This window comes from Pseudomonas sp. FG47 (genome assembly GCF_057809115.1).
In genome coordinates this window covers 57,093-114,103 of sequence record NZ_JBMDJI010000002.1, presented here as the reverse complement: position 1 = coordinate 114,103, position 57,011 = coordinate 57,093, and the positions used below count along the sequence as shown (strand labels likewise).

Below are 57,011 nucleotides of genomic sequence, written 5' to 3'. Positions count from 1 at the left end.
ACGCTGCCTCGAAGTGGGCATGAATGCCTGGATGGTCAAGCCCTTGAGCCTGCAAACCTTGCGCAGCCACCTGGTGCGCTTGTGCCGGCCAAGCCTGGTCGAAGGCCCCAGCCGCGATGCACCTGACACCCTGGTCGCGGTGCCAGCCGACACCGTGCAACTGTCGCCGGCCATGCGCGCGCTGTTCGTCAGCACCCTGCAGGAGGACATGGATCACCTGCGCCAGGCCCTGGCGCAGCGCGATAGCCAGCGCCTGGGCCAGCACCTGCACAGCATCGCCGGCGCCCTGGGCGCCGTGCAGGCCCGGGCCCTGGCCGAGCAATGCTGCGCATTGGAAAATGCCCTGCTCGGCGCACCGCTCGATGCGCCCCTGGCCGGGCGCGTGGAAGAGGTGCTGGCCAGGCTGGCGGCAATCCTGGCCACACTCCAATAGAATCTCCCCATACGCTGAACCCCAATGGAATTCCCCTCCCATCCGCACCGGCTAACGGGTCGTCTTTTATGGAAAAACTCAAGGTCATCATCGCCGACGATCATCCGATCGTGCTGCTCGGCGTGCGCGAACTGGTCGAGCGTAACGCGCGCTTTGGCGTGGTCGGCGAAGCGGTCTGCTCGCAAGGGCTGATCGATCTGCTCGAAGCGCAACCGGTAGACGTGGTCATCTCCGACTACAACATGCCGGCCGACTCGCCCTATGGCGACGGCCTGAGACTGATCGACTACCTCAAGCGCAACTACCCGACGGTACGTATCCTGGTCCTGACCATGATTTCCAACCCGCTGATCCTCACGCGGCTGCATGAACTGGGGGTGGACGGCGTCATCCAGAAGAGCCAGTTGCACGGCGAAATCGAAAAAGCCCTCAATGCCGTCGCCCGCAACAATCCCTACCGCTCGCAAGCCCCGGCGCGCAACTCGGTCGTCGCCTGCACCACCGCGCTCGATCAACGGGTAGAGAGCCTGTCGCCCAAGGAGTTTGAAATATTGCGCCTGTTCGTTTCCGGAAAAAGTGTCAGTGAAATTGCCCACAGCCAAAACCGCAGTACCAAGACCATCAGCGCGCAAAAAGTTTCGGCCATGCGCAAACTTGATGTAAGCAGTGATCAGGAACTCTTGGCCTACTGCCTGGCCGGCAATATTTTTAATTGAAATAATGGCACCAAGCTACCATTCAGATTCGTCTGATGTGCCACTCCCTCCACGCGACTTATCGTAAGCGTGCATTCACATGCAGCACTTACCAATAATCGCGTGGACATCAAAATGAAAAAGTTCTCCCTGGCCGCATTGACCCTGTCGCTGATCGCCGCTTCCGCCGGCGCCTTCGCCGCCGAACCTAGCGGCCCGATCAAAGGCGGCAGCGGCAAGATCGCCTTCACCGGCGTGATCAACAATGACGCCTGCTCGGTCGACGGCGCCAATGCCGACCGCGTCATCGCCGTGGACATGGGCACTGTCTCGATCAAGGACATGGGCACCGCCGAGAACCCGGCATCGGGCCGCGTCACCGGCAAGGACTTCAACCTCAACGTCAACTGCAACGTGGGCACCAAGGTATCCATGGTCTTCGACGCCAACAGCGGCGGCTCGGGCCTGGTAACCGGCAAGAAAGTCCTGGCCCTGACCAAAGGCACCGGCACCGCCGCCAACGTCGGTATCGCCCTGCTCGACCCTGCCGGCAACCTGATCGACCTGAGCTCGGCGGCCACCGCCAAGATCCAGAGCGACGTGCACGGCACCGGTGCCGAGGGCGGCGACGCCACCCTGAGCTTCTCCGCCGCCTACGTGACCACCGGCGCTGCCGGCACCGCCACCGCCGGTCGTGGTGACGCCACCCTGCCGTTCATCCTGCAGTACGAGTAATCGCCCCGCAGGTGCCCCATGCGCGAGGCTGCAAAGCCTCGCCACTTGTTCATCCCGCAAGGTGCCCGACCATGTTGCGTCGTTCCGTGTATCCCGTGCTCGGCTTGCTGGGCATGCTCGCCGCCGCCCAGGCAACCGCCAGTATTTCCCTCAGCGCCACCCGCGTCGTGTTCGACGGCGCGCACAAGGAAGCCAACGTCACCGTGCGCAATGGCAACCAGGAAGTCCTGGTGCAATCCTGGGTGGATGGTGGCGACAGCGAACTGGCGCAAGTGCCGTTCGCCATTACCCCGCCACTGGCCAGGGTATTGCCCAAGCAAGAGCAACTGCTGCGCATTCTGTATGAAGGCCAAGGCCTGCCGAGCGATCGCGAATCGGTGGTCTGGCTGAATGTCCAGGAAATTCCACAAGCCAGTGGCCAAGCCAATACCTTGCAGTTGGCGGTGCGCCAACGCATCAAGATTTTCTTCCGCCCGGCCAACTTGCCCGGTAATGCCTTGTTGGCACCGGAACAACTGGTCTGGCAACTAACCGCGCACGCGGGTAAAGCGCAATTGACCGTGAAAAACCCTAGTTTGTATCACGTGTCCATGGCCGATATCGAACTGAAGCTGGGTAAACAAACCGTCTTCACCGCCGACTCGACCATGATTGCGCCCGGTGCTCAAAAAACCCTGGGCAGCGTGCTTTCACCGACCCAAAGTTCGCTGACCCTGACCTTCAAGAACATCAACGACTATGGCGCCCAACATAAATATTCGGCGCGTCTGGACAACGCCCAACCGGCCAACGCCAAGCCCGCAGAACCCACCATCGCCTTCTGAAAACCGTCGCGCCCTACCTCGCGCGCCGGTTTGCGTGCGGCCTTGCCGTGCCTAGCCCGTGCCGGGACATGAAATAGGTTCCTCGTATGTCTCTGTCCATCGCAGCCCGCCCCGTCCGCGGGGCCGATGCAGGCGCGCGCGCGTCCAAGCGCGGCACGCCCCGCCCGACCTGGCAACGCAACGCCCTGTCGCTGGTGATCGGCGCCGCCCTGCCCGGTTTGGCCGCCGCCGACTCCGCCCCCGACACGCAACTGCTGGGTTTCAACACCACCTTCCTGCAGGGCGCGCAATCGACGGTCGACCTGCAGTTGCTGCTGTCGGCCAACAGTGTGCTGCCGGGCAACTACCGGGTCGACCTGTACAGCAACGAGGTGCTGGTGGGCCGACGTGACATCGACTTCAAGCGCAACGACCAGACCGGGCGGGTGGAGCCCTGCCTGACCCTGGAGCTGCTCGAGCAGTTGGGCATCGACATGGACAAGCTCAGGGCCCAGGAACGCCTGGACACAGCGCAGGCCTGCCACGACCTGCCCACGCTGATCGCCCAGGCCAGCCTGAGCTACGATTCGAACCGCCTGCGCCTGGCCGCGAGCATTCCGCAGTTGGCCATGAAGCGCGGACTGCGCGGCTACGTCGACCCACAACTGTGGGATGAGGGTGTATCCGCAGCGTTCGTCAACTATCAGTTCAACACCAGCCGCAGCACCAGCGACGACCAGACCCGCACCGCCAACAACCTGAGCCTGCGCAATGGCCTAAACCTGGGCGGCTGGCGGCTGCGCAACGAGTCCAACTTCAGCAGCGGCACCGGCCGGCCGGATACCTTCAAGAGCAACCGCAGCTACCTGCAACACGACGTTACCGCGCTCAAGGGCCAGTTCAGCGCCGGCGAGATCTTCAGCGACGCCGACCTGTTCGACAGCGTGCGCTACCGTGGCCTGAAACTGGCTTCGGACGAAGGTATGCGCGCCGACAGCGAACGCGGCTATGCCCCCGTGGTGCGTGGCGTGGCCCAGACCAGCGCGACCGTGGAAATCCGCCAGAACAACTACGTGCTGTACACCACCAGCGTACCGCCCGGACCGTTCGAGATCAGCGACATCTACCCCAGCGGCTCCAACGGCGACCTCGAGATCACCATCATCGAGGCCGATGGCCGCCGCCGGGTCAGCGTGCAGGCGTTCTCCAGCCTGCCGCTGATGGTGCGCGACGGCCAGGTCAAGTACAGCCTGTCCGCCGGGCGCTACAACAGCAACAGCGAGGGCCTGGCCACGCCGCAGATGCTCAGCGGCACGCTGGCCTACGGCCTGTCCAACACCCTGACCGGCGTGCTCGGCCTGCAAGCCACCGACGACTACAAAGCGTTGGCCGTGGGCAGCGGGCTGAACACTCTGTTGGGCGCGTTTTCCCTCGACGTCACCCATTCCTCGAGCAAGGCCCAGGGCCAGACCACCCAGGGCAATAGCCTGCGGGCGCTGTACGCGAAGACCTTCACCGGTACCGACACCAACTTCACCCTGGCCGCCTACCGCTACTCCACCGAGGGCTTTCGCAGCCTCACCAACCACATCGAGGACCTCAGCAGCGACGTACGCAGGCGCAGTGGCAACTCCAAGACCCGCACCGACCTGACCATCAGCCAGAGCCTGGGGCGCAACCGCGAGTTCGGCAGCCTGTACCTGACCGCCATCGACCAGCGCTACTGGAACCGTGGCGGCTCGCAGAGCCTGTCGGCCGGCTACAGCAACAACTGGGGCGAGGTCACCTACAACCTCGATGTCAGCCACACCAAGGACCTGGACAACGCCGGCCCCACCAGCGACGACACCCAGTTCAACCTCTCGGTGTCGTTCCCGCTGGGCAGCCGCGTGCGGGCGCCGCGCGCATTCGTCACCACCAGCACGCAGAAAGGCAACGCCACCACCCAGGCGGGCGTCAACGGCTACCTGTCGGAAACCAGCGACACCTTCTATTCGATCCAGGGCGGCCACAGCCGCACCAGCGGCAACTCGGCCTCGGCCAACCTGAACACCCGCACCTCGGTGGCCGACATCAGCCTGGGCTACAGCCAGGGCCGTGGCTACGACTCGCAAAACCTCAACCTGGCCGGCGCGGTGGTGGCCCACGGTGGCGGCATCAACCTCGGCCAGACCGTCAGCGAGACCTTCGCCCTGGCCCAGGTGCCTGGGGTGAAGGGCGCGAAGATCAGCAGCTACAGCGGTGTGGAAACCGGACGCAACGGCTATGCGGTGATCCCCAACGCCCAGCCGTACCGGGTCAACTGGATCAGCCTGGACACCCGCGACTTGGGCGGCGACATCGAAATAGACAACGCCACCCAGCAGCTGGTGCCGCGCCGCGGCGCCGTGGTGCTGGCCCGCTATACCGGCAAGAGCGGGCGCCGCGTGCAGTTCGAGCTGTTCGATGGCAATGGCCAAGCGCTGCCGTTTGGCGCCTCGGTGGAGGATGCCGAAGGCCGCCAGCTGGCGATTGCCGACCCAAGCGGCAAGGCCTTGGTGCTGCTGGAGCAGGACCAGGGCGAGCTGAGCCTGAAATGGGGCGAGCGGCAATGCACGGCGCCTTACCAGTTGCCGGAGCGGGACAAGGCGGTGAACTACGAGCGCCAGCGCTTGATGTGCCGGCCGTGATTACCGGGTGTGCGGCTGTGCACGCGCGCAACGCCACCTTCAAGCAAGCCAGCGCGCCAAGGCAAACCCGGCGAAGGTCATCAACAGCGAACCCAGCACATGCGCCAGCACCGTGACCATCGCCCAGCCTGCGCGGCCATGCATGAGCATCGATAGCACCTCGGCGGAAAAGGTCGAGAACGTGGTCAGGCCGCCGCAGAAACCGGTGGTGATCAGCAGGCGCCAAGCCGGGTCGAGGTTGGGAAAGCGCAGGAACAACGCCATCGCCGCACCGATGATCAAGCCACCAACCAGGTTGACCAGCAAGGTGCCCATGGGCATGCCGGCAAACAGCGAATTCAGGCGCAGGCCCAACCACCAGCGCAGCACGCAACCGGCACTACCACCGACGACAACGGAAAATAAGGACAGGTACATCGACAAGCTCCATCAAAGGTCGGAAAGACCCCCATGGAGAGGCAGGCAAGCGCCTGCGCACCCCTCCACTGGGGGTTGGCGCAGGCATCATCAGCACTAGGCTCTATAGGAAAAGCCGAAGGCGGTTCAAGGAGGAATGCCATCTCCTGGCCGTCGATGCTACGCAAGCCCCGATAGGCTGACAAGCGCACCCGGCAACATTTGGACGCAAATAACCGAGGCAAACACCCATCCGCATCGCTAGAATGTGCGCCTGGCGTGTGCTGCGTGCGCCCGGGAGCCCTTCCCGAATACGGAGAACATTCATTTGTTTTCCGTGAGATTCGACCATGTTGCACGCATGCCTGCTATCCCCATGGCGCTTTCCGTCCCGTGTGTTCACGGTATGGCTTGCCGCGCCGCTTTACCCATCCTTCTTCTCGCTCATCGCCGCAGTGGCCCGTCGCAATCGGCGCCATCGTCTCGCCGTGCCTGTTGCCCGCCGCGCCGCTGCCTTCGCGAGGGCGACGTCATGAACGAGGACCGCACCATGCATGCCCCCCTTTCCCACAAGCGCTCGATGCTGCGCGAGTTGCTGGCCACCGAAGCGGCCGGCGGCGTCTTGCTGATGTTCACCGCCGCCCTGGCCATCGTCATCGCCAACAGCCCCTGGGCCGATGCCTACCTGCACCTGCTGCACCTGCCCGTGGGCCCGACCCTGACCGACAAGCTCGGCCCGATGACCGTGCACATGTGGATCAACGATGGCCTGATGGCGATCTTCTTCCTGCTGGTGGGCCTGGAGATCAAGCGCGAGCTGGTCGACGGCCGCCTGGCCAGCTGGGAGCAACGCCGCCTGCCGGCCTTGCCGGCGCTGATGGGCATGGCGGTTCCCGCGCTGATCTACCTGGCCGTGTCCCGCGGCGAGCCCGGCCTGGCCGGCGGCTGGGCGATCCCCGCCGCCACCGATATCGCCTTCGCCGTCGGCGCCCTGGCGCTGCTCGGGCGCCATGCGCCACTGTCACTGAAAGTGATGCTGGTCTCGGTGGCGATCATCGACGACATGGGCGCGGTGGCGATCATCGCGGTGTTCTACACCTCGTCGATCGACCTGCTGGCGCTGGCTGGCGCCGCCGCTATCATCGCCGTGCTGCTGGCCTTCAATCGCCTGCGCGTGGTCGCGCTGTGGCCCTACCTGCTGGGCATCGCCGCGCTGTGGTACGTGACCCTGCTGTCGGGCGTGCACGCCACCATCGCCGGCGTGGTCGGCGCGCTGCTGATTCCCTACAGCACCGGCACTGAAAAGGCCCGCGAGGCCAGCCCGCTGCTCAAGCTGGAACACGGCCTGGCCCCCTGGGTGGGCTTGCTGATCGTACCGGCCTTCGGCTTTGCCAACGCCGGGGTTTCGTTCGGCGACCTGGGCTGGGGTGACATCTTCGCCCCGCTGCCCCTGGCCATCGCCCTGGGCCTGCTGCTGGGCAAACAGCTTGGCGTGTTCGCTGGCGTGCTGCTGGCGGTGAAAAGCGGCCTGGCCAGCAAGCCACGCGGCGCCAGCTGGCTGCAGATCTATGGCGTGGCGATGCTGTGCGGCATCGGCTTCACCATGAGCCTGTTCATTGGCGAGCTGGCCTTCCCCGGCCAGGCCGACAAGGTAGACGCCGCCAAGATCGGCATCCTGCTCGGCTCGTTGCTGTCGGCGGTGATCGCCTGCTGCATCCTGCGCTTCGCACCCAAGCAGGCAGACTGACACCCACCCTGAGGGCCGCAGTGCGGCCCTTGTTGTACGAGAAACCTTGATACGCGCTGATGCTGCATTGCAAGCAACCTCGCAATGCTCATGTACGCCAGCTTGCTCGGTTAGCGCACAATCGATATCCCGCCATCCACCCGCAACGCCGCGCCAGTCATGAAACTCGACGCTGGCGAGGCGAGGAACAACGCCGCCTCGGCGATCTCTTGCGGCTGCGCGAGGCGCTTGAGCGCGTGCAGCCCCGCCACCTGCGCCAGCGCCTCGGGGCTGTTCGCCACGCTGCGGCCCATGGGCGTGTCGGTGCCACCCGGCAACAACGCATTGGCACGAATGCCCTGGGCGCCATATTCCGCGGCGATGACCTGGGTCAGCCCGATCAGCCCTGCCTTGCTGGCAGCGTAGGCGGCCATGCCGGGCAGGCCCAGGGTATGGCCGACGAAGCTGGAAGTGAACACCAGCGCACCGCCACCTCGGGCCTGCAGTGCCGGCAGTTGTGCCTGGGCGCAGAGAAAGGCGCTGGTGAGGTTGGTGTCGAGGGTGTGCCGCCAGGCGCTGAGCGACAACGCCGGCAACGGCGCCAGCTCACCCAGGGTGCCAGCATTGTTGAATGCGATATCCAGGCCGCCGAAATGGCCCTGGGCAGTATTCACCAGTTCCTGGGCCAGGGCGGGGTCGTTGATATCCCCCGCGACCGCCACCGCCACCGCCAGTGGATAGCCTTCACGGCCAAGCATCTCGAGCAATTGCTCGAGCGCCGCCTGCCGTCGCGCACTGAGCACCAGCCGGGCGCCGTGGCGGGCGAACAAGAGCGCGGCGGCGTGACCGATACCCGAGCTGGCACCAGTGATAATGGCTACCTTGCCTGTCAATTGCATGATCGGACCTCATCCTGAAAGGGTTGTTGGGTTGGCAACACCACTTTCAGGGAGGGCGATGAACAGCACACTCTGTTTCTTGCTCGCTGCACCGCGCGTCATGAAACCTGGCCAGCGGGTGTGGAAAACAAATGTAATGATGCGCGGGATGCGGGGCATGGCTACATGCCCCTACACTGCAAATTCCGCCACGTGTTTGTCTGGGCATTGCGCCCACGCAAGGACACAGAGCAATCGCCCAGGGATGGAGACACAAGCAAGGTGATGTATGGCATTCAAGAATAACTATCTGATCCAGCTCTTACGCAAACTGCCCCAGGGCCGCGCCACCCCTTCGTGCCGCCCGCTCAGTGAAGAAGAGTCGAACCTGCTCGAGCACTTCCGCGCCCTGCCAGAACGCGACCGCATCGCCCTGCGCCTGCTGTGTTCAGCGATCCATCTGACCTCGGCGCCTGAAGCGAGCACCGGCGCGCCGCTGTAGAGTTCAAGTGTGGGAAGACAGAGGCCTTTGGGCCTCTTCTTCTATGCTGGGAAGCGATTGCGAGCAGCGCTTGCCGGATGATCTCGCCACTGTGACCGACCTGCTGCCCAGGGGACTCTACCTGGCCTGTGCAATCTTGGGTGGCTGTTGCAACAAACCGCGCGGTAATCGGAACCCTTTGAAAGGCTCCTGGGTGATCGGGTTGAAGGCCTTCTCAGCGCTGAGCCGATAGCGCATCACGCCATCACCGGTCCTGAAGCTCAGGTCCACGCTGGTCGCCGTCCGCCCATTGAGCGAACCGCGACTGAGCAGGCGAAACATGGACCATGGCCCTCGATACTCCAGGCTGCTGCTATTGCCGTTCTGCCTAAGCAGCGTCAGGTTGCTACGCACATGTTGCCCAAGCGTATTTGGCCAAATGATGCCAGTGATCTGGCTCGTGCCATGGGTGTAGGAAATCAACTGACCGTCTAGGTCCAGCAAGCTGGTGCGCTGGTTCGCACTCAGCCCTAACGGCTCGATACTGAACTGCACACTCAAGTTGCCGCGCTGATCGAAGAACGTTTCACGAATGCGGTCTGCCAGTTCCAACTGCTCGATCACATCGCTGCGGATCAGGGACTGCCCCTGCTGCCCGGCTTGCAGGGCTTCGAGGTTGTCCTTCAGGAACACCTTCAGATACTGATCATTGAACTGCTGTAGCCGACCTTTCGGCCCAAAGAACGCCTCGAAGTCATCCAGGGAGGCATCGGGCGCCCTGGCCACGAAGGGGTATCGGCCTGCCAGGCGCTGCTGGAAGAAGCTGTACACCTCGGCGTCCCAGCGCCGTTCCAGCTCGCGCAGGGCTTCAACGTTTAACACCTGCGCCGTTTGATCAGCCACCTTTCGGATCTGGTGGTTGATCGGCTCAGGCAAGCCGATGGATACCCGTTGCAAGGTGCCGATGGGATCATGCCCGGTCATCGTAAAGCGCTGATGCACGGCCTGCAGTGCAGCCTTGCCTCGGTCCGGGCTGTCCTGCACCGCCTTGGCGTAGTCGTGCACGGCTGTGATAGCAGCCAGGGTTTCATCGTAGTAGCTAGGCCTCTCTGCCGTTCCCTGCAGCATCGCGCTCAGCCCGGCAAAGGCCCTTTGAATAGTCCACGCCTGCTGATGCTCAGGCTTGCTGTTTGTCGGCAGCACTGTCTTGGCTTCATCTGCCGCCTCAACAACGCCAGTCGATGACAGCGACGTGTTGTCCCTTACCGTATCGATCAATCGATGCAGCGGCGCCGCAGGCCCCGTCAACTGCTGCAAGATCGCGACACCATGGTCTAGGTCACGAAAATCAGCCACGCTGAATGCGTTGAGGGCACGGCGCCAACTGTTAATGTAATCGGCGCTGTATAAGTTGCGCAGCCGTTCGCTCAGCGCCTCCCGGTCGGCATCCGAATAATCGAGCTGGCTACGCTCGCCCAGCACCCATTGGTCGATCATCGCCAAATCGGCGAAGCTCTGACTGCGTGGTTCGAAGTACTCCTTGAAGCCTTTGGCCGTGAGCATCGGCGCTAACAGCACATCATCACCCTTCCTGGCGCCCATGGACGCCTGATACACCACGTCGAAGGCCGGCCCGACCTGATGACGCAAGTCCAACCCGGTGTGCAACTGCTCCCCCGCCTGTTGTTTCAGGCCGGCGTAAACCCGCTCGGCTAGCGGAACCTTGCGCAGCGCTGCCTGCACCACGGCGACACGTTGGCTGTACTGCGGCAGGTCGGTATCGGCGTAGGCCAAGGCATACTTAAGGTGCCGCATGAGGTCGCGCTGCAGTTGCCCCTGGCCAGGGAATTTCTGCTGCCACTGTCGGGCCATCCACTCTTCGACCCATTCGGCGCGGCGGTTCTGGCGGTCTTCCAGCATGCGGTAAACCCTGAGGGCAGCCATTTGCTGCTCACTGCCTGGCGAAGCCGCATCCATGGTATCGATCACACCACTGGCCAAGGCCGGCAGGAACCGCTTGGAGAGCAAGCTGAGATATGCCTCATCGACACGCGGGCCGATGGCGCGCCCCTGATACAGCCCCATATCGGAAACACCCGGCCATGCAACGCGGTAGTCGCCAAATACGGATACCGCATCGCGAATCTGGTCCAGCGGCTCCAGCAGGTTACGTCCGGTAGGATCCATACGCTGATCCACCTCGTGATGGCTGTATTCCCTGCTTTTGGCAAGCACGTTGGCAGCCTTGGCACCATTGATGTCGAAAAAGCGCTGCCAGCTGGCGATGGCGACACAAAAAGCCAGTATGCCCAACCCAGAGCCGACCCATAGGAGTTGGCGCTTGCTGCGCGCCACCTTGATGTTGTCCCCAGCAAGCCCGGCTTCCTTATAGATGACGCGCCCGAACGCATGCTGAATGAAGTACGGCAGCGCCTTGCCTTGCGCCTTGCCCTCGAGCAGAGGGAGCTTCGTCTTGTAGGGCTGCGCGGCTTCGCGCACGAACGCATTGAACATGTCACCTTGCTGGATGACCGAGGACCAGTACACACCACGTACCAAGGCCGGCGTGGTGTAGCGATCACTGGCCAGCGCTTCCTTCAGAAACCCCAGCAGTATTGGGCGCAAGCCGATCAATTGGGCATGCAATGAGAACAGGCGCGCGCGCTGCGCAGCACTGTCCAGCGCATCGAGCCGATCCACCACCTGCTCGAATAGCTGGCTGATCAACTGCTCGTATTGATCGCCATACTCCTCCAGCCAAGCGTCGAACGTGCCGATCGCATCCAGCTTGAACGTGAAACCGAGCATTTTTTCCCGCATCGAGACGGAAAGACCGGCATAGAGCTGGTCGAACCCATCCAGCAGGTCGAACTTGGTCAGCACCACATACAGCGGCAGCCGCGAACCCAACTGACTACCGACCTCGTACAGACGGGTGCGCAACACATGTGCCAAGGCAACGCGCTGCTCAGGCGTGCCATGCAATAGCGCAGGCAAGTCGACTACCAGCAATACGCCATTGAGGGCTCTCTGGCTGCGGTTGCGCAATAGCCAATCCAGCAGGTGCTGCCACAATCTGGCGGGGGCCGCAGGTGATACATGCGGTGCGCCTGGTTCGTCGACGGGCGAGCCTGCCAGCGACTCCTGCCTCATGAACGCCCCTGGCGGATCGATGATCACCGCATCGTTGCTGACCCACCAACCTATCGGAAAGGCCAGCGCTTGGGCCTGCCTGCCTCGTGCTTGTGCCTTGTCGATACGGGTCAGGGAAAAGCTTTGTTCTGTGCGATCGATGAAGCTGGTCTTACCGGCATGCTGGTCGCCTATTACCAAGTACCAGGGCAACCGATACAACGCACGTCGCCCGCCTGCGCCATCGAGAAATCGCGAAAGTCCTTGGTCCAAGGCTTTCTCTTGCGCCTGAACCAGCGGCAATACGCTGTCCAGCTCAGCGGCCACCGCCTGCTTGCGCTCAGCCTGTAGGCGAACGTATCGCCTGCGCAGCACCACTAGCCAGCACAACAGCGGCACCAGCACGAGCACCAGGCTGGCCAGGCTGCGATGCGCCATGCTGGCCAGCGGGTGCTGTTCACGCCACATCCACTGCGGCCCGAGCCACCAGATGGCGACCAGCATCAGCACGGTACCCAGCACAAGCAGCAGCGGCATGGCCAGGCCGATCCGAGTCATCAGGGGCAAACCCCATCGTTTCAATAGCGTCCATAGTTGATTCATGGGGCCTAGTCCTTGTTCTGATCAGCCAACACATGAGCAGAGGCATACTGTTGCAATCGTTGAAACACCTCAGGCTCCCAAACGGCGGCCGTGGTGTGCTGCATGGTCCGTGCGACGCTGGCGCACAGGTCCTGAGCCAACCAGGACACGCCTCGCGCTGCCAAGAAATCGGCCGCAATGACGGTGGTATGGCAGCGCTCACGCGGAGCACGAAGGTCCGCCTGCATGGCCTGCAACTTGAGCAAAACCGGCTCTACCCCACCTGCGTCCAACTGACCGGCCAACTCTTCGCGCAGGCCTGCGAACTCGTGGGCAGATTCGGCTTGCGCTTGCCCAACTGCGCCTCTGAGCCAAGCCATGCTTTGATCGTCCACGAACGATCTGCCGTCGCTGAAACACAACTGCTGGAGCGCGGGCATGCGTTGGACGAATCGGGCAGTCGCTGCGCGGATTGCCTCAGCTACCTCCCCCATCGCCAACCGTGTCGCCGCACTGGCCGCGAGGAAACTGCCGCGTACCCAGAAGGGGCAGGCCGTCACGCTCTTTTCGATCCGCTGAAGCAACGCCGCGTCGATCGCGGTGCCAGCAATCGCCTCTTCATAGTCGCTGGCGATATCCAGCGGCACCGCCATCAGTTCCGTGCGATTGCCTTGCTTGATTTGAGGCGCCGCCTGGATATGGGCCCACAGGCCGAATCGACGTAGCTGGTAGCCCGTCGGGTCGTAGGGGTCTTGTTGGTTGATCAGCTCGGCCATGGCCAGCACGGCCCGTCGTGATTCACGCTCGCTGCCTAACGAGACACGAGGCATTGGAGTGGCAATGATCTCGGCCAGCGGTGCAGACTCGGTGGTCGCCGACGACGGTTTCGCCGCAGCAGGCTCGCCAGCACCGCTCGCCTGTTCCGCCTGCTTGCGCAGCAGTCGATCTACATCATTCAGCAAGGCCCCATCCAACTGAGCAACCGCTTGCTGCTGTTGCAGGCGCTGCAATGCCTCTTGAGCTACGGCCGCATGAACAGGGGTGAATGTGTAGCGGTCCAGGCGCGGCAGCGCTTCGTTCAAGCGGTCGAGCACAAGGCCAACCAGCTTGCGCTTGCCCAGGAAACCTTTGGGGCCAGGCTTTGGATGCGCAACCTCCCAATAGCGCTCGACCATGCCGGCCAGCAACGCCAAGGTAAAACCCCATCGCTCCCAACATCCACTGCGAAGCCACGCAGCACTCAGGTGCGCGACGATACGCAAGTGCTTGCACTGCTGCGCCAGATACTGGCGTGACGCTTCCTCGATATAGGCCCAGTCGATGGTGGATGCTTGCAGCCCGCCCAGCTTGACCATTTCCTGGTCAATGGCCTGATAGGTTTCGTCCTCCACATCGAACAGACCGACCGGTGCCTGCGCATCGATTGGTGCGAGCAGCCGTGTAATTTCCTGTGCGTTGACCTCTGCTACCAGCGACATGTTTTGCGCGCCTCGTCGATGAGCGGGTCCAGGCCTTGAGCATCGAAGACCAATCCATCAATGGAGCGGTTGTCGCTTTGGACCTGAATGCGATGGGCCCCAATCAGTTGCTTGATCTGCTCGATTCCGGGCAAGCCCCGGCCCGCATCGAGTACCTGACCGTTCTCCGTCACCTGCCAAGGGGTTGCGACGGTGGTGCTCCGCTCCCCCTGCAATCGCACCGTCACCCGACCAGCATCAATGGGTTGCGCGGTGACCAGTTGCAGCCTGGAAATGTTCTGCAAACAACTGATCACCAGGTAGGGATGCGACGCGGTCGAAGCGATTGCAGGTGCAGAGATCGTCAGCCCGTCGTCTTCAGGCGTGAGTCGAAACGTCAGGTCGTCGGGATGGCGTCCTGCTTCGTGAGTCAGCACCCGGCGCACCGTGGGGGAGTCCTGTTCTGGCGGCGACCACTGCATGGGCACCGAGTGTGCAGGCGTTCCGGCGGCTTCATCAAAACACGCCAAACGCTCAAGGTTGGACACGATCCGCGAGCAATCCTGATCGGAATACACGGGTATTGGCATGCACCCGAGCACCAGCCAAAGACTTACGCCACAAGTTTTATTACCCAGCATCGCAAGTAAATACCTTTCATACGGCGCATATGACCTATTCAAATTAGTGAATCTGAAACAGCCCTCTCAGGCACTCAAATTCCCGCAAACGGCAAGAGCCTAGCCCATCGGAACAGCAACAAACAAAAAAATATTTTTTAACATTTTCACACTCGACGACATGACAAAACCAAGTGCAATGTTTTTACGCGACGCACAACCAATCCCGCACTTTGTTTATACATCAGACAAATAAATAGGAATCTTCCCACATACTAATCTGTAACTAAAAACCCAATACGGACAATTCTTAAGAACACGGAGAGATTCTGCGATGGCCAAATCCACAGGGTCGGTTGCACCCAAAGAACGCATCAACATCAAATACGTACCCGCCACCGGCGATGAACAGGCCGAAGTAGAGCTGCCGCACAAGATGTTGGTAATGGGCGACTTCGGCCTGGATGACACCCGTGCGCTGGAAGACCGATCGGTCATGCGTATAGATAAACACACCTTCAACAACGTGTTGAACGACGCCGATGTCAGCTTGGCCGTGTCGGTACCTTCCATGCTCAGCACGGCCGCCGACGCGGAGCTGGCGGTCAACCTGCAGTTCAGATCGTTCAATGACTTCGGGCCAGACGGCATCGCCCGCCAAGTACCAGAGCTCAGCAAGCTTCTGGAGCTGCGTGAGGCGCTGGTGGCACTGAAAGGCCCGCTGGGCAACGTGCCCGCTTTCCGCAAGCAATTGCAGCACCTGTTGAGCAACGAGCAGGCCCGCAAACAACTCGCCGAAGAATTGAACCTGGTGCTTGAGGCGCCAAAAGAAGACTGAGACAACGGAGCGTCCCATGCCAAAGCCAACCAGCACCTCACTCGCCGCAGAACTATCTGGCGAGACATTGAGCCATGCCACCTTGCTCGATCAGATCATGGCGGAAACAAAACTAGTGCCCGCTCAAGAGGGCTATCAAGTGGCTCGTCAAGGCGTATCGGCCTTTATTGCAGAAATACTCAAAAGCGATGCCCCAGATCAATTAATCAATAAACACCGCGTCGACCAAATGATTGCAGAGCTGGATCGAGTGCTCAGCAAGCAAATGGATGCCATTCTTCATCAACCGGCATTCCAGGCGCTCGAATCCTCGTGGCGCAGCCTCAAACTCCTGGTGGACCGCACGGACTTCCGCGAGAACATCAAGCTTGAAGTCCTGCATGTCAGCAAAGAAGACTTGCTCGACGATTTCGACAATGCCGCCGATATCACCTGCAGCGGTATGTACAAACACGTTTACACCGCAGGCTATGGGCAGTTCGGTGGTGAGCCGGTGGCGGCCATGCTGGGCAACTACAACTTCGGCCCCTCTTCGCCAGACATCAAGTTACTGAGCTACATGGCCTCCGTGGGCGCCATGTCGCATGCCCCGTTCCTGGCCGCCCCCTCCCCCGACTTCTTCAATCTGAGCAGCTTTGAAGAGCTGCCCAATCTGAAGGAAATCAAAGACATTTTCGCAGGTCCGCGACATGCCAAATGGCGCGCCTTCCGCGAAAGCGAAGATGCCCGCCACGCTGCGCTGACCGGGCCACGCTTCATGCTTCGCTCGGCCTACCACCCCCAGGAACAGCCGATCAAAAGCTTCAACTACGAAGAAAGCATCGACGGGCGACACGACAATTACCTGTGGGGCAATTCCGCCTTCCTGCTGGCCAGCTGCATCAACGACAGCTTTGCCCGCTACCGCTGGTGCCCGAACATCATCGGCCCGCAGTCCGGTGGCGCCGTGGAGGATCTGCCGGTGCATCTCTACGAGGCGCTTGGGCAGTTGCAAGCGAAGATCCCTACCGAGGTGCTGATTTCCGACCGCAAGGAATTCGAGCTGGCCGAAGAAGGCTTCATTGCGCTGACCATGCGCAAGGACAGCGACAACGCCGCGTTCTTCTCGGCCAATTCGGTACAGAAACCCAAGAACTTCCCCAAGACCCCGGAAGGCTTGCAGGCTCAAACCAACTACAAGCTGGGCACACAGTTGCCGTACCTGTTCATCGTCAACCGGCTGGCCCATTACATCAAGGTGCTGCAACGCGAGCAGATCGGCAGCTGGAAGGAACGTCGCGACCTTGAGTCCGAGCTGAACAAATGGATCAAGCAGTACGTCGCCGACCAGGAAAATCCCTCGGCCGACGTGCGCAGCCGCCGTCCCCTACGTGCTGCAAAGGTCGAGGTTTCAGACGTTGCCGGCGATCCGGGTTGGTACCAGGTTTCGCTCGCCGTGCGCCCGCACTTCAAATACATGGGCGCGAACTTCGAGATATCGCTGGTAGGCCGGCTCGACACCCAATGAGCGGATTTTTCGATCGATTGGTTGCCGATCAGTCCGTGATCCGGGCGCCGTCCAGGCAAGAGAACGCGTCCCACAAGTTCGCCGCCATCAAGCGCCACTTGGAAACGCTGCTCAACGCTCGCCAGGGTTGCTCACAGAGCAGCCCTGAGCTGGGCCTGCGCGATTTCAACGGGCATGACGTCAGCAGTGGCGACCTCCTGAAACAAGTGAGCGCCGACATACGCCGCACCATCCAGCGTTTCGAGCCTCGCGTGCAGGTGCGTTCACTCAAGGCCGTGCCCGACTGTCACGCCCCTCAGGAGCTGCATTTCAGGCTGGACTGCCACGTGCAGGTGAATAACCACACGGAGCAGTTGCAACTGGAGCTGCTGGTCAACGGCCATAACCGCCATACCCAAGTGAGGTGATCGATGTCGCTCAAGGATCGATTCAGCGAAGAGCTGCGCTACCTCCATGAACTGGGGAACGACTTCGCCCAGGACAATCCACAACTTGCCCGCCTGCTGGGCAAGGGTGGCAGCGACCCCGATGTCGAGCGCTTGATGGAGGCCTTCGCGTTCCTGACGGCCAAGCTGCGCCTCAAGTTGGAGGACGACCTCCCAGAGCTGACGCACCCCATGTTGCAGCTACTGTGGCCCAACTACCTTCGCCCACTGCCAAGTGCCACGATCATCCAGTTCACACCGCGCAAACAGGCGCTCAGCCAGTCGCAACGCGTGCCAAGGGGGGCACGCCTGCTCTCCAAGCCTGTCGATGGAATTCCCTGTGAGTTCCGCACCTGTACCGCCGTGGACATACACCCGTTCGAGATCGACGCGGTGGGCTCAACTCAAACGCTCGACAGTTCAGTGGTTCGCATCGACCTACGCACCTTGGTCGAGCGCCCATTGAACACGCTCGAATGCACCAGCCTCGACTTTCACCTGAGCGGTACCACCCGAACAGCGCGCACGCTGTACCTCTGGATCGCTCACTATCTCAGCCATGTCAGCGTGACCATCAATGGTCAGGCTCGCCGGCTGCCGGCCAGCAGCATCGTTTTCCCAGGTTTCAGCCCGGACGACGCTTTGCTGCCTTATCCGCAGAACGTCTTCGACGGTTACCGGATCCTGCAGGAATACTTCATTTTTCCTGAGCGCTTTCACTTCTTCGCCCTGACGGGCCTGGAGAAGATCTGGCCTGATCAGACGACTCAGCAGGTCGGCGTGGAATTCCACTTCACCCGTCAACTACCAGACTCGCTACGCATTGGCAAAGCGGATTTCAACCTGTTCTGCGCCCCTGCGGTAAACCTGTTCAAGCACAGCGCCGAGCCCATTGATCTCTCCAACGAGGCCGCCCAGGCCGAGCTCACACCCAAAGGCGCCGAGCGTCACGCCTACGAAATCTTCAGTGTCGATCAGGTGATCAGCACCCGTACGACAAGCGACGGAAGTACCAGTAAGCACCTGCGAACCTTCCGCCCCTTCGAATCCTTCGCCCACGAGATCGAGCACGTTCAAGGGCGCACGGCGCTGTACTACCGCTACACCCTCGAAGACTCACTGCGCGGTGATGGCGTCACGCATCGCATCGCCTTCGTGCGTGCCGACGCCAATACCTATATCGGTGAGCTGGAAACGGCGTCCATCGACCTGACTTGCACCAACCGCGACCTGCCCCTGGCTCTGGGCATCGACGACATCAATGTGCTCTGCGAAGTCACCCCGGCGCTGACCACCTACACCAATATCTGTGCACCGACCCGCCCCTATCGGCCGGTGCTGGACGGCCAGTTGCAATGGGCCTTGATCTCCAACATGTCGCTCAACTACTTGTCGCTGCTCTCGACCGAGCCATTGAAGGCGGTTATTCGCGCCTATGACTTCGCGGCCTTGCACGACATCCAGCAGACACGCACCACCCGCAAACGCCTCGACGGCATTCGGGATATCCAAACGGCGCCTCTGGATTGGCTGATCAAAGGACAGCCCATTCGTGGCCTGCGCACGCAACTGAAGCTCGACCAGGCCGCATTCCTCTGCGAAGGCGACCTGTACCTGTTCGGCTGCGTGCTGGCGCACTTCTTCGCCTTGTACGCCAGCATCAATTCCTTCCATCAACTGGAAGTGATCAACATCACCAACAACGAGCACTACACATGGCCCATCCAGACCGGCAAGCAGCCGCTGATCTAGCCGACAAATTGCTCGCGGGCGCGCACCGGTACAACTTCTACCAACTGCTCGAGCGCCTTCACGGGCTTCACGGAGACGATCTTGAACCCCGCTGGCCCAGCGAAGAGGCCCGCTTGCGCGTTCGACTTGGCAGCGACCCGCGGCTGAGCTTCCCCGCTTCGGACATCTGCAAGGCCGAACGCATGCCCGAGACACAAGATCGCTATCGCGTATGCGCCACGTTCATGGGCCTGCACGGCACTGATTCGCCTTTGCCTTCCTACTACCTGGAGCAGGTGGCATACGAGCATGCACAGGGTATCGGCGTGCGACCGGCGTTCTTCGACTTCTTCAATCACTATCTGCTCAGCCTGCTACACCGCATCTGGCGCAAGTACCGCTATTACATTCGTTTCCAGCCGGGTGCCCGCGATGGGTTCTCCCAGTACATCTTTGCCCTGCTCGGGTTGAATGACAAACAGCTGCGCGGCGACACGGCGTTGCCCTGGAGCCGGCTGCTCAGCTTCGCGGGTGTTATCGCGAGCCGCAGCCGCGCACCGGGCACCGTCGCCGGCATCATCGCGCACTGCTTCGACCTGAAGCAGGTACAGATTCGCGAGTTCGAAACCCGCTCGGTACCTACGACCATCCAGCAACAGGTAAGCCTTGGCCGCAGCAATGGTGAGCTGGGCAATTCCTTCCTGGTTGGCAGTCGCACGCGGACTCGCAGCAGCAAGTTCACCATCGTGATCAGCGAGCTCGACCAGGCACAGCTGCGTGACCTGTTGCCCAGCGGCATCAACTTCAACCGCTTGCGTGCCCTGATCGACTTTCTGTTGCGCGACGGCTTGGCCTACGACCTGGAGCTGCGGCTGAAGCAGCACGCGCTGTCGCCCTTTTGTCTGCACCCCAGCCGTGGCGCCCAATTGGGCTGGACCAGCTTCGTCGATGACCGCCACGGCCAGATCAGCCCCGTCGTGCGGTTCCGGGGGCGCTCATGAGCACTTTGATCTTGAGCATCACCAACCTCGACCAGTTGCAGCACAACGTTACCGCCCGGCACGAATTCGATCGTGCAGGCGGCACCGTCGGCAGCGCGGGAGCCACGTGGCTGATCAATGATCGTGAACAGGGCGTGGCGCCGATCCATTGCGAGATCCGCTGGATCGAAGGCGGCTTCTGCGTGATCGACCGCTGCGAGCGCACCTACTTGAACGACAACCTCGATAGCCTGGGGCCGCTGTCACCCAGGCGGTTGCTCGAGGGTGACCGGCTACGTGTTGGCGCTTATCGACTGCTGGCCCAGCTTTCACAAGCTGATGCCCGTTCGCTGGAAGAGTTGTTCAACACAGACTTGCGGGTGCTCGACCGACTCATCCTGGACACACCCGCGCAGCGTTGGCTGCCCAAGCCCACGGCGGCCCCAGAAGTCGCTGAGATCTACTCGGCCTTCGATCCGGGTATGGGCAACGATCCCTTGGCTGCCCTGGAAGCAGTGACACGGCCAGTGCAAGAGAACCCGCTGGATCGCCTGATCGTAGGAGAACGCTCATGACGCGTCATTCACTCACGGCCGGCCTTCTGGCAACACTGATCGGGCTCTCGGGCTGCACCGCCCTGAGCAAAATGGGCCAAGTGGCGTTGGACCCCTCAATACCCGTCGGCGCGACCAAGGATCAGCCCACCGAAATCGCGTTCAGCATCAACGCCAGCCCCACGCTCAACAGCAACCCCAACAGCCTGCAAGCAGCGACTGAGCAAGAAAGCAGCCTGGAGCCCAGCCCCTACGCAGTCAGCTTGAGCGCGGCCGACCCCTATGCCCTGACCGAGAAAGTCGGGACCCTGCTCGAGTTTCTTCACGAGCAATTCCCGGCCATCTCGCCCGTCGAACTACCAGAGGACGAAGCCGATGAGCCGGCTCGCTCTCCCTTGGAGGAAAACACGCCGGGCCACTACGAAGACTCGGATGTAGTGCTGACCTTACCGCGTGCAACCACAGTGGCCCCCGAGCTGGCCGCCACCCCAATGGCCATTAAAATCCTGCAACTGCGCGACGACTCGCTGCTGCGCAACAGCATTTATGAGCTGTTGGAAAAGACCCCCGCCAAGGTGCTGCGCAGCACCTACATTCGTGATGACGACTACCTGCTACGCCCCGGGCAATTCAAGTTCATTCCGTTTGCCGCTATCGAGGCCGAGACCCGGTTCATCGCGGTGATCGCCGACTACCGCCACCAGGAAAACGCGACCTGGAGCCAGGTACTGCGCATTCCACCGCGCGGCCAACACATCATCTTGTCGGTCTTGCTCAACGACACGCAGATCCTGCTCAAGGAGGAGGACTGATGGCGCCTGCAAGCCAGCCCTTCTCACTTACTCACGCTGACATGGAGCGCTCATGAGTTCACGTAATCCCGTCCTGTGGCCTGAAGGTCTGTTCGTCAAACCGCAGCATTTCCAGCAGGCTGGCCGTGCCGCTGAAGCGGCCCTGCATCAACGCCTTGGCAGCCTGAACGCAGCCTTTTATGGATTCAGCGAGCTGCAACTGAACGACGAATATTTGAGCCTGGGCAAGATCGCCATCACCCGCGCGCGCGGCACCATGCCGGACGGCACGGTGTTCGATATCCCGGCAGATCTGCCACCGCCGCCGCCGCTGGAAATCGAGGACAACGGCGCGAAAGACAGCGAGATCTACCTCTGCCTGCCACTGCGCACCGAGGGTGGCCGAGAGGTGAGCTGGCCCGACAATGCCGCCAACTTCCGCTACAGCGCACAGGCTCAGGAAATCAAGGACACCCATAGCGCCGACGGCGACTTGGCGCAGGTCGATCTGGCAGTACCCAACCTTCAGCTCAAACGCAAGGCCGATGACAGCAGCGCTTACACTCGCCTTGCCATGGCACGCATTCTGGAGCGCCGGCCCGATGGCAGCCTGCAACTGGATGAAGGGTTCTACCCGACCAGCGTCTCGGTACGGGCGGTGCCGGCACTCCAGCGTTACCTCGAGGAGATCACCAATACCCTGCGCGAGCGCTCGCGCAACCTGGCTAGCCGGATAGGCGCATCGGGCCAGTCCGGTATTGCCGACATCCGCGACTTCAACCTGCTGCAGGCCATGAACCGCTGGTGGCCGTGCTTCCAGCACTTGGCCAGGCAGGGGCAGACACACCCCGAGCAGTTGTACCTGCATATGAGCCAGGCCTGTGGCGAGTTCGTGACCTTCACCGACGAAAGCCGGCTGCCTCCAGAGTTCCCCGCCTATCAGCACACCGCTTTGCGCACGTCATTCAAGCCGCTGCAGGACATTTTACGCCGCGCCCTGGGAACGGTCCTGCAACCGCGAGCCATCTCGCTGCCGCTAGACGCGCTGGATTACGGCGTGATGACAACAACGCTCGAAGACCGCCGCCTGATCGATGACGCGGACTTCATTCTCGCCGTGCGCGCGGACCTGCCGCCGCCAACATTGCGCCGGCTGTTCCTGCAGAAAGCCAAGGTCACATCCCTGGAGACCTTGAATGACCTGGTGCATAAGCAGTTGCCCGGCATTGCGCTAAATCCGCTGCCTGTGGCCCCTCGCGATCTGCCCTTCCATGCGGGCTTCAGCTACTTCGAGCTCGACCGCCGCGACCCGGCCTGGGCCTGCATGAAGACGGCCAACGGCTTCGGGATTCATATCGCGGGGGAGTTCCCTGGGCTCGAGTTGCAGTTCTGGGCGATCAGGAGCGAGTGAGATGCAAGAGAACAATCTCGCACACAATGAAACCGTATCAGCTCAAGCTGAGCAGTTGCCATCAACGCTTGCAACGCCTTTACCCACTGGGGACGTGGCCTCCGAGGCAACCACACCAAAGCCCGCTCCTGATTACAAGGGCTACCCCGCCGATCCCGACTTTCAACTACGGGGCGGCTACGACAACCTGATGCTGGACGCAGCCACACCGTTGCTTGGACTGGTCATGCGCCTACGCACGCTCGATACCTTGCCAAACATCAAGGACGTGCACCAGCAGGTGCGCAACCAGATTGAAAACATCCAGCAAGAGATGCGTCAGCATGGCTACGAGACCACGCAACTTCTGGCGTATTCCTATGGCTTGTGCCTGTTCATTGATGAAGCCGTGATGGAACGGCCATGGGGCCAGGCCAGCCTTTGGAGCCAGGAACCCCTGCTCAGCATTTTCCACAGCGAAACGTTTGGCGGCGAAAAGATCTTCACCGTTATCTCGCGCCTGATGCAAGAACCCCAGCGCTACAAGGACGTGCTGGAGTTCATGTACTTCACCCTGTGCCTGGGGCTCAAAGGCAAGTACGCCCTCGCGCCCAAAGGCGCAGAGACGCTGAACACCCTCATTCACCAACTCCACGGAATCATACGTGAACTACGAGGGCCCACGCCGACAACGGCCTGCGACCCCTACACCAACGTTGCCCCGCGCAACTTCCGCATGAATCGGCAATGGCCCTGGTGGAGCCCGCTGGTGATTTGCGCCATTGCCATGGCCACGGCCTACGGCATCTACAGCTACCGCCTGCACCTGATAACCACAGAAGTGCTGGAGTCGCTCAACGGCATCTTGCAGCAGTAAACCGCCGGCGGTCGGCACAACCGTATTCAACGATTTGACGCAGCGTTTGCCGCGTTGAAAAAGCCCATCGATTCCGATGGCCACGCTGCCGCTTGTGCGCGTGCTTATCCACATGGACGCAGGAGAAACTGTCATGCCAACACCCGCTTACATCAAGATCGAAGGCCAGACCCAAGGCAACATCACCGCGGGCGCCTTCACCTCCGATTCAGTCGGCAACGTGTTTGTCGAGGGCCACGAAGACGAGATTCTGGTGCAGGAGATCAAGCACCAGGTGACCGTACCTACCGACCCGCAAAGCGGCCAACCTGCAGGCCAACGGGTCCACAAACCCTTCATCTTCACCAGCGCCCTGAACAAGGCGACACCGCTGATGTATCAGGCCCTGTCCAGCGGCGAAATGCTGCCGACTGTTGAAGTCAACTGGTATCGCACTTCGGTTGAGGGCAAGCAGGAGCACTTCTTCACCACCAAGTTGGAGGACGCCACCATCGTCGACATCAACACCACCTTGCCGCACGCACAAAACAAGGAGAACGCTGACTTTACCCAGTTGATCGAGGTATCGATGTCGTACCGGAAGATCTCCTGGACACACGTCACCGCAGGCACCGAAGGCTCCGACGACTGGCGTAAACCCGTCGTCTAACCCGGCTGAACCTCCCTGGCAGGCAGGCAGGCCCTGCCGGGGGCGTTTGAACTCTCGGACGGCGTAAGGACTTTTGATGCCCAGCCAATCTGATTTGCGGTACACCTTCGAGCCACTCGTTGGCAATGCCGAGTTTGAAGTGGTGTCGTTTGAACTCAAGGAAGAAATCAGCGCGCCTTTCACTCTCGAGCTGGAATTGATCAGCTTCGAGCCCGACATCGATTTCGGCCAACTGCTGGATAAACCCATCGTATTCACGATCTGGGATGGCAAAGGTCCGCTGCGCCACGTGCATGGGCTGGTCAGCCGATTCAGCCAGGGTGAAAGCGGCTTTTACCGTACCTACTACCACGCCTTGGTCGAGCCCATACTGGCCCGCGCCGGACTGCGCTCGAACTGGCGCATCTTTCAGCAAAAGACTGTCCCGCAGATTATTGAACTGATGCTCCAGCGTCAGGGCATCGATCAATACGAGCTTCGCGCGAGCCTGGACCACCAGGTGCGCGAATTCTGCGTGCAAGCGGGCGAGACCGACCTCGACTTCATCGCCCGCCTGGCGGCTGAAGAGGGTTTTGTCTATCGCTTCGAACACAGCGAAAAACTGCATAAATTGATCATCACTGATCAGTTGCAATCCCTCGGACTGATCAGCCATGGCGCGCTCAAGACCGACAACGATGACCTCTTCGATAGCGAGGAGGTCATCGATCCGAACACCGTCCTGTATCAATCCAGCAGTGGCGGCGATCAAGCCAGGCCTTGCCTGCGGCGCTTGCGCTATAGCGAGCAGGTACGAACCTCGCGACAGGTCCAGCGCGACTACACCTTCACTCACCCGGCGTATCGCCAGGAACACCGTGCTTGCGGCCCTTTCCTGGAACACCAGTCCACCGAGTACGAACGCTTCGACTATCCCGGCCGCTACAAACGCGATGCCGTGGGCAAACCGTTCACCGAAAACCGGATAACTGCCCTGCGCCATGATGTGCGCATTGCGGAAGTTCAGGGCGATGACGTAAGGCTGCAGCCTGGGCTCAGCTTCACGCTCACAGGCCACCCACGTGATGATCTGAATGCGCATTGGCGCGTGAACAGCGTGGTTCACAAGGGCAGCCAGTTCACCAGCCTGCAGGAAGAAGCCGCCGGCCTCGATCAGAGCACACGTTACGAGCAAACCGCGCAGCTTGTACCCGGCAGAACCGAGTGGCGCCCTGCTCCGCTCAAAAAGCCCCGCGTCGACGGTCCTCACATGGCCACCGTGGTCGGGCCGTCCGGTGAGGAGATCTATTGCGACGAATGGGGTCGGGTCAAAGTCAGCTTTCCCTGGGACCGGGAGAGCAACAACAACGAGTTCAGTTCCTGCTGGGTGCGGGTATCCCAGGGATGGGCAGGTGGCAGTTGGGGGTCGATGGCCATCCCGCGTATCGGCCAGGACGTGATCATCCAGTACCTCAACGGTGACCCCGACCAGCCGATGATCACCGGGCGCACCTATTGCGGTAACCAGTTGCCGCCCTACGACCTGCCCGACCACAAGACCCGCATGACCATCAAGAGCCAGACCCACAAGGGCGATGGCTTCAACGAGCTGCGGTTCGAGGATGAGCTGGGCCGGCAGGAGGTGTTTATCCATGCGCAGAAAGACCAGAACAACGTCGTCAAACACAACGAAACCACTTTCGTCGGCAATGACCGCAGTGAACAGGTCGATCATGACGAGTCGCTCAGTATCGGGCATGACCGCAGCAAAACGGTGGGCAATGATGAGCGGGTCCGGATTGGCCAGGATACGTTTGTCGATATAGGCCGAAATCAGAAAATAAACATCGCCAAAGACCGTATAGAGGCCGTCGGCAATCATCGCCACGACCGGATCACAGCCAATCACCACATCAGCGTCGGCGGCAATCTTGAGCAGCAGGTCGAGGGCCATGCAGAGCTGGAGGCGGGGCTGGAAATCCGCAGGCGCACCCGACGCTACGACCTTCGAACAGCGGAAGCTGTGATCATCCAAGGGCCTGGAGGCTCCATCCGGATTGATGACAAGGGCATCACCCTGGACAGCCCGACCATACACATCAACGGCGTCCTGCTCCAATCTCCAAGCGGTAGCACCAACCACTTTTCCATCAGCAGCGCACCCATCACTGGCAAACCTCTGGAACGCCTATGCGGGCGGCGCCCCGATGGCACCTGCCCGTTGCCCGACTGCCGCTGTATCAAAGGGCCAGTCCAATGAATACAACACCCTCGCAGCTGTCCGGCGAACCTCTCGGACATCCCTTTCGCTTCATCCTGCTCATGACCCGCGAGCTCGAGTACTGGGCCTACCGGCCCATACCGCAAGAAGGCGAATTGGTACCGGCCTATGCCCCATCAGTACTCGACCTCATCCATAACGTCAGTCGAAATACTCGACATGCATGGCTATGGAAGCGCAGCGCGCTGGACGACCGCCACGAATTTGGCCCTTTGCTGGTCGACGTTTCAGAAGCGCCAGAACTCCTTACCCATGCAATCACCACCTGGATGCCCGTTGGCGGGGCCATAGCACTGGATAGCGAAGCTTGCCTCGCAGTGCTAGCGGACCATTTCACCAGCCTTACTCAGGTCATGCTCCCGGATCAGGGAGCGGCCAATTTTTACTTCAAGCCGGATCATCTTGCAGCCTGGCTCGATGCATTGGACGGCGATCATCGCGCCACCTGGCTTGGACCTGTGTCGTCACTGGCCTGGCGAGTCAACTGGGGGCCGGCCCATGAATGGAAAACACACGAACGCTCCCCGACTACTGCCCGCCTGATATCGCAAGCACCGCTGCGCCTTCGCGTGCATGAACTGGACCGGCTGCACGCAGGTATACGCGAGCACTTCATCCTCACGCTGGCGCACGAAGTCTTGGCCATGCCACCCCATGCCACCCAAACGTTAGCCGCCATTAGGGAATGGATTGAAGCCCTGTTGCCACAGCTGAAGTCCCTCAACTTTCGCGACGAGGAAAGTGCAGGTCAGTTCATTCGGCTGATGGCCGGGCACATGTGGCTGATGAGCAGTGACCAGGCTACGAAGATCTACACCAACCTCAACGAGTCGCCCCAGGCCCGTCTTCGCGAGCTGCACGCACTGGTCCAAATCAAGGAATCCAACCATGACTGATACTGCCGCCGGCAGCGCCACCTCCGGCCCGGCCTGCAGCCCACGCGTGCCCATCCTGCCAGTGCGCTATGCCATCGTGCCGCGTACGGGCGATGCCCCGGCCTGTCGCTATGCAGGCGCAGGCTTCAATCTGGAACAAGGCTTCGCCCCGCTGCAGCACTCGTCCTACACCCTGCGCACCCTGCGCCCAGGCTATATCTACGTGTTCATGAAAGGTCCCCAGGGCGAAAAGCTGGTCATTCATGAGTACGACGGCGAAGGACGCTACCAGGAGCTGCGCTATCAAGGGCTGGAAGGCTACCACTTGCGCGAACGCTACCTGTCCAGCCAGAGCATGGGCTGGGTATGGGCCGACACCAGCCCGGACACCGCCAAGGAAGTGTGGATCGGCTATAGCCCGCACCTGTGGAGCAACGCCACGACTGCCCGCATCACCGCTTCAGCAGCCCTGCGCAAACGGCATATGCGTCAGCTGGACATGGCCGAGCTGATTGCCGGCAACCCGGCCCCCTCCACCCAGCCCCATGTACTGCCGCTCAGTGCGCTGCAAAACTGGGTCGAAGACTACAAACCGGCAAGCCGGCGTATGTCCCTGACCTGGAGCAGCCACGCGTCCACAACCACCTTGTCCATCGGCAGGCTCAACGCCATTGCCCGGGACTATCCCAGCACCCAACCGAAGATACCGGTGGTGGTGGCGCTGGCTGATGCTGAAGGCATGGCCCTGGACCTGAGCCTGTCGGTTTCGGCTTACCAGCACCAACTGCACGACCTGATGCCCGCCGAGCAGCTCGAACACACCAAGCCCGCGCAAGGCGCCGAGCAGGCAGGCGTACCGGCGTGCTACCAGCTCGATGCCGAACGGCTCAGCCAGCAGAGCCGCGATTTTCACCATCGCAACCTGGTCGCCCTGTTGCTGAACAAAACACTGGAGACGATGTACCCGGCGGATATGCCCGCTACCGACGTGGTCGAAACAAGACTGCAGTCCCCCCGCACCGGACGCCCTCTCCCCCCGGCCGAGGCACGTTATCGGGCGCTCACACACGAGGACTATTCCCCGAACGGTGCGCGTTTGGCGCTGCGCATCGATACCGACAAATACCTGCAGTTCCTCACCGAACGCGATGAGCTGGAGCAGCGCATTGCAGGCCTGCGCAACCTTGCCCTGCAAGCCAGTCATGATCACGACGCGTGGCTGGCCACGGCCGAAGCCGCGCATATCGATGACCCCTACAGCCTGGCCGCCGCACTGGCGTGCTATGACCGCGACGAACGCATCTCGGCCCGTGGCCTGGAAATCTCCCTGGCCCTGCTGATCTACCCGATGGGCCAGCCGACACCCGGTACCGAAGACCGAGACCGGCGCTTCAAACGCCTGGAACAGTGGCTGGACCAGCACGACAGCCCGCTCTACACCGCCCTGGCGCCGTTCAACCCCTTCAAGGACAAAGCCGATGCGGCCGGCAATGTGCTGGGTGGCAGCGACAATGTCATCGAAGGGCTGGCCGGGCGTTTTCCGGCCATTGCCGACATCACCGATCTCACGGCCCAGTCCGTCAACGCCGTGGTGCTCAAACGCCTGCGTGGTCACACCCGCTGGGATGCCAGCCATACCTTGCGTCAGCAAGTGCTGCTGGCGGCGCGTGAGGCCAATGCCGAGAAAGCGCTGGGGCTGTTGGCGGCGCGTTACCAGATCACCGACCAGGCCATCCGCGAGAACCCGTTCAGCCAGGAGGTGGAGCGGTATTTGAAGAGCGGCATGGCGCAAGTTGAGGAAATGAAGCAGCTGCGTATTTCGGGCAATCGGACGGTAGCGGTTGAGTTGACCACCACTGCGCGGGTTAAACCCAACTTTCTCGGGTTGCTCACGTCGGGCGGGGGCGGTGGTCTGAACGCCGGGATGCTGTGGTTCAACGTGATCTCGCTGAAGACGGCTTACAACAGCCTGCAGAAAAGCAATGCGCCGGAATACACCTTGGGGTTTGCGGCGTCGATTTTCGGTGTGATCGGTGCGGCCGCGGCGACATTGGTCAGTGTACGGGCAACGCAGAAGGCTGTGATGCTGCGATTGAGCTCGACGGCGCCGGGGATGGCGTTTGGTAACGGCGTGATCAAGTTTTTGGGGAGTAATCTGTTTGCTCGTTTAGCAGGCTACCCTGCAATTGGCTTTGGCTTAGTCTCAGACGGTTTAAAGGCGTATCGCCAGTATAACAACGGTAATTTAACTGCCGCTATCTATACAGCTAGCGGTGGACTGACCATGGCCGCGGGTTCTGTGGTCGCCCTTGAAGCAGGACTCGCAGTAGCGGGAGCTACGTCAGTAGTGCCCTTTGCCGGGTGGGCCGCAGCTGGGCTAGTGCTTCTAGGAATAGCGATTATTGCCGGAGGCTTATACCTTCACGCCCAAGCACATGCGCACCTGCACTCCCCTATTGAATTCTGGGCAGCACGGAGCATTTTCGGCAATCGTAAAAATGATGGAGAAGTGCATCCCGAAATCGTACTGGATCATGAAAAAAAACTTCCTCCATTCCCTTATCTGCAAGACGAACTTAAAGCCTGGCATGATGTGCATTACGGACCAAGGCTAATATCCGCAGAAGAAGCGCGATCCTTTGGCATGACCGGGATCGACAGTGGCTGGCATGAAAATAATTATTGGGCACCAGCAAACTGGACCGCCATCACCCACAACGAAGTCACCACCACACAACCCACCGTGGAATTCACAGTATTCCTACCGGGCTTTATCGTAGGCACAAGCGAATGGTCAGCTAGCTTGAGCAGCCTTCGTGAAGACGGAGAAATGGTCGTCTTTCCACTTGCTGCTATTTGCTACGTCATAGGCGCCGGCTTAATTCTGAATTTCAAGAACACCATAAACAACCAAACTCATGCCTCACTGCATTTAGCCTATAGCTCCAACCAAGGCTTGAATGAAGGAAATGAGGTTAGTTCAATTTTTCGTCTCGAGCGCTAATAATGTCAGTCATTTGGGCACTTAATATAAATTCGGATTCCGGATACAAACCAGCCATTGCTGGACAGTTAGCAAACCTGTCTGGAGATATATTAAGCCTGCGAAATCCTTGGGTAACAGACTCCGTATTTATGGGGAAAATCTATACCGCACTAATCATCGGAGTAATGACTGGCATTTACCCAAGCCTTCTATCAATCAAAATATTAAACCTCGACACCCTCAATCTTGCCTTCATAGCCATAATGACACTTACACCCTTCGTCTTCTTCCCCTTCTTGCTTTATAGAATCTATTTTATAAAAAATCTCTCCGGATTTTACTTCAACCGTGCAACCAAAAAAATATACTACCAGCGAGGAAGAAAGCTGTTCACTTTCGAGTGGAACACTACAGGCGGTGGCTTTTTCAAGCGAACTGAATATGGTGGCGCATCCTTCAGCACTTCCTATGCACTTGCCTTTGCTCCCTACAGAGAAGACGGCAGCCTCCACCAAAAAGACTGCCTCTGGGTCGACAGTAACGAGCCCACCGAACCGGGCTTCAAACACGTCGCCGAAGTCTGGGAATACATTCGCCACTTCATGAACCACGGCCCGGCCAAACTCCCTCCTCCCGGCGAACCCAACTGGTGGTACCGACCGCTTCATGCCATCTGCCTGACCCCGGCAGAAGCCTGGCGCCACTACGCCCCCTGGCGAACCGGCGAGCCCGGAGAAATGCAGGGCAAGAAAAACTGGCAACTGCCGTTCTGGGCCGTGTTGTTCCCCTACAACCTCGGCCTTGCCCTCTGCTGGTACGGCGTATGCCGCCTGTTCAATGTCCGGGCTGCACCGCCTCCACCAGAGGCCTTCGAGCAAGCCCCAGTACGCTCAACCAAAAGGCAGCGTAAATGACCGACGTTTCTGCCAATAGCACCACCTCCGGCCCGGCCTGCAGCCCACGCGTGCCCATCCTGCCGGTGCGCTATGCCATCGTGCCGCGTACGGGCGATGCCAGCCATACCCTGCGTCAGCAAGTGCTGCTGGCGGCGCGTGAGGCCAATGCCGAGAAAGCGCTGGGGCTGTTGGCGGCGCGTTACCAGATCACCGACCAGGCCATCCGCGAGAACCCGTTCAGCCAGGAGGTGGAGCGGTATTTGAAGAGCGGCATGGCGCAAGTTGAGGAAATGAAGCAGCTGCGTATTTCGGGCAATCGGACGGTAGCGGTTGAGTTGACCACCACTGCGCGGGTTAAACCCAACTTTCTCGGGTTGCTCACGTCGGGCGGGGGCGGTGCTCTGAACGCCGGGATGCTGTGGTTCAACGTGATCTCGCTGAAGACGGCTTACAACAGCCTGCAGAAAAGCAATGCGCCGGAATACACCTTGGGGTTTGCGGCGTCGATTTTCGGTGTGATCGGTGCGGCCGCGGCGACATTGGTCAGCGTACGGGCAACGCAGAAGGCCGTGATGCTGCGATTAAGTGCGACGGCGCCGGGGATGGCGTTTGGTAATGGCGTGATCAAGTTCTTGAGCAGTAATCTGTTTGCGCGTTTAGCGGGATACCCTGCAATAGCATTTGGCTTACTCTCTGATGGACTCAAGACGAAACGCCAACTCGATAATGGTGATTCAACTGCAGCCAGCTATACGTCAGCCGGTGGAGTAAGCATGGCTGTTGGCTCTGTCATCGTCCTTGAGGCCGGGCTTGCAATAGCAGGGCCCACGGTGTTTGTGCCCTTCGCCGGATGGGCCGCAGTTGCATTGGTGCTCGCGGGAGCAGCAATCATTGCTGGAGGCCTGTATCTTCACGCCAAAGCACATGAACGCGTTCACAGTCCGATTGAGCTTTGGGCAGCACGCAGCATCTTTGGCAATCGCATCAACGATGGAGAGGCCCGTTCTGAAATTATCCTAGACCATGAAAAGAAACTTCCGAGATTCTCCTCACTGCACGCAGAAATCAAAGCTTGGCACAACGAGCACTACGGACCAAAGCTCATATCAGCCGAGCAGGCCCTATCATTTGGTGTAACCAATGTGGACACCAAGTGGCATCATAACAACCATTGGGCACCGCCAAACTGGACCGCTATCACGCATAACGAAGTAGTCACGCCTCAACCCAGCGCTGAGTTCACAGTTCTTTTACCGGGCTTCGCAATAGGAACAAGCGAGTGGTCAGGAAGTTCGAGCAGCCTTCGTAACGATGGAGGAATGGACGTATTTCCGATCACTCCCGCCGCCTACGTTGTGGGCGCTGGCTTGATTCTGCATTTCAAGCACACGCTGACCCACCAAAACCACGTCTCACTGCATCTCGCCTACAGCGCCAATCAAGGGCTGGACGAAGGCACTGAGATTCATTCGAACTTCCGTCTCGAGCGCTGATCATGGCAACTATATGGCTATTTAACTCAACCTCATGCTCAGGGTACGAACCCGCCATTGGTGGACAGCTATTAAACGTATCCAAAAACTCTTTATGCCTACGCAACCCATGGGTAACAGACTCTGTATTCATGGGAAAACTTTACTGCGCAATGATTATTGGATTAATGATCGGTTTTTACCCATTTCTATTTTCTAGCGTCAGCTGGAAGGATTTTTTACTTGAGCCCATACTAATGACTGGAATGGTGCTTATGCCTTTCACCTTCCTTCCATTTCTATTTTACCGAATATGGCTCATCAAAGGCTTATCAAGCGTTTGCTTCAACCGCTCAACAAAAAAAATCTACTACCAACGTTTTAAGAAGGTATTCGTCTTCGAGTGGCACAATACTGGAGGTGGTCTTTTCAGGCGCACAGAGTTTGGTGGCTCATCTTTCACCACCTCCTATGCACTCGCATTCGCACCCCGTCGAAAAGACGGCAGCCTCCATCAAAAAGATTGCCTCTGGACCGACAGCAACGAACCCACAGAATCCGGCATCAAGCACGTCGCCGAAGTCTGGGAGTACCTCCGCCATTTCATGAACTACGGCCCAGCCAAACTCCCTCCTCCCGGCGAACCCAACTGGTGGTACCGACCGCTTCATGCCATCTGCCTGACCCCGGCAGAAGCCTGGCGCCACTACGCCCCCTGGCGAACCGGCGAGCCCGGAGAAATGCAGGGCAAGAAAAACTGGCAACTGCCGTTCTGGGCCGTGTTGTTCCCCTACAACCTCGGCCTTGCCCTCTGCTGGTACGGCGTGTGCCGCCTGTTCAATGTCCGGGCAGCACCGCCCCCGCCACAGGCCTACGACGAAGCCCCTGTTCAACTAAAAAAAGGAAAGCGCAAATGAAACCCATCGTACTCGTAGGCCATCGTCATAGTTGCCCTATCCATGGCGAAGGCACCGTAGAAACAGGCGCAAGCGCAGCATTCGTGGATGGCAGGGCAATAGCACGCGTCGGCGACCGAATCAGTTGTGGCGCTGTCATCGAAACCGGTGCTGGCAGCACGATCATCGAGGGCCAACCGGCAGCGAGGGAGGGAGACACCACCAGCCATGGCGGAATCTTGGTCGAGGGTGATCCGGGTTGGCTGATTGATTGACAGCAAAACCGGCAAATGGCTTGGACAAGAACGAAAAAAGACGCCGAAGCGTCTTTTTTCGAGAGCTCAAAGAATTCTATAAAATTCTTTGAGCCAATATTTGGAGCGGGAAACGAGACTCGAACTCGCGACCCCGACCTTGGCAAGGTCGTGCTCTACCAACTGAGCTATTCCCGCGTCGTGATGGGTGCCATTCTAGCGATTTACAGAATGGCGTCAACCCCTTGATTCAAAAAAACTTTTACTTCTGCTCCGAACCTTCGCGCAGGTGCGGCCAGGCGGCCAGCAGGTAATGCACCATCGACACCAGGGTCAGCCCCGCCGCCACCAGCAGCAGGCCGTAGCCCAGCACCACCCAGAAGGTCAGCACCGGCGGGTTGGCCAGCAGGATCACCAGTGCCAGCATCTGCGCGGCGGTCTTCCACTTGCCCAGGTTCGACACCGCCACATGGGCGCGGGCGCCCAGTTCGGCCATCCACTCGCGCAGCGCCGAGACGACGATCTCGCGGCCGATGATCACCGCCGCCGGCAGCGTGAGCCAGAAGTTGGCGTGCACCTGCACCAGCAACACCAGGGCCACGGCCACCATCAGCTTGTCGGCCACCGGGTCGAGGAAGGCGCCGAACGGCGTGCTCTGCTGCAGCCGACGCGCCAGATAGCCGTCGAGCCAGTCGGTGGCGGCGGCGATGGCGAACACCGTGCTGGCGGCCATGTAGCTCCAGTGATAGGGCACATAGAACAGCAGGATGAAGATCGGGATGAGCAGGACGCGTAGAACGGTGAGCAGGTTTGGAATATTCATCGGTACGACTGGCTGCGGGTTGAACCCGGCATTCTACTCGCTATGCAGGCTGGCATAAATCGACTCGGCAAGCTTTTTACTGATGCCGGGGGCCTTGGCGATCTCGTCGACACTGGCGCGGTTGAGCTCCTGCAGGCCGCCGAAATGTTTCAGCAGGTCGCGGCGGCGCTTGGGCCCTACCCCGGCCACGTCTTCCAGGCTCGAGGTGCGTCGGGCCTTGCCGCGCCGCGCGCGGTGGCCGGTGATGGCAAAACGGTGGGCTTCGTCACGGATCTGCTGGATCAGGTGCAGCGCCGGCGAATCACCCTTGAGCGTGAACTCGTGGGCCACATCGTTGAGGTACAGGGTTTCGAAACCGGCCTTGCGGGTCACGCCCTTGGCCACGCCGAGCAGGGTGAGGTCGCTCAGGCCAAGCTCCTGCATCACGTCACGGGCCATGTTCAACTGGCCCTTGCCGCCGTCCACCAGCAATACGTCGGGCAGCTTGCCCTCGCCGTCCTTGATGCGCCCATAGCGGCGCATCAGCGCCTGGTGCATGGCGGCATAGTCGTCGCCGGCGGTGACGCCTTCGATATTGAAGCGGCGGTAGTCGGACTTGAGCGGGCCTTCCGGGCCGAACACCACGCAGCTGGCCACGGTGGCCTCGCCGCTGGAGTGGCTGATGTCGTAGCACTCCAGGCGCTGCGGCACGTCATCCAGGCCCAGCACCTGGGCCAGGGCCTCGAAGCGCGCAGCCATGTGCTGGCGGTTGGCCAGACGGGCGTTGAGGGCCTGCTCGGCGTTGGTCACCGCCAGTTGCTGCCAACGCGCCCGGGTGCCGCGCACACGGTGGCTGATGCTCAGCTCGCGGCCGCGCAGGGTCTGCACCGCCTCGGTGATGGCGGCGAAGTCGTCATGCACCACGTTGACGATCAGCTCGCCTGGCAGTTCGCGCTCGGCGTTGCCGAGGTAGTACTGGGAAAGGAACGCGGCCATGACCTCGGCCACCTCCTCCTCGATGCCCACCTGGGGGAAGAAGTTCTTGCTGCCCAGCACCCGACCGCCACGCACGCTGATCAGGTGCACGCAGGCGCCGCCTGGGTTGACGAAAGCCGCCACCACGTCGACATCGCCGGAGCCGCCTTCCATGTACTGCTGGTCCTGGACCCGGCGTAACAGGGCGATCTGGTCGCGCAGCTCGGCGGCCTTCTCGAAATTCAGGGCCATGGCCGCCGTTTCCATTTCGGCGTTGAGCTCGTTGCCCAGCTGCTGGCTGCGACCCTCGAGGAACATCACCGAATGGCGCACGTCCTCAGCGTACTCGGCCGGCTCCACCAGCCCCACGCAAGGCCCCTTGCAGCGCTTGATCTGGTACTGCAGGCACGGGCGGGTGCGGTTGGCGTAGTAGCTGTCCTCGCACTGGCGCACCGAGAAGGCCTTCTGCAACAGGCTCAGGCTCTCGCGAATCGCCCCGGCGCTGGGATATGGGCCGAAATAACGGCCCTTGGCCTTTTTCGCGCCACGGTGGATGCCCAGCCGCGGGAACTGGCCGTCGGAGAGAAACACGTAGGGATAGGACTTATCGTCGCGCAGCAGGATGTTGTAGGGCGGCCGCCATTCCTTGATCAGCGTCTGCTCGAGCAGCAGCGCCTCGGTTTCGTTGGCGGTAATGGTAGTTTCGACCTGGGCGATGCGCGCCACCAGGGCAGCCGTCTTCGGCGCCAGGCCGGCCTTGCGAAAGTAGCTGGCCAGGCGTTTCTTGAGGTTCTTGGCCTTGCCCACGTACAGCAGGCGGGCTTCGCCGTCGAACATCCGGTACACGCCCGGGCGACCGCTGCAGGTCGCCAGGAACGCGCTTGCGTCAAAGGTTTGAGACATGAGGTGTGCTTTACAGACTGGCGTCGACCATACCGTGACGGACAGCCAGCAAGGTCAGTTCGACGTCGCTGGTGACCGAGAGTTTCTCGAAGATTCGATAACGGTAAGTATTGACGGTCTTGGGCGACAGACACAACTTGTCAGAGATGATCTGCACCTTCTGGCAGCCGACGATCATCAGCGCAATCTGGATTTCCCGCTCGGACAGCGCATCGAACGGCGACCCTTGCGGCTGGAACGACTTGAGCGCCAACTGCTGGGCAATCTGCGGGCTGATGTAGCGCTGGCCGGCGAACGCCAGGCGGATGGCCTGGACCATTTCGTCCAGGCCCGCGCCCTTGGTCAGGTAGCCGGCGGCACCGGCTTGCAGCAGCCGGGTGGGGAACGGATCTTCCTCGCAGACGGTCACCGCGACCACCTTGGTGTCCGGGTGGCTGCGCAACAGTTTACGCGTGGCCTCCAGGCCACCGATGCCGGGCATCTTCACGTCCATCAGGACCACGTCGGGCTTGAGCTCACGGGCCAGCTTGAGGGCGGCCTCGCCTGAGTCCGCCTCCCCCACCACCTGCAGGCCATCGATGTCGGCCAGCATGCGGGTGATGCCTGTACGTACCAGATCGTGATCGTCGACCACCAGGACCCTAATCAAGCAGACACCTCGTCAGTGGGGCGATTGGATCCCGCCACCTTAACAAAATTTTTCACAACCAACCTAGCGTAAAGCGTCATGGAAATATGCCTGACGGTCGGGGCGGCGGATCCGCAGGGCATCCTGGCCAGCGGTTTCGCCGGCCAGGCGGTTGAGCAGGTGCCAGACGGCGGCTTGGTCGGCCTCGGGCAAACGGCGAAAAGCGCCGAGCAGGCGGTCTTCGTCGGCGGTAAGGCTGTCCAGCGGCGCGGGGGTATGCACGCCGCTGAGTACATAGAGGGCATCGACACCGCGGTTGGCCACGGCCGCGAGGTAATCCATGCGCGGCGTGCGCTCGCCGCTTTCGTACTTGCCCTGGGCGTTGGGCTCGACGCCGCCGATGTCGCCGAAAATGCGCTGGGTCAAGCCCAGGCGTTCGCGTTCTTCTCTGAGTCGCGGACCGAATCCGTTCATCTGCATTGCCTCCTTTGCATGAGTGGAACACAGGTGCATCCGGCACCCGTGTGAATACTTGCTTGGTCGCTGGGCACTATGCCTTTTGGATCCAATCGATGCAAGTCATGGTTTTGGGTGAGTTGGGGGTTGGGTTTGGGATGAAGGGAGGTTCGCCGAAAGTAGTGCAGCGCCGCCCTCACGCGATCAAATCCCCTTCGACAACATCAAAACTTACGCAATCAGCACCACATAGAGCCCCCAAAAACATCGCTAAAAACCGCTAGAAAAGGCTCATTGCAAAAAGCCAGCCCCCCTGACACAAGCGCTAAATACCGAATTTGACGCCAATATATCGACACAAATAGCGTAATCATTTTTTTGACGCCGAACTTTTCGCAAACTTTAACTGATTGATTTACAACGATTTTTTAACTAAAAACAAAAATAAAAATACATAAACAAAACAACAACCAAACAACACTTGCCCAACTAACAAAAACCTCATTAGGATGTAAAAAGACCACCAAGAACCAACCTGCTTCGCCATATCCAAGCGCGGCTTGATCCTGCGCGGCTGTCTTTACCAACTTCCATGAACGGCATATCTCGGCCGGCCTTGTGCTGCGCCTGGGGAGAGGGACCTATGAACATCAGTATCTTCGGACTTGGCTATGTGGGCGCGGTCTGCGCCGGGTGTCTGTCGGCACGGGGGCACCAGGTTCTGGGCGTGGACATCGACCAGGCGAAGATCGACATGATCAACCAGGGACGCTCCCCCATCGTCGAGCCGGGCCTTGAGCAACTGCTGCTCGACGGCGTGCGCCAGGGCCGTCTGCGCGGCACCACGGACGTACAGGCGGCGATACTGGCCAGCGAATTGTCGCTGCTGTGCGTCGGCACGCCGAGCAAGCCCAACGGTGACCTGGACCTGGCATACATGGAGGCCGTGTGCCGCGAGATCGGCGCCGCCCTGCGCGACAAGGCCAGCCGCCACACGGTGGTGGTGCGCAGCACGGTGCTGCCGGGCACGCTGAACAACCTGGTAGTCCCGACCCTGGAACGCGCCTCGGGCAAGAAGGCCGGCATCGACTTCGGCGTGGCGGTCAACCCCGAGTTCCTGCGTGAAAGCACCGCGATCCAGGACTACGACTTCCCAGCCATGACCGTGATCGGCGAACTCGACAGCGCCTCGGGCGACCTGCTCGAGGCGCTGTACCAGGGCCTGGAAGCACCGGTGATCCGCAAGTCGGTCGAGGTCGCCGAACTGATCAAGTACACCTGCAATGTCTGGCATGCCACCAAGGTCAGCTTCGCCAACGAAATCGGCAACATCGCCAAGGCCTCGGGCGTCGATGGCCGCGAGGTGATGGACGTGGTCTGCCAGGACCACAAGCTCAACCTGTCGCGCTACTACCTGCGCCCGGGCTTCGCCTTCGGCGGCTCGTGCCTGCCCAAGGATGTGCGCGCCCTCACCTACCGCGCCGGCCAGCTGGACGTCGCCCACCCGCTGCTGGCCTCGCTGATGGACAGCAACCGCAACCAGGTGCGCCAGGCCTTCGAGCTGGTGACCCGCCCCGGCAAGCGGCGCATCGCCCTGCTCGGCCTGGCCTTCAAGGCCGGCAGCGACGACCTGCGCGAAAGCCCGCTGCTGACCCTGGCCGAACAACTGATTGGCAAGGGCTACGAGCTGCGCATCTACGACGCCAATGTCGAGCACGCCCGCCGCCATGGCGCTAACCGCCAGTACATCGAACAGCAGATCCCCCACGTCAGCGCGCTGCTGCGCAGCGACCTGCAACAGGTGATCGACGACGCCGAGGTGATCGTGCTGGGCAACAACGACGAGCGCTTCGCCCGCGCCCTGGATGCCGGTAGCGGCAAGCAGGTGGTCGACCTGGTCGGGTTCATGAACGGCACCAGCGACACCCGCCACCAGGGCATCTGCTGGTAAACCACGCCGCCCCGCCACGGCCGTGGCGGGTACCCGACAACAGGAGCTACAGCGCCATGGATCGACAGCAACAGCGGCCCTTCGCGGCCCCGGCCCATCTGCGCGCGGCCGCCCGCTTCTGCGCCTGGGCGCTGCTCGCCGGGCTGATCGCGCTGGCCTCGCAGATGGTCGCGCCACAGTACCTGGACCCCAACCACCACCTGTTCATCTTCATCATCGGCACTCTGGGCCTGTGGCGCTATGGCAATGCCATCGTCCACTACCTGCGCGGCATGTACTTCCTGCACTGGCGTTTCCCGCGCCTGCGCCGCCAGGTCGAGCGCCTGGGCGACGCAGCGCTGCCGTCGCGCCTGTTCATGGTGGTGACCAGCTTCCGCATTCCCACCCACACCACCTTCAAGGTCTACCAGTCGGTATTCCAGGAAGTGCAGCGGCTGAAGGTGCCGTGCACGGTGATCGCCTCGATCGTCGAGAAAGGCGACGAGCAGTTCATCAAGGACATCCTGCGCAACGAAGTGCGCGAGCGCGACGACATCGAGCTGGTGATCGTCCGCGCCCGCGGCACCGGCAAGCGCGATGGCCTGGCCCACGCCTTCCGCGCGCTGTCACGGCAAATGCCGCTGGACGACGCGGTGGTCGGCGTGGTCGACGGCGACACCATGCTGCTGCCCGGCTGCGTCGAGCGCGCGGTCAAGCTGTTCGCCGTGCTGCCCAGGGTCGGCGGCCTGACCACCAACGAGTTCTGCGAAGTCGAGGGCAGCCGCTGGATGCGTCAGTGGCACTCGATGCGCTTCGTCCAGCGGCACATCAACATGTGCTCGATGGCCCTGTCGCACCGGGTGCTGACCCTCACCGGGCGGTTGTCGTTCTTCCGTGCCGGGGTGATGACCAACCCGGCGTTCATCCGCGATGTCGAGGCGGACTTTCTCGAGCACTGGCGCCTGGGCCGCTTCCAGTTCCTCACCGGCGACGACAAGTCGAGCTGGCTGAGCCTGATGCGCGCCGGCTGGGACACCTTCTACGTGCCCGACAGCCACACCCTGACCGTGGAGCACCCCCCCAGCGACAGCTTCTGGGTGGCCACCCGCCAGTTGATGTTCCGCTGGTACGGCAACTCGCTGCGGCAGAACTTTCGCGCCACCGCCCTGCTCGGCCGCGCTCGCCTGGGCTTGTTCACGCTGTACGTGCTACTCGACCAGCGGGTGTCGATGTGGACCTGCCTGATGGGCCTGACCGCCTCGCTGGTGGCCGGCCTGGTGTTCGGCATCCAGTACCTGCTGGTGTACCTGTTCTGGGTGCTGGTCTCGCGCAGCCTGGTGACGGTGCTGTTCGTCTTCGCCGGGCACCCGGTCAGCCCGATGTACCCGTTCGTTCTCTATTACAACCAGATCGTCGGCTCGCTGATGAAGGTCTACGCGCTGTTCCACATGGACCAGCAACGCTGGACGCGGCAGCAGACCACCCTGGCCAACGGCAGCGTCGACTTCGACGCGAGCCTGAACCGCTGGTCCTCGAAGGCGATGCTGTGCGCGTCCATCGCGATCTTCTTCGGGGTCATCACCGTCCTGCTGGAACTCACGCAACGTTAAGGAAAGGCGCCTGCCATGAGTACTTCGAACACCCCATCGGCCCCGGGCAAGACGGCGGCCAATATCGTCCACGAAGCCATCGACGAGCGCCAGTACGTGCGCACCCGGATGAACGCCCGGGTGCGCCTGTCCGGCAGCGGCCGCGAGCCCTTCGCGGCCGACCTGCAGGATATCTCGCTGGGCGGCATCGGCCTGCTGCACGGCGCGCCGCTGACCATCGGCGCGCTGTACGACGCCTCGATCCAGCTGCGCCTGAACCAGGTCGACCTGTCGATCGACGGCAAGGTGCGTATCGTCTCCCAGCGCGGCCAGGAGGTCGGTGCCCAGTTCGTCGACCTCGACGCGCAGAAGCGCGACATCCTGCGCTACCTGATCAGCGCCTACCTGTCTGGCGAGATCGCCGATATCAACGGCCTGTTCAACGTGATGCAGCGGGAAAACTACATCAAGGAACGCAAGCACAAGCAGGCCCACGCGCGCACCCCGGGCGAGCGCCTCAAGGCCCTGGCCGGTACCGCGCTGTACACCGCAGCGGGCCTCGCCGCCCTGGGTTTCGTCGGCTACAAGGGCTACCTGCTGTTCTTTCGCATCCCGGCGCTGCAGGCCACGGTGGCGACCCATGCCCAGGTGATCAGCATGCCCGACAACGGCTACGTGAAATACCTGCTGCCCGCCGGCGCCACCGAGGTGCAGGCCGGCCAGCCGTTGGCGAGCATTTCCACCCAGCTGGCCACCCAGCTCACCACCCCGGCGGACATCAAGGCCCTGGCCGACCTGGCCCCCAGCGATGTGCAGGCGCTGCTCGGGCGCGCCACGGTCGAGACGGTGATCAACAGCCCGTGCGATTGCCAGGTCTACTACCCAGCGCCGCCCCTCGCCGGCTTCGGCTACAAGGGCGCGCCGCTGATGCACCTGCTGCCCAAGGATCAGGGCCTGTTCGTGCGTGCCAACGTGCCGTTCGACAAGCTCGCCGATATCGACCGCGTGCGTTCGGTGGACCTGCAGGTGTTCGGTCTGGACCAGCACTTCAGCGGCAAGGTGGTGGACGCCCGCTCTGACGAGGTCAACCGCAACCTGGCCCTGACCATTGCCCCGGACCAGCCCCTACCGGCGGCGGCCTACCAGAAGGCGGTGGCCGTCGACCTGTACCTGGGCCTGCCGTTCGGCAGCGGCAACTGAGGGCCGGCCATGAACGCCAAGAACGCCCCGCGCCTGCTGCTGGTCGGCCTGGGTCTGGCCTGGGCCGGCAACGCCTGCGCCGGGCTGAGCCTGGAGCAGGTGCGCTACGCGCTGTACAAGGACCCTAGCGCCAACGTCAGCGCCGACCTGCGCGTGCTCGCCGAGCGCGGCGACCTGGCCGCCAAGCAGCTGCTCGGCGACGTGCTGGCCGGCAGTGACGGCGCCAGCCGAGAGGACATCATCCGCCTGTACCAGGAAGCCTTCGCCGACGGCCATGGGCAGGTCCCGGCCCTGGCCTCGCTGGCGCGCCTGCTCGATCGCACGCCGAATTTGCAGCGCCGCCATGAGGCCTGGATGCGCCAGGCGCTGGGCCGTTACCCCAACGACCTCGACCCACGCAGCACCAGCACCAGCCTGGAAGTGTTCCTGGTCTACCCGCAACTGGTCCCCGGTGAGCGTGCCGCCGAACTGCTAGCGCTGTACGAACGTAGCTGCCTGCTCAACTGCCGCCCCGAGCTGTACCACGCGGTGGTCGCCGAACGCCAAGGCGACCGCGCCGGGGCCGAACGCTGGTATCAGCAGGCCGCGCGCATCGACCCACGCGCCGTCGACCGCTACTACCGCTTCCTCGGCGCACAGCAGGACAGCGCGTTCCTTGCCTTTGCCCGCCAACTGGAACCGCAAATGGCCAGCCTGGCGGTGGAAATCGTTCAGCGCGTCGGTGCTCTGGTGGACAACATCCATAGCGTCACCCGCGCCGAACTGGATGCCGAGCGCGAGCAGCGCCTGGGCCAGGCCCTGGGTCCCAAGCAGGAACTAACGCCCGCGCAGATCGCCCGCGACCAGGCCAACGACAAGCTGCGCGCCGACGGCATCGCCGAGGCCCAGCGCTGGCTGGACAACGCCGTCGCTCGCGGCTATCTGCCGGCGCTGGTGTCCAAGGCCAACTTCATGATTTCCAACCCTACCGAGCACAACGCCGAGCAAGCCCAGGCGCTGATCGCCCAGGTGCGGGCCAAGGCGCCGACCCAGGCCAAGGCACTGGAGGCGTCGTTCTACATGGTCAACAACTGGCTGACCCTGGACCCGGAGAAAGCCCAGGGGCTGATCGACGAACTGATCGCGGCCCGCTACCCCGATGCCCAGTTGCTGCTGGGCGACCTGTACAGCAAGGGCGGCCTGGACCAGCCCGACCAGACGCGCGCCCTGGGCATCTGGCAACAGCAGGCCGAGCAAGGCTCGACCGCTGCCTGGTACCGCATGGCCACCGTGCACCTGCGCGGCCGGGCGATCTGCCACGACCCGGTCAAGGCCTACACCTATGCCCGCATCGCCATGGACCTGGGCGAAACCCGCGCCCGCGGCCTGCTCAAACGGCTGGACAAGACCCTGCCCAAGGATGACATCGAGCGCGCCCTGGCCGCGCGCGGCGATCTGTTGAAGGAGGCCTCCCTGTGAAAGCGCACCATCCCCTGCTCGGCGCCCTGCTCGCCCTGGCGCCACTGCCCGCGGCGCTGGCACTGGAGGAAGTCACCGGCCCCGAGGCCGCCGGCCAAGCGTCGGTACGCCTGGCCGCCGACGGCAGCGAGCCGGTGATTACCTCGGAGTTCTTCAACAAGCTCACCGTGCAGACCGGCTACGGCCCCGAGGACTCCCAGGTCGGTCGCAACCGGGAAAGCTTCTACAGCCTGCGCTATGAGCCGTCGTTCGCCTGGTACTCGCCGGAAAAACGCTGGGCCAAGTGGATGGTCTATGGGCGCCTGTGGCTGAACTACGACTCCAGCCAGTCGAGCAACCTGGCGAACGAGTCGACCAACAACAACGCCCGCGAGCAACCCGAGGGCTGGTACGCCGAGCTGCGCGAGCTGTACGTCAAGCGCAACCTGATCGGCGACGACCCACGCTTCTCACTGTCGTTCGGCCGCCAACGCTTCAACGACGACTACGGCATCTGGTGGGACGACAGCCTGGAATCGCTGCGTTTCAACTACCAGGACAGCTTCTCCGACGCCTTCATCGCCGTCGGCCAGAAATTCCACAACTACAACACCGACGTCAACTCGCTGCCCGCCAGCGAGGAGCGCACCCTCTACCTGATGGGCCAATACGCCTACCGTTGGAGCAGCAACCACCAGGTCGGGCTGCGCCTGATGCACGAGAACGATCGCAGCGACCACGACAGCGACGATCGCTACGACTTCAAGGGCTGGCGCTACGGCCTGTTCTTCAAGGGCGAGCACCTGCCGCTGGACAGCGACTATCACCTGGAGCTGGCGGCGCTCGACGGCACGATGGACAACACCGACGGCAGCGGCGTCACCAGCACCGGTCACGCCAGCCGTGGCTGGGCCGCACTTGGCGAAGTCGGCAAGCGCTTCGACAACCTGCCCTGGACCCCGCGCGTCGCCCTGCGCGGCGGCCTGACCGACAAGCCCGGCGACGACAACGATGGCTTCCGGCTCAACCCGATCCAGTCCGACCGCATCACCCGCCAGGGCTCGTACAGCACGCGCCTGACCAGTTCCTTCGTGGCCCTGGACCTGCGCAACCTGAGCTACTACGGCCTGGCCCTGGAAACCCAGCCAACCCCGCGCAGCGCGCTGGACCTGCGTATCACCCAGCTCAACCTGCGCGACGCCCAGGGCGCGCTGCCGATCCGCATGAGCGCCGACTACCGCGCGCGCCGCCAGGACGCGTTGGCCGCCGGCCAGGGCAAGGGCGACAACGTCGGCCAGATGATCGACCTCAACTACTACTGGAAGATGTTCCCGGTGGCCCTCGACGGCAAGCGCCTGGACGTCAACACCCTGGTCAGCGCCAGCTATCTCAACGCCGGCAGCGCGCTGAACACCGGTGACGACTACCAGTTGAGCCTCGGCATCGTGATCAGTTATTGAGGGCCACCCAGCATGATCTTCGCCTCCAACGTGTTCCTGTTCCTCTACCTGCCGCTGTTCCTGGCCATCTACTACCTGGCCCGGCCACGCTGGCGCTCGCTGGTGATCGTCGCTGCCAGCTACATCTTCTATGCCTGGTGGCGGCCGGATTTCCTGCTGCTGTTCGTCGCCATCACCGCCTGGAACTACGGCTTCGGCCTGGCCATCAAGGCGCGCCTGGACGCTGGCGCCAAGCGCGTCGCCCTGCGCCTGCTGTGGCTTGGCGTGGCCGGCAACCTGGCCACCCTCGGCTACTTCAAGTACGCCAATTTTGGCGCCGAGATGCTGGCCATGCTGCTGGCGCCGCTGGGCATCAACACCTGGACCCTGGAGACCATCTTCCTGCCGCTGGGCATCTCGTTCTACGTGTTCCATGCGCTGAGCTACATCGTCGACATCTACCGCAAGGACGCCACGCCGACCCGCAGCTTCATCGACTTCGCCGCCTTCGTCGCGCTGTTCCCGCACCTGGTGGCGGGGCCGATCCTGCGCTACAGCCAGCTGGCGCCGCAGCTGCGCCAGCGCAGCCACTCGCTGGAGCTGTTCTCCCTGGGCGTGTGTCGCTTCATGCTCGGGTTCATCATGAAGGTGCTGATCGCCGACCGCCTGGCGCCGATCAACCTGCTGTTCATCGGCGAGGGCAGCTTGCAGTTCAGCGATGCCTGGTTCGGCCTGCTGGTCTCGACCCTGCAGCTGTACTTCGACTTCGCCGGCTACAGCCACATGGCGCTGGGTCTGGCACTGATGATGGGCTTTCGCTTCCCGGAAAACTTCAACCAGCCCTATGTGTCGCAGAGCATCACCGAGTTCTGGTCGCGCTGGCACATGACCCTGGCGCACTTCCTGCGCGACTACGTGTACATGCCGCTGGTGCGCAAGCGCGTGGCCGGCGCCCTGCCGGCGCTGGTCTGGACCATGCTGCTGTCGGGCCTGTGGCACGGCGCGAGCTTCGCCTTCATCTGCTGGGGGCTGTTCTTCGGCCTGGGCATGGTGCTGGAGCGCAAGTTCGGCCTGGCCACCAAGGTCAACACGCCCTACCACCTGGGGCGCAACCTGCGCACCGCGCTGCTGGTCATCCTCAGCATGCCGCTGTTCTTCACCATGGACCTGCGCCACAGCCTGGCGATCTACCAGGCGCTGTTCGGTTTCAACGGCCTCGGCTCGCTGGAACTGTACGTGCTCGGCGCCTCGAAGATGGCCATGGCCTTCGCCCTGGTGGCAGTCGCCTGGCTGCTGCTGGCCGGGCTCAACAACGTGCGCTTCTACGCCGGCAACCAACAGGGCTACTTCATGCGTCACGTGGGCGTGCTGCACAGCCTGCTGCTGTGGAGCGGCTTCCTGCTGGCCCTGAGCAGCCTGGCGGCCAGTTCGTTCTCGCCGTTCCTGTATTTCCAGTTCTAGGAGAACACCGTGTATCCGGTGATGAATTCGGCCAGCAAGGCCAATGGTGTGATCTTCGCGCTGGTGCTGGCGGCGATGTTCGTCTACTCGCTGCCGCCGGTGTTCAGCTTCGCCCGCACCCAGGGCGACGCCTGGCACCTGTTCGTCGACGGCAAGCTGCTGCGCAGGTTCGAGCAGGCCTACGACAAGCGTTTCTTCCTGCGCGAGCCCTCGGTCACGCTGTGGGCCGATGCCCAGTTCCAGCTGTTCGGCGAGGGCACCCAGGGCGTGGTGCTGGGCAACGAGGGTTGGCTCTACACCAACCAGGAATACCGCGTGCCCAACGACCTGGACGCCAACCTAGACAGCCAGCTGGCGCAGATCGCCGACATCGAGCGGCAACTGGCCGCGCGCGGCAAGCATCTGCTGCTGCTGCCATTGCCGATGAAGCTGGATGTCTACGCCGCCCACGCCGCGCGGGCCTTCGACCCACGGGTGCAGAGCCTCTATGACCGCTTCGTCGCCGACCTTCGGGCCCGCCAGCTGGATGTGGTGCCGCTGCGCGAGGCGTACCTGCGCAACCTGGCCGGACCGCGCCTGTTCCTCAAGTCCGATACCCACTGGAGCCCGGACGGCGCGCGCCTGTCGGCCTACGAGCTGGCGCGCCAGCGCCCGCAGTTGCTGGGTGATCAGACATACCTGTCGCGCCCGACCGGCACCAAGCAGGTCAAGGGCGACCTGATGAACTACCTGCAATTCGATCATGCCCGCCTCGCCCCGCAATTCGGCGCCAACACCATCGAGCTGTACGAAACCCTCAAGGCCGCGCAGAACAGCGACGACCTGTTCGCCGAGCAGCGCCAGAGCCTGCTGCTGGTGGGCACCAGCTACAGCAAGATCGACGACTGGAACTTCGTCGGTTTCCTCAAGGAAGCGCTCAACCGCGACCTGCTGAGCATCGCCGTCGAGGCCCGCGGGCCGTTCGAGGCGATGCAGCAGTTCCTCGCCAGCGAGCAATCGCGCAACCCGCAGATCGACACCGTGATCTGGGAATTCCCGCTACGCACCCTGCTTGCCCACCGTCCCGGCACCCTCGCAGGCCCTACCCAGCCCGCGCATTTCTGACGTTTCAAGGAGAAACCCGATGAAAATCCCGCCCCTGTTCGCCGCCCTCGCCCTGGCCGTCGCCAGCCATACCGCCGCAGCCGCCGAAGGCAACGCCGACCTGTACGACGCCGTGGCCCCGGCCGACTCGGCATTCGTGCGCGTGCTCAACCTGTCCGAAGCCAGCGTCGATGTCAGCCTCAGCGGCAAGGTCAACCCGCAGAAGGTAGCCCCTGGCCAGCTCAGTGGCTACCGCTTCGTGCCCGCCGGCGTGCACCGCATCGGCATCGGCGCCAAGGCCATCGAACCGAACCTGGCAGCCAACGCCGCCAGTACCGTGGTCTACGACGGCCAGCAGTTGCGGCTGATCGCCGACCAGTACGTCAACGAGCCGAAAAAAGCCCAGGTGGCCTTCTACAACCTCACCCCGGCGCAAGCCATGCTGCGCACCGCCGATGGCAAGCACGAGGTGGTCAAGGCCTTGGCCAACGGCCAGACCGGCGCGCGCATGGTCAACGAGATCAAGATCGACTTCGCCGCTTACGTCGGCAACCAGGAAGTCGCCAGCTTTGACGAGTTGTTCCTCAAGAAGGGCCGTTCCTACAGCTACGTGCTGCTGCCGGGCAACCGCAGCCTGAGCCTGGCCAACAGCATCGACCCGACCGAGTGAAACGCGCCATGAGTCCCCTCCTCCCCTTCGGCCTGGCGACCACCCTGGCGCTGCTGAGCCTGCCGGCGCAGGCCGCGCAGCCGGTGGCCGACAGCGCCTGCGACAACCTGCAATGCATGATCTGCCCGGCGCTCGCCGAGCCGCAGCGCTATGCTGAAGGACGCATGAAGCTGATGCGCCAGATCGTCCCCGGCAAGGAGCGCTGGCTGTTCCGCTCGATGGTCGACCTGACCAACGACTTCGGCATCCCCGCGCCCATGCGCCCGGAGTTCGCCCGCCTGATGGACGCCTTCCACCGCCAGGGCATCCAGGTGGCCATGGCCATCCAACCGACCCGCGGGCTGATGCATCGCGACAAGCTGTATCCCGACCAGTTGCATGGTTTCGACCATGCCAGCGCCAGCCGCAACTTCGACGCCTACCTGGGCCAGTTGCGCCAGGGGGGCGCGGTGGTCGCGCCGATGGTGCAACTGCTGCGCACGCCGCCCAAGGGCGAGTATTTCTTCCGCCGCGACCACCACTGGACCCCCACCGGCGCCGAGGCCACGGCGCAGCTGCTGGCCGAGGAAATCCGCCGCCAGCCGTTCTACGCCGGGCTGAGCAAGAAGCAGTACCGTACCGAGCCTGGGGTCATGGTGCCCAAGGACGGCACACTCAACCTGGCGCTGAGCTACATCTGCGGCAACAACTACGGTTTCCAGTATGTGCGCGGCTACCAGACCATCCCGGTGGCCGACAGCAGCGACGCGCTGTTCGACGAGGCGCCAGACCCCGAAGTGATCCTGGTCGGCGACAGTAACGCCGCGGCCCGGGAGGACGAGAGCAAGCAGTTCAATTTCGACGGTTACCTCAAGCAATACCTGAGCGTGGACATCCTCAACTATGCCCTGCCCGGGGTCGGCGAGGACGGCTCGCTGCTGGAGTACCTGCTGTCGGCCGACTACAAGCCCGAGGCGCCGCCCAAGCTGGTGATCTGGGAACTGCCGGCCAACTACCGGCTGGACTCGCCGTTGATGTACCGGCAACTGGTGCCGGCGATTCAGGGCGGCTGCAAGGCGTCCACCGAGGTATTGGGGTCCAGGCTGCAGCGTCCGGCGCTGAAGGTAGGCGAGCGCATCGAGCTGCTGAGCAATGCCGGCAGCGCCCGGCAGTCGTTGAACGCAGGCTTTCTCGATATCCGCCTGAGCGACAAGAACGTGCGCGACTTCTACATCATCGTCTATTACGACAACGGGGCCCGTGACAAGGTGTGGTTTCGCCGCGAAGCGGCGGTGAGCGGCGGCCAGTATTATCTGGAGCTGAGCAAGGCACCCGAGTTCGCCGGGGCCAACCTGCTGTCGGTGTTCCTCGAGCCGACCAAGGCCGGCACCGCGGCCACCGAAGTGCGGACGCGGCTATGCCTGTGAGCGCCAGCGCGGGGCAAGCCCGCTCCCACGGGGTCTGCGCCGGCCTGTTGCTGATGGCCTCGCTGCTGTCCCAGGCCCAGGCCGCCCAGTCGATCTGGCCGCCCCGCGCCACCGCGCAAGCGGCCATGATCGACGACTACCGCAGCCTCACCTGCAACCAGCAACCGCCCGCGCCCTACACGGGCAGCCTGCGCCTGCAAAGCAAGTACGACCAGCGCGACGCCAGCAAATCGACCCTGCGTGCCAGCCCCGACGCCGACAGCGAACGCATCGCCAAGCAGGTCAAGCAGTTCATCGGCGGCCTGATTTACGCCGGCAAGCGTTTCCAGCGGGCGAAGAAGCCGCAGGAGGCCAACCGGGCCCTGGCCTGCCAGGACCAGTGGCTGGAACACTGGGCACAAGCCGATGCCCTGCTCGCCCCGGACGCCTCGGCCAGCGGCATGGCCGCGCGCAAATGGGCGCTGGCGGCCATGGCCGGCGCGGTGCTGCTGACCCAGGCCGCGGCGGACGGCAAGCGCCCGCTCAGCCCGGCGCAACAGCGCTGGTTCACCCGCCTCGGAGAACGGGTGATCGACGAATACGACCCGCGCCGGCACTCCACCACGGTCTACTTCAACAACCACGACTACTGGGCCGCCTGGGCCGTGGCCGCCGCCGGCATGCTGGTGGGCCGCGACGATTTCATCCAATGGGCCGACGGCAACCTGCGCCGCGGCCTGGCCCAAGCCGTGCGCCATGACGATTATGCCTACCTGCCGCTGGAAGTGGCGCGCGGCAAGTTGGCCGCCAACTACAGCCAGTACGCCCTAGTGCCGCTGGTGCTGCTCAGCGAGTCGGCCCGGGCCAACGGCCTGGCCTGGTCCGAGGCCGACCAGCGCACCCTCGACCAACTGGCCAGCTTCGCCGCCCGCAGCGTGCTCGCCCCCGACACCCTGGCCGAGCTGAAGGGGCGTGACCAGGCCGACGTCGCCCCCTACAAGCTGGCCTGGCTGATTCCGTTCCTCGCCCGCCAGCCCCAGCACCGCCTGGCCCGCCAGCTGTACGACAGCGAACAGGGCGAGGTCGACAACTACAGCCAGGTTGGCGGCCCGTTGAAGCCAGCCTACCCCCACCTGCCTTGAACAAGGACGCTCCCATGGCACCGCTCAGCCGCTTCGCCCTCACCTGCCTGGCTGCCCTGCTGCTGGCCAGCACCGCGCAGGCCAGCCCCAGCGTCGAGCCCATCGACCCGGCCCAGCACCAGCAGTACATCGCCCAACTGCGCCAGCAGGTCCGCGCCGCAGTGGCCCTGGCGCCGGTCCAGCGCGCGCAACCCACCGGCCGCGCCAGCATCAGCCTGCAGCCGATGTTCTCGGCCCAGGCCGGCAGCTGGCCGTTCGAGCCCTTCGTCAACAACGGCCTGTTCCGTGCCATCGCCGGCTACCAGGCGCACCACCCGCAGGCCGTGGTGCTGCGCGGCGGCAGCATCACCCTGGCGCAGTTGCATGACGCCCTGCACGACCCGCGCATCCTCAAGCGCTACAAGGACGGCTACCTGCTGAGCTATCCGTTGATGATCGGCGCCGATGCCGGGTTGCTGCTGGAGGATAGCCACCTGTACCTCTACAGTTTTTCCGGTACCGCGTTGATCAACCAAGGCTGGCTGGGCCTGCGCCGCTCTACCCTGGAAAGCTTGAGCGGTGACAAACCCGGCGCCACCGACCGCGCCTGGCGGCCATTCCTGGTGGCCTGGGCCGGCAGCCACACCGAGGTGATCGACTCGCGCCTGCGGCGTCTGGGCTACAACGCCAACCTGTCCCGCGGCCTGAGCACCGCGCTCAGCGCCCAGCAACCCGCCGCCACCCGCCCGGCCACGCTGGTGGTGGAGGCCAGCCAGTTCAGTGAAATGTCCAGCGGTGTCGAGTTGCAGCACAGCCAGGCCGTTATCACCCACAGCCGCTTCGAGCAGTCCCAGCAGTACGCAATCGACGCCCGCGACAGCCAGTTGAGCCTGCACGACAACCAGCTGCGCGGCATCGACAACAACAGCGGGGTGCGCCTGCGCGGCCAGAGCCGCGCCTTGCTCGAAGGCAACCTGATCCTCGGCGCGGCCAAGGCCGCCATCGAGATCAGCGACCAGCGCGGCCCGGTGCTGCTGACCGGCAACCGCATCGGCGACAGCCGCGGCAACGGCATCCAGCTACGCAACCTGGCCCCCAGCGCGGCAGATCCCTTGCTGATCGACGCCAATCTGCTGGCCAGCAGCCAGGGCAGCGCGATAGATGCCGCCGAGGTGACCGGCCTGGCCCTGGTGGATAACCGCATCGGCAATACCCCCGAATATGCCCTGAGCCTGCGCAACAGCACCCGGCAACCTGGGCCGCTGCTGGTCAGCGGCAATCATCTGGGCCAGGTGGGCAAGGCACTGGTGCGGGTCGAAGGGGTGAACGAAGTGTGGCTGGGCGGTAATACCTTCGATGGCAAGGCGCTGCTGCAGAACCTGCTGATCGGTGATCTGTTGCCGGTGCAGGGGCAAGTGCTGGAGGCGACAGTGGCGCAGGGGCGGATGGCGCGGGTGCGGCAACACTGATGCGCCGCCCAGGCATGATCCGGTAGGAGCCAGCTTGCTGGCGAACCAGACGTCGCAGTGGCAGGCACCCACCAGGCCCTGTCAAGCCACTGGACGCTGCATACGGACGAAACACCCATCCGCGCCCATTTCCACGAAACCATGGCGCAAGTACAGCTGCCGCGCTGGGTTACTGCTGAATACCATCAGCCGCAGCAGCGGCAGGCGACGCTGTACTGCCCAGCCAGCGAGCGCCTCCAGCACCCAACTGCCCACACCCCGCCCGCGGTGCTCGGGCAACAGGTGCAGTTCGCGGATGAACAGCGCCTGGCGGTCCTGGCTGAGGCTGCAAAAACCCAGAACCTCGCCGTCCTCTTCCACCAACCACTGCTCGCGCCAGCCCCAGGCCTGGTCGAAGGCCTCCTCGATCCACAGCAAGTCGAATTCACGGTAGTACGGCAGCATCGCGCGGCGGGTCAGGTCGCGGGCGAAAGTGCGGTGGCTGTCATTGGCCGGGGTCAGTTGCAAAGGCATGATGCTCCATGGCTGGGCAAGCCTCTCATTGGCCATAACAGACCGGGGAACTGCCCGGCCCTCGGCGGTCCAACTCGGCCTCCAGCCACTCGGCCAGCACCTGGGCATTGTTGTGGACGGTGTCCTTGCCGGCGTAGAGCAAGGTCAGGTCGCCTTTGCCGGCCAGATCCAGCAAGGGGTACCAATGTTCGGGGTGGGCAGCCAGCTCCTGCTGGTAACGCCGAGTGAAACCGGCAAAGTCCAGCGCGCCGGCATGGAAGGCCTTGCGCAGCTCGTCGGACGGCGCCACCTCGCGCAGCCATTGGCCGTGCAGGTCGGTCTTGCGCTTGTTGCGCGGCCACAAGCGGTCGACCAGCACGCGCTGGCCGTCCTGATCCTCGATGGCATCGTAGACACGTTTGCAGCGGATCATCGGGTGGTCTCCTGCGACATCGTTCCCCAGCAAGCCTAAGACCTTCATTGACGGAGGTCACGCCCTGGTCACGAATTGTTTCTATCCTTTTGGCTTCGGCATCAACGCCCGCCTCACCGGAGCCCCCATGGCTACCCCCTCCCTGGCCCACCCACCAGGCCTGGTCCAGCACAACCCGCGCCCGCAACTCAACCATAAGCCTGGCCGCGCCACCCTGGTGCTGTTCTTCGGCCTGCTGCTGGCCGGCCTGGCCTACACCTTCTGGAGCCTCAAGCAGGACGTCAGTGCCAGCGGCGCCACCGTCACCACCCTTACGCCCTTCCTGCTGCTTGGCCTGGCGCTGCTGATCGCCCTGGGCTTCGAGTTCGTCAACGGTTTCCACGACACCGCCAACGCCGTGGCCACGGTGATCTACACCCACTCGCTGCCGGCGCCGGTGGCGGTGGTCTGGTCGGGCTTGTGCAATTTCCTCGGCGTGCTGCTTTCCAGCGGCGCGGTGGCCTTCGGCATCATTGCCCTGTTACCGGTGGAGCTGATCCTGCAAGTCGGCTCCTCGGCCGGCTTCGCCATGGTCTTCGCCCTGCTGCTGGCAGCGATCATCTGGAACCTCGGCACCTGGTGGCTGGGCCTGCCGGCATCGTCCTCGCATACCCTGATCGGCTCGATAATCGGCGTGGGCGTGGCCAACGCGCTGATGCACGGACGCGACGGCAGCAGTGGCGTGGACTGGACCCAAGCCAGCAAGGTCGGCTATGCCCTGCTGTTCTCGCCCTTGATCGGTTTCGCCTGCGCGGCCCTGCTGTTGCTGGCCCTGCGCGCGCTGGTCAAGCGCCGCGAGCTGTACCAGGCACCGCAGGGGCAGACCCCGCCGCCGTGGTGGATCCGCGGCGTGCTGATCCTCACCTGTACCGGCGTGTCGTTCGCCCATGGCTCCAACGACGGGCAAAAGGGCATGGGGCTGATCATGCTGATCCTGGTGGGCACCTTGCCGATGGCCTACGCCCTGAACAAGACCATGCCCAGCGAGCAGGCCCTGCAGTTTTCGGCAGTCGCCGAAGTGACCCGCCAGGCGCTGGTGCGCGCGGCGCCGGAGCCGGCCCCGGTCGATCCGCGCCAGGTCCTGACCGCGTTCATCGGCGAGCCCCGGGCCAGCGCCGAGCTGGTCCCGGCCCTGGCCGCGCTAACCGGCATGATCGGCGAGGAAGTCAAGGGCTATGGCTCGTTGAACCGCGTCCCGGCCGAGGCCATGGCCAACGTGCGCAACGACATGTACCTGACCAGCGAAGCGATCCGCCAGCTCGAAAAACAGCAGTTACTGGCCTTCGACGCCGACACCCAGCGCCATGTACAGTTGTTCAAGCGCCAGCTGGACGACGCCACCCGTTATATCCCGCTGTGGGTCAAGGTGGCGGTGGCCATCGCCCTGGGCCTGGGCACCATGGTCGGCTGGCGGCGCATTGTGGTGACGGTGGGCGAGAAGATCGGCAAGACCCACCTGAGCTATGCCCAGGGGGCTTCGGCGGAGGTGGTGGCGATGTGCACCATCGGCGCGGCGGACCTGTTCGGCCTGCCGGTGTCGACCACCCATGTGCTGAGTTCGGGCGTGGCCGGGAGCATGGTCGCCAATGGTTCGGGGATCCAGCGGCGCACGCTGGTGAACCTGCTGATGGCCTGGGTACTGACGCTGCCGGCGGCGATGTTGCTGGCAGGATGCTTGTACTGGTTGTTGAACCAGATCCTTTGAGGATCTTGCCGCTGGGGGCGCAAAGCACCCCCTACAAGCCCAAGTCGAGCGCCAATACTCAACACCTTAGGCCGGAATCTGCAGGCCCCGCTGCACGGCCGGACGCTCGAGGAAGGCCGCCAGCACCCGCTGCACTTCCTTGAAACGCTCGAACTCCACCAGGTCCCGGGCGTTGTAGCGCTCCACCAGGTTACGCACCCAGGGGAGGATGGCGATATCGGCGATGCTGTAGTCATCGACCATCCACTGACGGCCTTGCAGATGACGGTCGAGCACGCCCAGCAAGCGCTTGGACTCATTGACGTAGCGGTCGCGCGGGCGCTTGTCCTCATAGGCCTTGCCAGCGAAGAAATGGAAGAACCCCACCTGGCCGAACATCGGCCCGATGCTGCCCATCTGGAACATCAGCCACTGCAGGGTCAGGTAGCGCTGGGCCGGGTCGTGGCTAAGCAACTGGCCGCTCTTTTCCGCCAGGTATTGCAGGATCGCGCCCGACTCGAACAACGCCAGCGGCTGTCCACCTGGCCCCGCAGGGTCGAGGATCGCCGGAATCTTGTTGTTGGCGCTGAGCGAGATGAACTCCGGGCTCAGTTGCTCCTCGCTGTCGAAGCTGATCTTGTGCACCTCGTAAGGCAGGCCGATCTCCTCGAGCATGATCGACACCTTGACGCCGTTGGGCGTGGCCAGCGAATACAGTTGCAGGCGCTGCGGGTGGCGGGCCGGCCATTTGCGGGTGATGGGGAATGCGTTGAGGTCAGACATGCTCGCGCCTTGGCAGTGGGAAAGGGTCAATCTAATCGTCCGCAGGCATCCTGACCATCACCCAGTCTCGGTGGCGCTCATCGCCGCAGGGAAAGATCGCCTCCCCCACCTTGCGAAAACCGTTGCGCTGGTAAAAGCGGATCGCCCGCGCATTGCCTTCGTTGACGGTCAGGCGCACCGCGCCGGGCGCCTGGGCCAGGGTGACCTCGAGCAGTTGCTGCGCCGCGCCCAGGCCGTGGGCACAGGGCACTACATAGCAGCGGGATATCTCGACCAGTGGGTCGGCGTCGGCGATACCCAGCGTACCGGGGGCCAGATCGAGCATGCTGTAGCCCAGCACCTGGTCCACCTGCTCCACCACCAGCAGGCGCTTGTGCGGGTCGCGCAGATGGGCCTGGAAATGCTCGGGCTGCAGGTTGTGCGCGATGTAGTGTCGCAGCGCCGCAGGCGCGCTGTCGGGCGGGCTGGCCAGGGCAAAGGTGGCCTGGCCAACCTGGCTCAGGGCCACACAGTCGTCACTGCGGGCCGGGCGAATCTGGTAGGGCATGGCAACATCCTGTCGAGCAGCCGGATTGCCTGCGACAATGCCAGCCCAGCCCGGGCGCTGCAAATGAAAAGGCGACCCGGCACGCGCCGGGTCGCCTGCGGCGGACCTCAACGGGCCCGCACTGCCTCCGCCCCTTGCGAGATGATCACTTCCACCCGCCGGTTGAGCTGGCGCGAATGGGCATCGCTGTTGCTCGCCACCGGGTGCGCCTTGCCATAGCCGCTGGTGGCGATACGCGCAGGCTCCACCCCCTGGCGCTGCAACGCACGGGCCACGGCCTGTGCACGGTTCTCCGACAAGCGCAGGTTCAGCGCGTCACCGCCAGTGGAATCGGTGAAGCCTTCGATGCGCACCTGGCGCTCGGGGTTGTCGCGCAGGAACTGCGCCAACCGCTGGATATCGTCATGGCTGCGGCCACGCAGCTCGGCACGCCCGGTGTCGAACAGCACATCGCCGAAGGTCACCACCGTGCCACGCTCGCTCTGCTGGCCCTTGAG

General features: G+C 62.6%; 50 protein-coding genes, 1 tRNA gene, 1 pseudogene and 1 riboswitch (2 of these 53 cut by a window edge). Of the genes and pseudogenes, 36 read left to right on the top strand and 16 right to left on the bottom strand.

The features are described from left to right. The 5 genes from ACODS5_RS03265 to ACODS5_RS03245 form a co-directional block, all read left to right on the top strand. Positions 1–433: the 3' portion of a hybrid sensor histidine kinase/response regulator gene (locus tag ACODS5_RS03265; RefSeq protein ID WP_489107894.1), read on the top strand. The gene continues 2,774 nt to the left of window position 1, outside the view; only the last 433 of its 3,207 coding nucleotides appear in the window; its start codon lies beyond the left edge, outside the window; it ends in the stop codon at positions 431–433. A gap of 68 nt (positions 434–501) precedes the next feature. Continuing rightward, positions 502–1,149, top strand: a complete 648-nt coding sequence (locus ACODS5_RS03260) for a response regulator (RefSeq protein WP_489107893.1) — start codon at positions 502–504, stop codon at positions 1,147–1,149. 114 nt (positions 1,150–1,263) lie between these two features. Further along, the gene (locus ACODS5_RS03255) at positions 1,264–1,863 is read left to right on the top strand and encodes a fimbrial protein (RefSeq protein ID WP_134692179.1); all 600 of its coding nucleotides are present in this window, start codon (positions 1,264–1,266) and stop codon (positions 1,861–1,863) included. 71 nt (positions 1,864–1,934) lie between these two features. Next, positions 1,935–2,687, top strand: a complete 753-nt coding sequence (locus tag ACODS5_RS03250; RefSeq protein ID WP_134692177.1) for a fimbrial biogenesis chaperone — start codon at positions 1,935–1,937, stop codon at positions 2,685–2,687. Between the two features lie 86 nt (positions 2,688–2,773). Continuing rightward, complete coding sequence (locus ACODS5_RS03245; RefSeq protein WP_489107892.1) at positions 2,774–5,335, top strand: fimbria/pilus outer membrane usher protein; 2,562 nt, start codon at positions 2,774–2,776, stop codon at positions 5,333–5,335. Between the two features lie 39 nt (positions 5,336–5,374). On the opposite strand, the gene crcB is transcribed toward ACODS5_RS03245, so the two are convergent. After that, a complete protein-coding gene (gene crcB, locus ACODS5_RS03240; protein ID WP_134692173.1) occupies positions 5,375–5,752 on the bottom strand; it encodes a fluoride efflux transporter CrcB in 378 nt (125 codons plus the stop codon). A gap of 74 nt (positions 5,753–5,826) precedes the next feature. Then, positions 5,827–5,908, bottom strand: a riboswitch (Fluoride riboswitch). A gap of 373 nt (positions 5,909–6,281) precedes the next feature. On the opposite strand from crcB, the gene nhaA reads away from it, so the two are divergent. Further along, positions 6,282–7,478, top strand: a complete 1,197-nt coding sequence (gene nhaA / locus ACODS5_RS03235; RefSeq protein WP_489107891.1) for a Na+/H+ antiporter NhaA — start codon at positions 6,282–6,284, stop codon at positions 7,476–7,478. A 110-nt stretch (positions 7,479–7,588) separates the two neighbouring features. Here nhaA and ACODS5_RS03230 read toward each other — a convergent pair whose 3' ends face one another. Together ACODS5_RS03230 and ACODS5_RS03225 are read right to left on the bottom strand one after the other, a co-directional pair. Then, a complete protein-coding gene (locus ACODS5_RS03230) occupies positions 7,589–8,356 on the bottom strand; it encodes an SDR family oxidoreductase (RefSeq protein ID WP_489107890.1) in 768 nt (255 codons plus the stop codon). Between the two features lie 9 nt (positions 8,357–8,365). Beyond that, a complete protein-coding gene (locus ACODS5_RS03225; protein WP_489107889.1) occupies positions 8,366–8,515 on the bottom strand; it encodes a hypothetical protein in 150 nt (49 codons plus the stop codon). A 109-nt stretch (positions 8,516–8,624) separates the two neighbouring features. Here ACODS5_RS03225 and ACODS5_RS03220 point away from each other — a divergent pair, with 109 nt between their 5' ends. Then, entirely contained in the window at positions 8,625–8,837 is a 213-nt protein-coding gene (locus tag ACODS5_RS03220; RefSeq protein WP_134692167.1) for a hypothetical protein, read from the top strand. Between the two features lie 117 nt (positions 8,838–8,954). Here ACODS5_RS03220 and tssM read toward each other — a convergent pair whose 3' ends face one another. Genes tssM through vasI form a run of 3 tightly spaced genes read right to left on the bottom strand, consistent with a single transcriptional unit; the run spans position 8,955 to position 14,577 of the window. Next, the gene (gene tssM / locus ACODS5_RS03215) at positions 8,955–12,551 is read right to left on the bottom strand and encodes a type VI secretion system membrane subunit TssM (protein ID WP_489107888.1); all 3,597 of its coding nucleotides are present in this window, start codon (positions 12,549–12,551) and stop codon (positions 8,955–8,957) included. Between the two features lie 5 nt (positions 12,552–12,556). Beyond that, a complete protein-coding gene (gene tssA, locus ACODS5_RS03210; protein ID WP_489107887.1) occupies positions 12,557–14,008 on the bottom strand; it encodes a type VI secretion system protein TssA in 1,452 nt (483 codons plus the stop codon). Beyond that, on the bottom strand, positions 13,996–14,577 hold the full coding sequence (vasI, locus tag ACODS5_RS03205) for a type VI secretion system-associated protein VasI (RefSeq protein WP_489107886.1): 582 nt from the start codon (positions 14,575–14,577) through the stop codon (positions 13,996–13,998). Before vasI ends, tssA begins: the two co-directional genes overlap by 13 nt. Before the next feature lie 364 nt (positions 14,578–14,941). Here vasI and tssB point away from each other — a divergent pair, with 364 nt between their 5' ends. From tssB to ACODS5_RS03120, 17 genes and pseudogenes are all read left to right on the top strand, one after another. Next, positions 14,942–15,445, top strand: a complete 504-nt coding sequence (gene tssB, locus ACODS5_RS03200; RefSeq protein ID WP_134692161.1) for a type VI secretion system contractile sheath small subunit — start codon at positions 14,942–14,944, stop codon at positions 15,443–15,445. Positions 15,446–15,461: 16 nt separating this feature from the next. Further along, a complete protein-coding gene (gene tssC / locus ACODS5_RS03195; RefSeq protein WP_489107885.1) occupies positions 15,462–16,952 on the top strand; it encodes a type VI secretion system contractile sheath large subunit in 1,491 nt (496 codons plus the stop codon). After that, positions 16,949–17,359 (top strand): type VI secretion system baseplate subunit TssE, encoded by a 411-nt coding sequence (tssE, locus tag ACODS5_RS03190; RefSeq protein ID WP_134692157.1) that lies wholly within the window; start codon positions 16,949–16,951, stop codon positions 17,357–17,359. Before tssC ends, tssE begins: the two co-directional genes overlap by 4 nt. A 3-nt stretch (positions 17,360–17,362) precedes the next feature. Further along, positions 17,363–19,129, top strand: coding sequence for a type VI secretion system baseplate subunit TssF (gene tssF / locus ACODS5_RS03185; protein ID WP_489107884.1), 1,767 nt, complete (start codon positions 17,363–17,365; stop codon positions 19,127–19,129). Continuing rightward, positions 19,093–20,109, top strand: a complete 1,017-nt coding sequence (tssG, locus tag ACODS5_RS03180; RefSeq protein ID WP_489107883.1) for a type VI secretion system baseplate subunit TssG — start codon at positions 19,093–19,095, stop codon at positions 20,107–20,109. Before tssF ends, tssG begins: the two co-directional genes overlap by 37 nt. Then, complete coding sequence (locus tag ACODS5_RS03175; protein WP_134692151.1) at positions 20,106–20,663, top strand: FHA domain-containing protein; 558 nt, start codon at positions 20,106–20,108, stop codon at positions 20,661–20,663. Before tssG ends, ACODS5_RS03175 begins: the two co-directional genes overlap by 4 nt. Then, positions 20,660–21,454: a type VI secretion system lipoprotein TssJ gene (gene tssJ, locus ACODS5_RS03170; protein ID WP_134692149.1), complete on the top strand. Its 795-nt coding sequence runs from the start codon at positions 20,660–20,662 to the stop codon at positions 21,452–21,454. Before ACODS5_RS03175 ends, tssJ begins: the two co-directional genes overlap by 4 nt. Positions 21,455–21,506: 52 nt before the next feature. After that, positions 21,507–22,844, top strand: coding sequence for a type VI secretion system baseplate subunit TssK (gene tssK, locus ACODS5_RS03165; RefSeq protein ID WP_134692147.1), 1,338 nt, complete (start codon positions 21,507–21,509; stop codon positions 22,842–22,844). A 1-nt stretch (position 22,845) separates the two neighbouring features. Continuing rightward, entirely contained in the window at positions 22,846–23,700 is an 855-nt protein-coding gene (gene icmH, locus ACODS5_RS03160) for a type IVB secretion system protein IcmH/DotU (RefSeq protein WP_134692145.1), read from the top strand. 133 nt (positions 23,701–23,833) lie between these two features. Continuing rightward, positions 23,834–24,349, top strand: coding sequence for an Hcp family type VI secretion system effector (locus tag ACODS5_RS03155; protein ID WP_102682902.1), 516 nt, complete (start codon positions 23,834–23,836; stop codon positions 24,347–24,349). 76 nt (positions 24,350–24,425) lie between these two features. Continuing rightward, a complete protein-coding gene (locus ACODS5_RS03150) occupies positions 24,426–26,588 on the top strand; it encodes a type VI secretion system Vgr family protein (protein WP_489107882.1) in 2,163 nt (720 codons plus the stop codon). Continuing rightward, positions 26,585–27,505, top strand: coding sequence for a DUF4123 domain-containing protein (locus tag ACODS5_RS03145; RefSeq protein WP_256660279.1), 921 nt, complete (start codon positions 26,585–26,587; stop codon positions 27,503–27,505). The genes ACODS5_RS03150 and ACODS5_RS03145 overlap by 4 nt, the downstream gene beginning before the upstream one ends. Beyond that, complete coding sequence (locus tag ACODS5_RS03140; RefSeq protein WP_489107881.1) at positions 27,498–30,488, top strand: T6SS effector BTH_I2691 family protein; 2,991 nt, start codon at positions 27,498–27,500, stop codon at positions 30,486–30,488. Before ACODS5_RS03145 ends, ACODS5_RS03140 begins: the two co-directional genes overlap by 8 nt. Positions 30,489–30,490: 2 nt before the next feature. Further along, the gene (locus tag ACODS5_RS03135) at positions 30,491–31,384 is read left to right on the top strand and encodes a hypothetical protein (protein ID WP_489107880.1); all 894 of its coding nucleotides are present in this window, start codon (positions 30,491–30,493) and stop codon (positions 31,382–31,384) included. Between the two features lie 95 nt (positions 31,385–31,479). Then, positions 31,480–32,859, top strand: a pseudogene (locus ACODS5_RS03130) (T6SS effector BTH_I2691 family protein); the annotation flags it as partial. 2 nt (positions 32,860–32,861) lie between these two features. Next, positions 32,862–33,755, top strand: a complete 894-nt coding sequence (locus ACODS5_RS03125) for a DUF6708 domain-containing protein (protein WP_489107879.1) — start codon at positions 32,862–32,864, stop codon at positions 33,753–33,755. Continuing rightward, positions 33,752–34,009 carry a PAAR domain-containing protein gene (locus ACODS5_RS03120; protein ID WP_134692135.1) on the top strand — a complete coding sequence of 86 codons (258 nt, stop codon included), beginning with the start codon at positions 33,752–33,754 and terminating at the stop codon, positions 34,007–34,009. The genes ACODS5_RS03125 and ACODS5_RS03120 overlap by 4 nt, the downstream gene beginning before the upstream one ends. 101 nt (positions 34,010–34,110) lie before the next feature. Here the strand turns inward: ACODS5_RS03120 and ACODS5_RS03115 are convergent. From ACODS5_RS03115 to ACODS5_RS03095, 5 genes are all read right to left on the bottom strand, one after another. Beyond that, a tRNA-Gly gene (locus ACODS5_RS03115) sits at positions 34,111–34,186 on the bottom strand. 64 nt (positions 34,187–34,250) lie between these two features. Further along, positions 34,251–34,811, bottom strand: a complete 561-nt coding sequence (gene pgsA, locus ACODS5_RS03110; protein ID WP_011534581.1) for a CDP-diacylglycerol--glycerol-3-phosphate 3-phosphatidyltransferase — start codon at positions 34,809–34,811, stop codon at positions 34,251–34,253. A gap of 33 nt (positions 34,812–34,844) precedes the next feature. Then, positions 34,845–36,668: an excinuclease ABC subunit UvrC gene (gene uvrC / locus ACODS5_RS03105; RefSeq protein WP_489107878.1), complete on the bottom strand. Its 1,824-nt coding sequence runs from the start codon at positions 36,666–36,668 to the stop codon at positions 34,845–34,847. A gap of 10 nt (positions 36,669–36,678) precedes the next feature. Beyond that, entirely contained in the window at positions 36,679–37,317 is a 639-nt protein-coding gene (gacA, locus tag ACODS5_RS03100; protein WP_054892718.1) for a response regulator transcription factor GacA, read from the bottom strand. Positions 37,318–37,380: 63 nt separating this feature from the next. After that, on the bottom strand, positions 37,381–37,770 hold the full coding sequence (locus tag ACODS5_RS03095) for a helix-turn-helix domain-containing protein (RefSeq protein WP_134692132.1): 390 nt from the start codon (positions 37,768–37,770) through the stop codon (positions 37,381–37,383). A gap of 625 nt (positions 37,771–38,395) precedes the next feature. Between ACODS5_RS03095 and ACODS5_RS03090 the strand changes: the two genes are divergently transcribed. The 11 genes from ACODS5_RS03090 to ACODS5_RS03040 are packed head-to-tail and all read left to right on the top strand — an operon-like array spanning position 38,396 to position 52,536. Continuing rightward, on the top strand, positions 38,396–39,703 hold the full coding sequence (locus ACODS5_RS03090; protein ID WP_134692130.1) for a nucleotide sugar dehydrogenase: 1,308 nt from the start codon (positions 38,396–38,398) through the stop codon (positions 39,701–39,703). Positions 39,704–39,759: 56 nt separating this feature from the next. Further along, positions 39,760–41,292: a glycosyltransferase gene (locus ACODS5_RS03085; protein WP_489107877.1), complete on the top strand. Its 1,533-nt coding sequence runs from the start codon at positions 39,760–39,762 to the stop codon at positions 41,290–41,292. Positions 41,293–41,307: 15 nt separating this feature from the next. Beyond that, positions 41,308–42,471, top strand: a complete 1,164-nt coding sequence (locus ACODS5_RS03080; RefSeq protein ID WP_134692126.1) for a PilZ domain-containing protein — start codon at positions 41,308–41,310, stop codon at positions 42,469–42,471. A 9-nt stretch (positions 42,472–42,480) separates the two neighbouring features. Next, positions 42,481–43,929: a sel1 repeat family protein gene (locus ACODS5_RS03075; protein WP_489107876.1), complete on the top strand. Its 1,449-nt coding sequence runs from the start codon at positions 42,481–42,483 to the stop codon at positions 43,927–43,929. Further along, positions 43,926–45,368 (top strand): alginate export family protein, encoded by a 1,443-nt coding sequence (locus tag ACODS5_RS03070; RefSeq protein ID WP_489107875.1) that lies wholly within the window; start codon positions 43,926–43,928, stop codon positions 45,366–45,368. Before ACODS5_RS03075 ends, ACODS5_RS03070 begins: the two co-directional genes overlap by 4 nt. 12 nt (positions 45,369–45,380) lie before the next feature. Further along, positions 45,381–46,808 carry an MBOAT family O-acyltransferase gene (locus ACODS5_RS03065; protein WP_134692120.1) on the top strand — a complete coding sequence of 476 codons (1,428 nt, stop codon included), beginning with the start codon at positions 45,381–45,383 and terminating at the stop codon, positions 46,806–46,808. Positions 46,809–46,817: 9 nt separating this feature from the next. Then, positions 46,818–47,912 (top strand): alginate O-acetyltransferase, encoded by a 1,095-nt coding sequence (locus tag ACODS5_RS03060; RefSeq protein ID WP_489107874.1) that lies wholly within the window; start codon positions 46,818–46,820, stop codon positions 47,910–47,912. Positions 47,913–47,931: 19 nt separating this feature from the next. Next, entirely contained in the window at positions 47,932–48,561 is a 630-nt protein-coding gene (locus tag ACODS5_RS03055) for an alginate O-acetyltransferase AlgF (protein WP_134692118.1), read from the top strand. Between the two features lie 8 nt (positions 48,562–48,569). Continuing rightward, the gene (locus tag ACODS5_RS03050; RefSeq protein WP_489107873.1) at positions 48,570–49,967 is read left to right on the top strand and encodes an alginate O-acetyltransferase AlgX-related protein; all 1,398 of its coding nucleotides are present in this window, start codon (positions 48,570–48,572) and stop codon (positions 49,965–49,967) included. Next, positions 49,958–51,088: a polysaccharide lyase gene (locus ACODS5_RS03045; RefSeq protein ID WP_489107872.1), complete on the top strand. Its 1,131-nt coding sequence runs from the start codon at positions 49,958–49,960 to the stop codon at positions 51,086–51,088. Before ACODS5_RS03050 ends, ACODS5_RS03045 begins: the two co-directional genes overlap by 10 nt. 14 nt (positions 51,089–51,102) lie before the next feature. Further along, positions 51,103–52,536, top strand: coding sequence for a right-handed parallel beta-helix repeat-containing protein (locus ACODS5_RS03040; RefSeq protein WP_489107871.1), 1,434 nt, complete (start codon positions 51,103–51,105; stop codon positions 52,534–52,536). Between the two features lie 81 nt (positions 52,537–52,617). On the opposite strand, the gene ACODS5_RS03035 is transcribed toward ACODS5_RS03040, so the two are convergent. Further along, positions 52,618–53,049 (bottom strand): GNAT family N-acetyltransferase, encoded by a 432-nt coding sequence (locus ACODS5_RS03035; protein ID WP_134692110.1) that lies wholly within the window; start codon positions 53,047–53,049, stop codon positions 52,618–52,620. A gap of 25 nt (positions 53,050–53,074) precedes the next feature. Continuing rightward, on the bottom strand, positions 53,075–53,461 hold the full coding sequence (locus ACODS5_RS03030; protein ID WP_134692109.1) for a DUF488 domain-containing protein: 387 nt from the start codon (positions 53,459–53,461) through the stop codon (positions 53,075–53,077). A gap of 127 nt (positions 53,462–53,588) precedes the next feature. Here ACODS5_RS03030 and ACODS5_RS03025 point away from each other — a divergent pair, with 127 nt between their 5' ends. Continuing rightward, positions 53,589–55,205: an inorganic phosphate transporter gene (locus ACODS5_RS03025; protein ID WP_489107870.1), complete on the top strand. Its 1,617-nt coding sequence runs from the start codon at positions 53,589–53,591 to the stop codon at positions 55,203–55,205. A 66-nt stretch (positions 55,206–55,271) separates the two neighbouring features. On the opposite strand, the gene ACODS5_RS03020 is transcribed toward ACODS5_RS03025, so the two are convergent. The 3 genes from ACODS5_RS03020 to ACODS5_RS03010 form a co-directional block, all read right to left on the bottom strand. Further along, positions 55,272–55,967 (bottom strand): glutathione S-transferase N-terminal domain-containing protein, encoded by a 696-nt coding sequence (locus ACODS5_RS03020; protein ID WP_489107869.1) that lies wholly within the window; start codon positions 55,965–55,967, stop codon positions 55,272–55,274. A 31-nt stretch (positions 55,968–55,998) separates the two neighbouring features. Then, entirely contained in the window at positions 55,999–56,514 is a 516-nt protein-coding gene (locus tag ACODS5_RS03015) for a GNAT family N-acetyltransferase (protein WP_134693177.1), read from the bottom strand. 107 nt (positions 56,515–56,621) lie between these two features. Further along, positions 56,622–57,011 carry the 3' portion of an OmpA family protein gene (locus tag ACODS5_RS03010; RefSeq protein WP_489107868.1) on the bottom strand. It continues 381 nt past the right edge of the window, so 390 of the gene's 771 nt are visible here — the last part of the coding sequence; its start codon lies beyond the right edge, outside the window; it ends in the stop codon at positions 56,622–56,624.

What these genes read in the sequence shown, in the direction of transcription:
- ACODS5_RS03260 (WP_489107893.1), top strand. Translation starts at nt 502, where the DNA reads ATGGAAAAACTCAAGGTCATCATCGCCGACGATCATCCGATCGTGCTG.
- ACODS5_RS03255 (WP_134692179.1), top strand. Translation starts at nt 1,264, where the DNA reads ATGAAAAAGTTCTCCCTGGCCGCATTGACCCTGTCGCTGATCGCCGCT.
- ACODS5_RS03250 (WP_134692177.1), top strand. Translation starts at nt 1,935, where the DNA reads ATGTTGCGTCGTTCCGTGTATCCCGTGCTCGGCTTGCTGGGCATGCTC.
- ACODS5_RS03245 (WP_489107892.1), top strand. Translation starts at nt 2,774, where the DNA reads ATGTCTCTGTCCATCGCAGCCCGCCCCGTCCGCGGGGCCGATGCAGGC.
- crcB (WP_134692173.1), bottom strand. Translation starts at nt 5,752, where the DNA reads ATGTACCTGTCCTTATTTTCCGTTGTCGTCGGTGGTAGTGCCGGTTGC.
- nhaA (WP_489107891.1), top strand. Translation starts at nt 6,282, where the DNA reads ATGCATGCCCCCCTTTCCCACAAGCGCTCGATGCTGCGCGAGTTGCTG.
- ACODS5_RS03230 (WP_489107890.1), bottom strand. Translation starts at nt 8,356, where the DNA reads ATGCAATTGACAGGCAAGGTAGCCATTATCACTGGTGCCAGCTCGGGT.
- ACODS5_RS03225 (WP_489107889.1), bottom strand. Translation starts at nt 8,515, where the DNA reads ATGCCCCGCATCCCGCGCATCATTACATTTGTTTTCCACACCCGCTGG.
- ACODS5_RS03220 (WP_134692167.1), top strand. Translation starts at nt 8,625, where the DNA reads ATGGCATTCAAGAATAACTATCTGATCCAGCTCTTACGCAAACTGCCC.
- tssM (WP_489107888.1), bottom strand. Translation starts at nt 12,551, where the DNA reads ATGAATCAACTATGGACGCTATTGAAACGATGGGGTTTGCCCCTGATG.
- tssA (WP_489107887.1), bottom strand. Translation starts at nt 14,008, where the DNA reads ATGTCGCTGGTAGCAGAGGTCAACGCACAGGAAATTACACGGCTGCTC.
- vasI (WP_489107886.1), bottom strand. Translation starts at nt 14,577, where the DNA reads ATGCCAATACCCGTGTATTCCGATCAGGATTGCTCGCGGATCGTGTCC.
- tssB (WP_134692161.1), top strand. Translation starts at nt 14,942, where the DNA reads ATGGCCAAATCCACAGGGTCGGTTGCACCCAAAGAACGCATCAACATC.
- tssC (WP_489107885.1), top strand. Translation starts at nt 15,462, where the DNA reads ATGCCAAAGCCAACCAGCACCTCACTCGCCGCAGAACTATCTGGCGAG.
- tssE (WP_134692157.1), top strand. Translation starts at nt 16,949, where the DNA reads ATGAGCGGATTTTTCGATCGATTGGTTGCCGATCAGTCCGTGATCCGG.
- tssF (WP_489107884.1), top strand. Translation starts at nt 17,363, where the DNA reads ATGTCGCTCAAGGATCGATTCAGCGAAGAGCTGCGCTACCTCCATGAA.
- tssG (WP_489107883.1), top strand. Translation starts at nt 19,093, where the DNA reads ATGGCCCATCCAGACCGGCAAGCAGCCGCTGATCTAGCCGACAAATTG.
- ACODS5_RS03175 (WP_134692151.1), top strand. Translation starts at nt 20,106, where the DNA reads ATGAGCACTTTGATCTTGAGCATCACCAACCTCGACCAGTTGCAGCAC.
- tssJ (WP_134692149.1), top strand. Translation starts at nt 20,660, where the DNA reads ATGACGCGTCATTCACTCACGGCCGGCCTTCTGGCAACACTGATCGGG.
- tssK (WP_134692147.1), top strand. Translation starts at nt 21,507, where the DNA reads ATGAGTTCACGTAATCCCGTCCTGTGGCCTGAAGGTCTGTTCGTCAAA.
- icmH (WP_134692145.1), top strand. Translation starts at nt 22,846, where the DNA reads ATGCAAGAGAACAATCTCGCACACAATGAAACCGTATCAGCTCAAGCT.
- ACODS5_RS03155 (WP_102682902.1), top strand. Translation starts at nt 23,834, where the DNA reads ATGCCAACACCCGCTTACATCAAGATCGAAGGCCAGACCCAAGGCAAC.
- ACODS5_RS03150 (WP_489107882.1), top strand. Translation starts at nt 24,426, where the DNA reads ATGCCCAGCCAATCTGATTTGCGGTACACCTTCGAGCCACTCGTTGGC.
- ACODS5_RS03145 (WP_256660279.1), top strand. Translation starts at nt 26,585, where the DNA reads ATGAATACAACACCCTCGCAGCTGTCCGGCGAACCTCTCGGACATCCC.
- ACODS5_RS03140 (WP_489107881.1), top strand. Translation starts at nt 27,498, where the DNA reads ATGACTGATACTGCCGCCGGCAGCGCCACCTCCGGCCCGGCCTGCAGC.
- ACODS5_RS03135 (WP_489107880.1), top strand. Translation starts at nt 30,491, where the DNA reads ATGTCAGTCATTTGGGCACTTAATATAAATTCGGATTCCGGATACAAA.
- ACODS5_RS03125 (WP_489107879.1), top strand. Translation starts at nt 32,862, where the DNA reads ATGGCAACTATATGGCTATTTAACTCAACCTCATGCTCAGGGTACGAA.
- ACODS5_RS03120 (WP_134692135.1), top strand. Translation starts at nt 33,752, where the DNA reads ATGAAACCCATCGTACTCGTAGGCCATCGTCATAGTTGCCCTATCCAT.
- pgsA (WP_011534581.1), bottom strand. Translation starts at nt 34,811, where the DNA reads ATGAATATTCCAAACCTGCTCACCGTTCTACGCGTCCTGCTCATCCCG.
- uvrC (WP_489107878.1), bottom strand. Translation starts at nt 36,668, where the DNA reads ATGTCTCAAACCTTTGACGCAAGCGCGTTCCTGGCGACCTGCAGCGGT.
- ACODS5_RS03095 (WP_134692132.1), bottom strand. Translation starts at nt 37,770, where the DNA reads ATGAACGGATTCGGTCCGCGACTCAGAGAAGAACGCGAACGCCTGGGC.
- ACODS5_RS03090 (WP_134692130.1), top strand. Translation starts at nt 38,396, where the DNA reads ATGAACATCAGTATCTTCGGACTTGGCTATGTGGGCGCGGTCTGCGCC.
- ACODS5_RS03085 (WP_489107877.1), top strand. Translation starts at nt 39,760, where the DNA reads ATGGATCGACAGCAACAGCGGCCCTTCGCGGCCCCGGCCCATCTGCGC.
- ACODS5_RS03080 (WP_134692126.1), top strand. Translation starts at nt 41,308, where the DNA reads ATGAGTACTTCGAACACCCCATCGGCCCCGGGCAAGACGGCGGCCAAT.
- ACODS5_RS03075 (WP_489107876.1), top strand. Translation starts at nt 42,481, where the DNA reads ATGAACGCCAAGAACGCCCCGCGCCTGCTGCTGGTCGGCCTGGGTCTG.
- ACODS5_RS03065 (WP_134692120.1), top strand. Translation starts at nt 45,381, where the DNA reads ATGATCTTCGCCTCCAACGTGTTCCTGTTCCTCTACCTGCCGCTGTTC.
- ACODS5_RS03055 (WP_134692118.1), top strand. Translation starts at nt 47,932, where the DNA reads ATGAAAATCCCGCCCCTGTTCGCCGCCCTCGCCCTGGCCGTCGCCAGC.
- ACODS5_RS03050 (WP_489107873.1), top strand. Translation starts at nt 48,570, where the DNA reads ATGAGTCCCCTCCTCCCCTTCGGCCTGGCGACCACCCTGGCGCTGCTG.
- ACODS5_RS03045 (WP_489107872.1), top strand. Translation starts at nt 49,958, where the DNA reads ATGCCTGTGAGCGCCAGCGCGGGGCAAGCCCGCTCCCACGGGGTCTGC.
- ACODS5_RS03040 (WP_489107871.1), top strand. Translation starts at nt 51,103, where the DNA reads ATGGCACCGCTCAGCCGCTTCGCCCTCACCTGCCTGGCTGCCCTGCTG.
- ACODS5_RS03035 (WP_134692110.1), bottom strand. Translation starts at nt 53,049, where the DNA reads ATGCCTTTGCAACTGACCCCGGCCAATGACAGCCACCGCACTTTCGCC.
- ACODS5_RS03030 (WP_134692109.1), bottom strand. Translation starts at nt 53,461, where the DNA reads ATGATCCGCTGCAAACGTGTCTACGATGCCATCGAGGATCAGGACGGC.
- ACODS5_RS03025 (WP_489107870.1), top strand. Translation starts at nt 53,589, where the DNA reads ATGGCTACCCCCTCCCTGGCCCACCCACCAGGCCTGGTCCAGCACAAC.
- ACODS5_RS03020 (WP_489107869.1), bottom strand. Translation starts at nt 55,967, where the DNA reads ATGTCTGACCTCAACGCATTCCCCATCACCCGCAAATGGCCGGCCCGC.
- ACODS5_RS03015 (WP_134693177.1), bottom strand. Translation starts at nt 56,514, where the DNA reads ATGCCCTACCAGATTCGCCCGGCCCGCAGTGACGACTGTGTGGCCCTG.